The organism is Microbacterium sp. SCN 71-21, from assembly GCF_001725695.1.
Classification (GTDB): Bacteria; Actinomycetota; Actinomycetes; order Actinomycetales; family Microbacteriaceae; genus Microbacterium; species Microbacterium ginsengisoli.
Genome location: NZ_MEGA01000004.1, coordinates 374 through 44,745 on the forward strand (window position 1 = coordinate 374; position 44,372 = coordinate 44,745).

General features: G+C 70.7%; 40 protein-coding genes. 20 read left to right on the forward strand and 20 right to left on the reverse strand.

What is annotated here, in order from left to right; translation table 11 throughout:
- Positions 1–6: 6 nt before the first annotated feature.
- Complete coding sequence (locus ABT08_RS01120; RefSeq protein WP_288113730.1) at positions 7–753, forward strand: putative endonuclease domain-containing protein; 747 nt, start codon at positions 7–9, stop codon at positions 751–753.
- Between the two features lie 61 nt (positions 754–814).
- Here the strand turns inward: ABT08_RS01120 and trpS are convergent, their stop codons facing one another.
- The 8 genes from trpS to sdhC form a co-directional block, all read right to left on the reverse strand.
- Positions 815–1,831: a tryptophan--tRNA ligase gene (trpS, locus tag ABT08_RS01125; RefSeq protein WP_288113731.1), complete on the reverse strand. Its 1,017-nt coding sequence runs from the start codon at positions 1,829–1,831 to the stop codon at positions 815–817.
- Positions 1,832–1,925: 94 nt separating this feature from the next.
- Positions 1,926–2,771: an exodeoxyribonuclease III gene (locus ABT08_RS01130; RefSeq protein ID WP_137878266.1), complete on the reverse strand. Its 846-nt coding sequence runs from the start codon at positions 2,769–2,771 to the stop codon at positions 1,926–1,928.
- Between the two features lie 10 nt (positions 2,772–2,781).
- The gene (locus ABT08_RS01135) at positions 2,782–3,993 is read right to left on the reverse strand and encodes a YihY/virulence factor BrkB family protein (protein ID WP_048808894.1); all 1,212 of its coding nucleotides are present in this window, start codon (positions 3,991–3,993) and stop codon (positions 2,782–2,784) included.
- Positions 3,994–4,002: 9 nt separating this feature from the next.
- Positions 4,003–5,196, reverse strand: a complete 1,194-nt coding sequence (locus ABT08_RS01140; protein WP_288113735.1) for an MFS transporter — start codon at positions 5,194–5,196, stop codon at positions 4,003–4,005.
- Positions 5,197–5,206: 10 nt separating this feature from the next.
- Positions 5,207–5,986, reverse strand: a complete 780-nt coding sequence (locus ABT08_RS01145; RefSeq protein ID WP_288113737.1) for a succinate dehydrogenase iron-sulfur subunit — start codon at positions 5,984–5,986, stop codon at positions 5,207–5,209.
- On the reverse strand, positions 5,986–7,821 hold the full coding sequence (gene sdhA / locus ABT08_RS01150; RefSeq protein ID WP_045248230.1) for a succinate dehydrogenase flavoprotein subunit: 1,836 nt from the start codon (positions 7,819–7,821) through the stop codon (positions 5,986–5,988). The genes ABT08_RS01145 and sdhA overlap by 1 nt, the downstream gene beginning before the upstream one ends.
- 18 nt (positions 7,822–7,839) lie before the next feature.
- Entirely contained in the window at positions 7,840–8,286 is a 447-nt protein-coding gene (sdhD, locus tag ABT08_RS01155; RefSeq protein WP_045248231.1) for a succinate dehydrogenase, hydrophobic membrane anchor protein, read from the reverse strand.
- A complete protein-coding gene (sdhC, locus tag ABT08_RS01160) occupies positions 8,286–8,720 on the reverse strand; it encodes a succinate dehydrogenase, cytochrome b556 subunit (protein WP_235557364.1) in 435 nt (144 codons plus the stop codon). Before sdhC ends, sdhD begins: the two co-directional genes overlap by 1 nt.
- Positions 8,721–8,905: 185 nt before the next feature.
- Between sdhC and ABT08_RS01165 the strand changes: the two genes are divergently transcribed.
- The 8 genes from ABT08_RS01165 to ABT08_RS01200 all read left to right on the forward strand — a co-directional run bounded on the left by ABT08_RS01165 (position 8,906) and on the right by ABT08_RS01200 (position 18,451).
- Positions 8,906–10,021 (forward strand): mannose-1-phosphate guanylyltransferase, encoded by a 1,116-nt coding sequence (locus ABT08_RS01165; protein WP_288113738.1) that lies wholly within the window; start codon positions 8,906–8,908, stop codon positions 10,019–10,021.
- Between the two features lie 179 nt (positions 10,022–10,200).
- Entirely contained in the window at positions 10,201–11,313 is a 1,113-nt protein-coding gene (locus ABT08_RS01170) for a BMP family lipoprotein (protein ID WP_056207933.1), read from the forward strand.
- A gap of 87 nt (positions 11,314–11,400) precedes the next feature.
- Positions 11,401–12,903 carry an ABC transporter ATP-binding protein gene (locus ABT08_RS01175; protein ID WP_056518655.1) on the forward strand — a complete coding sequence of 501 codons (1,503 nt, stop codon included), beginning with the start codon at positions 11,401–11,403 and terminating at the stop codon, positions 12,901–12,903.
- Positions 12,900–14,252 carry an ABC transporter permease gene (locus tag ABT08_RS01180; RefSeq protein ID WP_048808897.1) on the forward strand — a complete coding sequence of 451 codons (1,353 nt, stop codon included), beginning with the start codon at positions 12,900–12,902 and terminating at the stop codon, positions 14,250–14,252. The genes ABT08_RS01175 and ABT08_RS01180 overlap by 4 nt, the downstream gene beginning before the upstream one ends.
- Positions 14,249–15,526 carry an ABC transporter permease gene (locus tag ABT08_RS01185; RefSeq protein WP_045248236.1) on the forward strand — a complete coding sequence of 426 codons (1,278 nt, stop codon included), beginning with the start codon at positions 14,249–14,251 and terminating at the stop codon, positions 15,524–15,526. Before ABT08_RS01180 ends, ABT08_RS01185 begins: the two co-directional genes overlap by 4 nt.
- 68 nt (positions 15,527–15,594) lie before the next feature.
- Complete coding sequence (locus tag ABT08_RS01190) at positions 15,595–15,996, forward strand: cytidine deaminase (protein WP_045248237.1); 402 nt, start codon at positions 15,595–15,597, stop codon at positions 15,994–15,996.
- Positions 15,993–17,282: a thymidine phosphorylase gene (locus tag ABT08_RS01195; protein ID WP_288113739.1), complete on the forward strand. Its 1,290-nt coding sequence runs from the start codon at positions 15,993–15,995 to the stop codon at positions 17,280–17,282. Before ABT08_RS01190 ends, ABT08_RS01195 begins: the two co-directional genes overlap by 4 nt.
- Before the next feature lie 53 nt (positions 17,283–17,335).
- Positions 17,336–18,451, forward strand: a complete 1,116-nt coding sequence (locus ABT08_RS01200; RefSeq protein ID WP_045248239.1) for an adenosine deaminase — start codon at positions 17,336–17,338, stop codon at positions 18,449–18,451.
- 63 nt (positions 18,452–18,514) lie between these two features.
- Here ABT08_RS01200 and ABT08_RS01205 read toward each other — a convergent pair whose 3' ends face one another.
- From ABT08_RS01205 to ABT08_RS01225, 5 genes are all read right to left on the reverse strand, one after another.
- Complete coding sequence (locus ABT08_RS01205; RefSeq protein ID WP_288113740.1) at positions 18,515–19,669, reverse strand: mannitol-1-phosphate 5-dehydrogenase; 1,155 nt, start codon at positions 19,667–19,669, stop codon at positions 18,515–18,517.
- Complete coding sequence (locus tag ABT08_RS01210) at positions 19,669–20,106, reverse strand: PTS mannitol transporter subunit IIA (RefSeq protein ID WP_045248241.1); 438 nt, start codon at positions 20,104–20,106, stop codon at positions 19,669–19,671. The genes ABT08_RS01205 and ABT08_RS01210 overlap by 1 nt, the downstream gene beginning before the upstream one ends.
- A 61-nt stretch (positions 20,107–20,167) precedes the next feature.
- Entirely contained in the window at positions 20,168–21,784 is a 1,617-nt protein-coding gene (locus ABT08_RS01215) for a PTS mannitol transporter subunit IIBC (RefSeq protein ID WP_056207943.1), read from the reverse strand.
- A 14-nt stretch (positions 21,785–21,798) separates the two neighbouring features.
- Positions 21,799–23,475, reverse strand: a complete 1,677-nt coding sequence (gene ptsP / locus ABT08_RS01220; RefSeq protein WP_056207948.1) for a phosphoenolpyruvate--protein phosphotransferase — start codon at positions 23,473–23,475, stop codon at positions 21,799–21,801.
- A 17-nt stretch (positions 23,476–23,492) separates the two neighbouring features.
- Positions 23,493–23,768: an HPr family phosphocarrier protein gene (locus ABT08_RS01225; protein WP_045248244.1), complete on the reverse strand. Its 276-nt coding sequence runs from the start codon at positions 23,766–23,768 to the stop codon at positions 23,493–23,495.
- 355 nt (positions 23,769–24,123) lie between these two features.
- Between ABT08_RS01225 and ABT08_RS01230 the strand changes: the two genes are divergently transcribed.
- Positions 24,124–26,055 carry a BglG family transcription antiterminator gene (locus ABT08_RS01230; protein ID WP_056207951.1) on the forward strand — a complete coding sequence of 644 codons (1,932 nt, stop codon included), beginning with the start codon at positions 24,124–24,126 and terminating at the stop codon, positions 26,053–26,055.
- Positions 26,056–26,070: 15 nt separating this feature from the next.
- Here ABT08_RS01230 and ABT08_RS01235 read toward each other — a convergent pair whose 3' ends face one another.
- From ABT08_RS01235 to ABT08_RS01245, 3 genes are read right to left on the reverse strand one after another with little or no spacing between them, the layout of a single operon-like run.
- A complete protein-coding gene (locus ABT08_RS01235; protein WP_288113741.1) occupies positions 26,071–26,658 on the reverse strand; it encodes a GNAT family N-acetyltransferase in 588 nt (195 codons plus the stop codon).
- Positions 26,659–26,697: 39 nt separating this feature from the next.
- On the reverse strand, positions 26,698–28,380 hold the full coding sequence (locus ABT08_RS01240) for a phospho-sugar mutase (protein ID WP_288113742.1): 1,683 nt from the start codon (positions 28,378–28,380) through the stop codon (positions 26,698–26,700).
- Positions 28,377–29,207: a purine-nucleoside phosphorylase gene (locus tag ABT08_RS01245; protein ID WP_056518657.1), complete on the reverse strand. Its 831-nt coding sequence runs from the start codon at positions 29,205–29,207 to the stop codon at positions 28,377–28,379. The genes ABT08_RS01240 and ABT08_RS01245 overlap by 4 nt, the downstream gene beginning before the upstream one ends.
- Before the next feature lie 82 nt (positions 29,208–29,289).
- Between ABT08_RS01245 and ABT08_RS01250 the strand changes: the two genes are divergently transcribed.
- Positions 29,290–30,741, forward strand: a complete 1,452-nt coding sequence (locus tag ABT08_RS01250) for an NAD(P)H-quinone dehydrogenase (RefSeq protein ID WP_288113743.1) — start codon at positions 29,290–29,292, stop codon at positions 30,739–30,741.
- A 61-nt stretch (positions 30,742–30,802) separates the two neighbouring features.
- On the opposite strand, the gene ABT08_RS01255 is transcribed toward ABT08_RS01250, so the two are convergent.
- Positions 30,803–32,569, reverse strand: coding sequence for an acetyl/propionyl/methylcrotonyl-CoA carboxylase subunit alpha (locus ABT08_RS01255; protein WP_288113744.1), 1,767 nt, complete (start codon positions 32,567–32,569; stop codon positions 30,803–30,805).
- A 78-nt stretch (positions 32,570–32,647) separates the two neighbouring features.
- A complete protein-coding gene (locus tag ABT08_RS01260) occupies positions 32,648–33,295 on the reverse strand; it encodes a Maf family protein (RefSeq protein WP_056208017.1) in 648 nt (215 codons plus the stop codon).
- Between the two features lie 62 nt (positions 33,296–33,357).
- Between ABT08_RS01260 and ABT08_RS01265 the strand changes: the two genes are divergently transcribed.
- The 4 genes from ABT08_RS01265 to ABT08_RS01280 are packed head-to-tail and all read left to right on the forward strand — an operon-like array spanning position 33,358 to position 37,615.
- Positions 33,358–34,659, forward strand: a complete 1,302-nt coding sequence (locus ABT08_RS01265; protein WP_056207960.1) for a class I SAM-dependent RNA methyltransferase — start codon at positions 33,358–33,360, stop codon at positions 34,657–34,659.
- A 9-nt stretch (positions 34,660–34,668) separates the two neighbouring features.
- Positions 34,669–35,337: a response regulator transcription factor gene (locus tag ABT08_RS01270; protein WP_056207965.1), complete on the forward strand. Its 669-nt coding sequence runs from the start codon at positions 34,669–34,671 to the stop codon at positions 35,335–35,337.
- Entirely contained in the window at positions 35,334–36,572 is a 1,239-nt protein-coding gene (locus tag ABT08_RS01275) for a sensor histidine kinase (protein ID WP_056207968.1), read from the forward strand. The genes ABT08_RS01270 and ABT08_RS01275 overlap by 4 nt, the downstream gene beginning before the upstream one ends.
- Positions 36,572–37,615 (forward strand): hypothetical protein, encoded by a 1,044-nt coding sequence (locus ABT08_RS01280; RefSeq protein ID WP_056207971.1) that lies wholly within the window; start codon positions 36,572–36,574, stop codon positions 37,613–37,615. Before ABT08_RS01275 ends, ABT08_RS01280 begins: the two co-directional genes overlap by 1 nt.
- Before the next feature lie 233 nt (positions 37,616–37,848).
- Here ABT08_RS01280 and ABT08_RS01285 read toward each other — a convergent pair whose 3' ends face one another.
- Both ABT08_RS01285 and ABT08_RS01290 read right to left on the reverse strand, forming a co-directional pair.
- Positions 37,849–38,091: an acyl-CoA carboxylase subunit epsilon gene (locus ABT08_RS01285; protein ID WP_048808900.1), complete on the reverse strand. Its 243-nt coding sequence runs from the start codon at positions 38,089–38,091 to the stop codon at positions 37,849–37,851.
- Complete coding sequence (locus tag ABT08_RS01290) at positions 38,088–39,686, reverse strand: acyl-CoA carboxylase subunit beta (protein WP_045248254.1); 1,599 nt, start codon at positions 39,684–39,686, stop codon at positions 38,088–38,090. The genes ABT08_RS01285 and ABT08_RS01290 overlap by 4 nt, the downstream gene beginning before the upstream one ends.
- Before the next feature lie 123 nt (positions 39,687–39,809).
- On the opposite strand from ABT08_RS01290, the gene ABT08_RS01295 reads away from it, so the two are divergent.
- From ABT08_RS01295 to ABT08_RS01315, 5 genes are all read left to right on the forward strand, one after another.
- Positions 39,810–40,604 carry a biotin--[acetyl-CoA-carboxylase] ligase gene (locus ABT08_RS01295; RefSeq protein WP_288113746.1) on the forward strand — a complete coding sequence of 265 codons (795 nt, stop codon included), beginning with the start codon at positions 39,810–39,812 and terminating at the stop codon, positions 40,602–40,604.
- Between the two features lie 75 nt (positions 40,605–40,679).
- Positions 40,680–41,228 carry a PH domain-containing protein gene (locus ABT08_RS01300; protein ID WP_056207977.1) on the forward strand — a complete coding sequence of 183 codons (549 nt, stop codon included), beginning with the start codon at positions 40,680–40,682 and terminating at the stop codon, positions 41,226–41,228.
- Between the two features lie 52 nt (positions 41,229–41,280).
- Positions 41,281–42,417 (forward strand): 5-(carboxyamino)imidazole ribonucleotide synthase, encoded by a 1,137-nt coding sequence (locus tag ABT08_RS01305; protein ID WP_056207980.1) that lies wholly within the window; start codon positions 41,281–41,283, stop codon positions 42,415–42,417.
- Positions 42,418–42,550: 133 nt separating this feature from the next.
- Positions 42,551–43,018: a 5-(carboxyamino)imidazole ribonucleotide mutase gene (gene purE / locus ABT08_RS01310; protein ID WP_288113749.1), complete on the forward strand. Its 468-nt coding sequence runs from the start codon at positions 42,551–42,553 to the stop codon at positions 43,016–43,018.
- Positions 43,015–44,372: LCP family protein (locus ABT08_RS01315; protein ID WP_288113747.1), on the forward strand; the 1,358-nt coding region annotated here is incomplete at its 3' end. The genes purE and ABT08_RS01315, both read left to right, overlap by 4 nt.

Here is a 44,372-nt window from a genome sequence, read left to right on the forward strand (position 1 = left end):
CGGTACGTGGCAGCCGATCTCCCTGACGCGGTGGTGCGCGCCGCCCGGCTCGGCGGGCGCCTCGACTGCGTGAGCCTCCTCCGTGAGGTCGGAGTGTTCGTGGCCCGATCGCACGGGCTTCACCTGCAGGTTGAGCCGCACGCAAGTCGGCTGCCGCATCGCCCGAAGGACGTGCGCGCCCATTGGCGCGGTGCCTCCGCCGATCCGACCCGCCTCGGCACCGATCTCGTCGGCGCGATCGTGCAGGCTGTGCGCTGCCAGTCGCCGCGCGACGCGGTCGCCACGCTCGACAGCGCGTTGCATCTCGGTCTCCTCGACGAGGAGATGATTGGCCAGGTGTTCGCCGCATTGCCCGACAGATGGCAACGACTCCGGGCACTCGTCGACGGTCGGGCGGAGTCTGGCATCGAGACGTTGGTGAGGCTGATGCTCCGGGGTATCGGCGTGCCGTTCGAGGTGCAGGTGCGGATCCCGGGAGTAGGGCGTGTCGACCTCCTCGTCGCAGGCCGGCTCATCATCGAGTGCGACAGTCGAGCGTTTCACGGCGACGTCGCCTCGCAGCGGCGAGATCGGGCCCGCGACCTGGCCGCGGCCGCGCGGGGATACGTCACGCTGCGGCTCCTCGCCGAAGACGTGTTGTTCCGTCCGGAACACACTCTCGCGGCCTTGCGTGGCGCGGTTTCCGGGGTGCGTCGTGGACAGGTGGACCGCAACTCCGGAGTTCGGACGCCTCACCGGGGGGTCCCGGGCTGATTCCCCAGATTCTCCGGAGTTGCCGCACACCGTAGACCGGGAACGCGCCGCGGCGGGTGGCTCACCGGCGGCGCAGCAGGCCGATCTTGTCGTAGACCGCGTCGAGGGTCGCGTCGGCGACGGATGCCGCACGCTCGGCGTCACGCTCGGCGTTGGCCGCGAGCACCCGGTCGAGCTCGGCCTCGTCGGACAGCAGCGCCAGCGCACGCTCGCGCACCGGACCGAACTCCGACACCACGACCTCGGCGAGGCCCTTCTTGAAGTCGCCGTAGCCACGACCCGCGTACTCGTCCTCGATCGAGGGGATCTGGCGTCCGGTGAGGGCCGCGTAGATCACGAGCAGGTTCGAGACGCCGGGCTTGTTCTCCCGGTCGTAGCGCACCGAGCCCTCGGAGTCCGTCACCGCGCGCATGACCTTCTTGGCCGACACCGACGGCTCGTCGAGCAGCCACAGCACGCCCGCGTCGGACTCTGCCGACTTCGACATCTTCGCGGTCGGGTTCTGCAGGTCGTAGATGCGTGCGGTCTCCTGCTGGATCATCGGCACGGGCACGGTGAAGGTCTCGCCGAACCTCGAGTTGAAGCGCTCCGCGAGGTCGCGGGTGAGTTCGACGTGCTGCTTCTGGTCGTCGCCGACGGGCACGACCGACGCCTGGAAGAGCAGGATGTCGGCGGCCATCAGCACCGGGTAGGTGAAGAGTCCGACCGTGGTGCCGTCGGTGCCGTAGCGCTGCGACTTGTCCTTGAACTGCGTCATGCGGCTCGCCTCGCCGAAGCCGGTGAGGGTGCCGAGCACCCACGCGAGCTCGGCGTGCGCGGTGACGTGCGACTGCACGTACAGCGTCGACTTGGCGGGCTCGATGCCGGCCGCGATGTACTGCGCGGCCGTTCGGCGGGTCTTCTCACGCATCTCGGCGGGGTCGAACGGCTGCGTCAGCGCGTGCAGGTCGACCACCGAGAAGTACGCGTCGTACGACTCCTGAAGGTCGCGCCACTGCAGGAGGGCCCCGATGTAGTTGCCGACCTGCAGAGAGTCGGCGGAGGGCTGCATTCCCGAGTACAGACGCGCTTTGGTCACTCCCCGATTCTAGAGCGGTCGGATGCCGCGCCCCGCGGCATGCGGACGGCGGCGGGCCCCGCATCGGCAGGGCCGAGATGACGACAGTGCGCTCTCAGCGACCGATCGCGTAGTCGGCGACGACCGGGGCGTGATCACTCCACCGCTCGGCGTAGGTCGCCGCCCGCGCCACGTGGTAGCCGCTCTCGCGTGCCGCGAGCGCGGCGGTCGCCAGGTGGTAGTCGATGCGCCAGCCGGTGTCATTGTCGAACGCCTGACCGCGGTTCGACCACCACGTGTACGGACCCTCGACCTCTCCCGCATGACGGCGGCCGATGTCGACCCAGCCGAGACCGGTGCCGGTCGAGCCGTCGACACCGACGACCTGTGCGCCCTCGTCGCCGAGGAACCGGTCGACATAGGCCCGCTCCTTCGGCAGGAAGCCGGCCTTCTTCTGGTTTCCTCGCCAGTTCTTGATGTCGAGCGGGCGGTGGCCGACGTTCAGATCGCCCGTGACGAGCACGAGCGCACCGCCGGCGGCGAGGCGCGACATCCGCTCGGTCATCGCGTCGAGGAAGCCGTACTTCGCGTCCTGGCGCGGGGTGCCGTCCTCCCCGGAGTGCACGTAGGCGCTCACGACGGTGACGGTCTCGCCGTCGACCTCGAGGTCGGCCTCGATCCAGCGCCCCCGGGAGTCCACGCCCTCGCCGAGGTCGATGCGCGATGCGGCCGCAGGGATGCGGGACAGTACCGCGACCCCCGATCGCCCCTTGCTGAGCGACTCGTCATGCACGATGTGCCACCCGGGCAGCAGCTCGGTGATGTGCGTCGTTTCGGCGCGCACCTCTTGCAGCGTGAGGATGTCGACGCCGGCACCGTCGAGCCAGCCGGTCATGCCGTTGCGCACCGCCGCCCGGATGCCGTTGACGTTGACACTGGCGATGCGGACGGAGCGGGGCACGGGCTCCACCCTAGCGGCGGCCTCCGACGTCCTCGCCGTCCTCGGCCTCGAGCTGCTCCACCTCGAGTTCGGCCTGTGCGACCCGGCGGCGTGCGGCACGACTGCGCCACCAGGGAGCCTCGGTCTGCTCCTGGCGTGCGCGCCGCAGGTCGACCCGTGCGACGACCAGCCGAGCCTCACGCTCGATCGCGCGTCGCTCGGCGTCGGAGGTCGGCACGATCGCGACGTGGCGGTCGGCGGCGGCGACAGCGATCCACGCCGAGGCCACGAGGATGACCACGCCGACCACCCGGAACAGGAGCAGGAATCCGATGAAGGCCGTGAACGTCGCGAGCAGCGGATTGCGCGGGGCGTAGAGCAGCAGCAGCCCGGCGCCGAGCTGCACGACCGCGAGCGCAGCGCCGCCCATGAGCGACCCCGGCAGAATGCGTCGCCATCGCAGCGCGGCGCCGATCAGGAACCGGTAGAGGGCCGCGAGGGCGGCCGAGTTGATGACGAAGGCGACGAGCAGAGACGCGCCGCGCACGCTCACGCTCGACCAGAACGAATCACCGTCCAGCCCGAGCAGCGACCACACGAGATCGATCGCCCAGGTCGTGAACGAACCGACCACGGCGCCGAGCAGGAGCGCGACGCCGAACACCAGCGCCGCGAGGAAGTCGCGTGCCTTCAGCAGCACGTACGACCTCGAGTCGTAGGGCAGGCCGAAGATGTCGCGCACCGCGCGGCGCGCGTAGGTCACGAAACCGATCGCGGTCCAGATGACGACGATCGCGGCCACGGCGCCGGTCACACCCAGCAGGCCGCGCCCGCCGCTCGCGACATCCTGCACCTGGTCGGTGCTGACCAGACTCGACTCGCCGCCGATGAGACCGGGGATGTACCGGTTGATGAGGTCGATGAGACCCTGCACGGCTTGGGGAGAGCCGCCGAGCCACAGACCCACGGCGGCGAACGCGAGGTAGAGCACCGCGAAGATCGCGAACAGCGACTGATAGCTCATTCCGGCGGCGAGCAGCAGGCCGTTGCGCTGCAGGAAGAGCCGCCACACCCGCACGGGGAACCACCCGAGCGTGCGCCGTGTGACCCGCGTCGCCTGGGCGATCGGCTCGTCGAGACGCTCCCGCACGACCCGCTGCGCGTCCTGCAGGCGGGCGCGCACACGCTCGGCGAGCTCGCGCTCCTCGTCGGCCGGGTCGGTCCGACCCCGGTCGGTGGTCACGGACCCAGACTAGCCAGCGTCAGCCGCGGTGACGGATGCCGCGGGCCGCCGCAGTCGTCGGAGCACCGGCAGCACGGCGGCGAGGGCCACCGCGGGCAGCAGAAATCCGAGCGCCAGCCCGAAGACGTCGCCGAGGAACCCGACCAGCACGGCGCCAGCGATCGCGCCGGCGTAGTTGAAGAGGTTGACCCGCGCGATGATCTCGTCGCTGCGCGCGGGAACGAGCTCGCCGGTCGCGCCGAATGTGATCGGCACGAGGGCGCCGACCGCCACACCGGCCAGGGCGAAGCCCGCGATCGCGGCACCACCGACCGGCACGAGGGCGACGACGAGGCATCCGATGACCGACACGATGACCGCGATGGCTGCCACCGTGGCGCGAGGGAGCGTGCCGAGCAGCCGGTCGGTCACGAGGCGCGTCACCAGGATCACCACCTGGTAGAGCGCGTAGCCGAGCGGGGCGAGCGCAAGTGTCGTGCCGAGGTTGTCCGTGAGGAGGATCGAGCTCCACGTGCTCACCGCCGAGTCGACGGTGAACGCGGCCAGGATGATGAATCCGAGCGCCCAGATCGCGCGGTGCGGGAGCGCGGTGCGCTCCGCGGCGACAGCGGTCTCGGGCGCCGCCTCCCGGGCGAAGAAGCGCAGCCCCGCGAGAGCGACGAGCAGCGCGATCGCCGCCCCGACACCGAGCGCGACGCCTGCCGTCGTCGGGGTCAGCGCGAAGGCCGACACCAGCAGGGCGCCGACGATCGCGGCGGCCGTGTACGCGGCGAAGAACCCGCCGAGCAGGGATCGGCCGTACGCGCGCTGCACCACGACGCCCTGCATCGCCGACGCCGCGTCGACGCATCCGAGACCCACGCCGTAGACGACGAAGGCCGCCACGAACACCGGGAACGGCACGGGCAGCGCCGCCGCCGGAAGCGCTATCGCCTGCAGCACGAACCCCGTCGAGAGCGCCACGCGCGCGCCCAACCGTGTCGCGAGGGCTCCGGCGAGCACCGATCCGCCGGCGGCGGCGACGCACACCCCCAGGATGATCAGATTCACGACCGTGTCGTCGATCTGCTGCCGGTTCTTCAACGTCGGCAACGACGTGACGACCACCGCGTAGCCGAGACCCTGCGTCGCGTAGGCGGCGGTCACCGCCACGCGGGAGGCGCGCGGCATCCGCTCACTGCCGGGGGAAGGAGCGAGCGGCACCGCCATCACCTCACGGCTTGCCGCGCAGAACCGCCTGCTTGACCTCGGCGATCGCCTGCGTCACCTGGATGCCGCGGGGGCACGCCTCGGTGCAGTTGAAGGTCGTGCGGCAGCGCCACACGCCCTCCTTGTCGTTCAGGATGTCGAGACGCACGTCGCCCGCGTCGTCGCGCGAGTCGAAGATGAAGCGGTGCGCGTTGACGATCGCCGCCGGTCCGAAGTACTGGCCGTCGGTCCAGAACACCGGGCACGACGAGGTGCACGCGGCGCACAGGATGCACTTGGTCGTGTCGTCGAAGCGCTCGCGGTCGACGATCGACTGCACGCGCTCCTTGCCCTTCTCGGGGACCGAGTTGGAGATGAGGAACGGCTGCACCTCGCGGTAGGAGGCGAAGAACGGCTCCATGTCGACGATGAGGTCCTTCTCCAGCGGCAGGCCCTTGATCGCCTCGACGTAGATCGGCTTCGAGATGTCGAGGTCCTTGATCAGGGTCTTGCAGGCGAGGCGGTTGCGGCCGTTGATGCGCATCGCGTCCGAACCGCAGATGCCGTGGGCGCACGAGCGGCGGAAGCTCAGCGAGCCGTCGACCTCCCACTTGATCTTGTGCAGCGCGTCGAGGACGCGGTCGGTCGAGTAGACCTCGACGTCGTAGTCCACCCAGCGCGGCTCTTCGTCGACCTCAGGATTGAATCGACGCACGATGAAGGTGACCAGGAACGCCTGGATGCCGGTGTCGTCCGCCTCTTCGAGGTTCGCGACGGCGTCGGGATCGACGAGAGCGGTGGACATCAGTACTTCCTCTCCAGCGGGGGATAACGCAACTCGCCGGCCTCGTTCTTCGTGAAGACGACCGGCTTCCAGCCGAGCGCGATGTGGTCCTCCGGGCTCGACGAGTGCGGGTCTCCCGAGAGGTAGGCCATCGTGTGCTGCATGTAGTTCTCGTCGTCGCGCTTCGGGAAGTCGTCGCGCATGTGACCGCCGCGGCTCTCCTTGCGGTTCTTCGCGGTGACGACGACGACCTCGGCGATGTCGAGGAGGAATCCGAGCTCGACGGCCTCGAGCAGGTCGGTGTTGTACCGCTTGCCCTTGTCGTCGACGTGCACGTTCTTGAAGCGCTCGCGCAGCTCCTCGATGACCTCCAGCACCTCGCCGAGCGACTCGTCGGTGCGGAACACCTGCGCCTTGCGGTCCATCTCGTCCTGCAGCGTCTTGCGCAGCACCGCGATGCGCTCGGTGCCCTCGTTCGTGCGCAGGCCCTCGATGAGCTCGCGCACCTCCTTCGCGGGGTCCTCGGGGAGGGCGACGAAATCGGCGGTCTTGACGTACTCGACGGCATTGCGGCCGGCGCGCTTGCCGAACACGTTGATGTCGAGCAGCGAGTTGGTGCCGAGGCGGTTCGAGCCGTGCACCGACACGCACGCGCACTCGCCGGCGGCGTAGAGGCCCGGCACGACGGTCGTGTTGTCGCTGAGCACCTCGGCGTTGTTGTTCGTCGGGATGCCGCCCATCGCGTAGTGCGCGGTCGGCATCACGGGAACGGGCTCGACCACCGGGTCGACACCCAGGTAGGTGCGGGCGAACTCGGTGATGTCGGGGAGCTTCGTCTCGAGCACCTCGGCGCCGAGGTGGGTGCAGTCCAGCAGCACGTAGTCGCGGTGAGGACCGGCGCCGCGGCCCTCCGCGACCTCCTGCACCATGCAGCGGCTCACGATGTCGCGCGGCGCGAGGTCCTTGATCGTGGGGGCGTAGCGCTCCATGAAGCGCTCACCCGACACGTTGCGCAGGATGGCGCCCTCGCCGCGAGCGCCCTCGGTGAGGAGGATGCCGAGGCCGGCGAGGCCGGTCGGGTGGAACTGGAAGAACTCCATGTCCTCCAGCGGCAGGCCCTTGCGCCAGATGATGCCGACGCCGTCGCCCGTGAGGGTGTGGGCGTTGGAGGTGGTCTTGAAGATCTTGCCGAAGCCGCCGGTCGCGAAGATCACGGCCTTCGACTGGAACACGTGCAGGTCGCCCGTGGCGAGCTCGTAGGCGACCACGCCCGCGACCTTCGTCGAGCCGTCCGCATCCTTCACCGTCACGAGGTCGAGCACGTAGAACTCGTTGAAGAAGTTGATGCCGAGCTTCACGCAGTTCTGGAACAGCGTCTGCAGGATCATGTGACCCGTGCGGTCGGCCGCGTAGCAGGCGCGGCGCACGGGGGTCTTGCCGTGGTCGGCGGTGTGGCCGCCGAACCGGCGCTGATCGATCTTGCCCTCGGGCGTGCGGTTGAACGGCAGGCCCATGTTCTCGAGGTCGATGACGGCGTCGATGGCCTCCTTCGCGAGGATCTCGGCCGCATCCTGGTCGACGAGGTAGTCGCCGCCCTTGACAGTGTCGAAGGTGTGCCACTCCCACGAGTCCTCTTCGACGTTGGCGAGCGCCGCCGCCATGCCGCCCTGCGCCGCACCCGTGTGGGAGCGCGTCGGGTAGAGCTTCGAGATGACCGCCGTGCGGGCGCCCGGACCGGCCTCGATCGCCGCGCGCATGCCGGCGCCACCGGCGCCCACGATGACGATGTCGAACTGGTGGTAGTAGACCCCGTCCTTCAGGACGGGCGCGGTGTCGGAGGCGGTGTCAGTCGTCATGATCGCAATCGGTGAGGCTCAGGAAGCGCTGCAGAAGTCGGGGAGAAGGTTGGCGGCGGCGCCGGCCGGGCACGGGTCGAATGTGAAGACGACGAGCGTGCCGAGGAGGATGAGGAAGGCCGCGACGAGCCAGATCGCCCAGATGAGCGTGCGTCGCACGCCGTTGTGGGTGACGTAGTCGTTGGTCACTGTGCGCATGCCGTTGGCGCCGTGGATGAGGGCCAGCCACAGCATCAGCACGTCCCACCACTGCCAGAACGGCGAGGAGAGCTTCCCGCCGACGAACGCGAAGTCGATCTGGTGGATGCCTTCGCCCGTGAGGAGGTTCACGAACAGGTGGCCGAAGATGAGCACGATCAGCAGCACGCCCGAGACGCGCATGTAGATCCAGCCCCACTTCTCGAGGTTGAGGCCCGTGCGGCGCGGCGCGGTGTGCGGGGCGCGCGGGTCGGCGATGGCGGTCATCAGTGCCCCCCTCCCGTCGCCGAGAAGACGTTCATGAGGTGGATGGGCGCGAAGCCGAGCATCGTGATCAGCCAGATCACCAGCACGACCCACCACAGCTGACGCTGGTACTTGGCGCCCTTCGACCAGGCGTCGACCAGGATGATGCGCAGGCCGTTGAACGCGTGGTAGGTGATCGCGGCGACCAGGATCGTCTCGCCGACGCCCATGACCTGGTTCTTGTAGGTGCCGATCACCGCGTTGTACGCATCGGGGGAGACCCGGATGAGCGCGGTGTCGAGGATGTGCACCAGCAGGAAGAAGAAGATCGAGACGCCGGTGATCCGGTGCAGTACCCACGACCACATGCCCTCGTGTCCGCGGTACAGCGTTCCGCGCGGGACTTTCGATGTGGTTTCCGAGATCTGCGGCGTGACACGCGCTGGTGCAGACACGACGGTCCTCCCTGTTCGAACACGGTCGGGGCAGACGTTGCCCCCGGAGGCAGAGCCCCCTGGCGTCACTCGGGCGCCGGGTCTCATCCTATGCCGAGCATGTGCATCGGTTCGCGTTAGGCAGACCTAACTGTCTTGATATCGAGATAAACGGGAGCGTCATCCGACACCGCTACTCTGTGGCCATGACCGAGCCGATCCCCGACTTCTACGCCGTCATCCCCGCCGGAGGGGTGGGATCACGTCTCTGGCCGCTGTCGCGTGCCGACGCACCCAAGTTCCTCCACGACCTGACCGGGTCGGGGCACACCCTGCTCCGCGACACCTGGAACCGTCTCGAGCCGCTCGCCGGACACGACCGCATCGCCGTCGTCACCGGGCGTGCGCATCGCGCGGCGGTGGAGGCCGAGCTTCCCGGCGTGCTCGACCGCAACGTCATCCTCGAGTCGGAACCACGCGACTCGACCGCCGCCATCGGGCTCGCCGCCGCCATCCTCGTGCGTCGCGAGCCCGACGTCATCATCGGATCGTTCGCGGCCGACCACGTCATCAAGGTGCTCCCGGTGTTCACCTGGGCCGTGGAGCAGGCCGTCGCCGTCGCGCGCGATGGGTACGTGTGCACGATCGGCATCCAGCCGACCGAGCCGTCGGTCGGTTTCGGGTACATCCGCAAGGGTCAGATGCTGACCGTCGCCGGTGCTCCGGAGGCGGCACTGGTCGACGCGTTCGTCGAGAAGCCCGACGCGGAGACCGCGCGCGGCTACTTCGCCGATCGCGGCTACCTCTGGAACGCGGGCATGTTCATCTCCCGGGCTGACGTGCTCCTCGCCGAGATCGAGGCGAACGAGCCCGAGCTGCACGCCGGACTCATCGAGCTCGCGGAGGCGTGGGACGACCGTGATCGTCGAGGCCCCGCCGTCGACCGCGTCTGGCCGCGCCTGAAGAAGATCGCGATCGACTACGTGGTCGCCGAGCCCGCCGCCGCGAAGGGGCGACTCGCCGTCGTGCCCGGCCATTTCGACTGGGACGACGTGGGCGATTTCGCCAGCCTCGCCAAGCTCAACAGCAGCGGCCGCAAGAACGAGCTCGCGATTCTGGGGGAGAACGCCCGCATCCTCGCCGACGCGTCGAGCGGGATCGTCGTCTCGCAGACCTCTCGGGTCATCAGCGTCATCGGCGTGCAGGACATCGTGGTCGTCGACACCGAGGACGCGCTGCTGGTGACCACGAGCGAGCACGCGCAGAAGGTGAAGGGGATCGTCGACGCCCTCAAGCTCAGCGGTCAGGGCGACGTGCTCTGACCGAGCGGTCCCAGCGCGGCCCGATGGTGCGCATGAGCATTTCGCGGCGTTCTGTTAAGTGTTTGTAACCATTCCGTACCAGGTGTTGGCCAGGACAACAATTCGCCCGACGCGATAGGTAACTTCGACTCGTCCCGACTCCCCGCGACATCCGCGGGGTACCGATTATGGAGGAACGAGTGACCATCTCAACCACCAAGAAGATCGCCGGCGCAGCCACCGCCGCCGGGCTTCTCGTGGCTCTCGCCGGCTGCGGATCCGCGCCGACGGCCACCAGCACCACCACCGCTCCCGCTGTCGCGGGCTTCAAGCCGTGCATCGTCTCCGACGCGGGCGGCTGGAACGACAAGTCGTTCAACGAGTACGCCAAGAAGGGTCTCGACGAGGCTGCCGCGACCCTGGGTGTCACCCCGGTCGAGGTGCAGTCGAGCTCCGCGAACGACTACGCGCCCAACCTCGAGAGCCTCGTCGCCGCGAACTGCACGCTGATCATCTCGGTCGGCTTCAACCTGGCCGCCGACACCGTGAAGTCCGCCCTCGCGAACCCGAACCTGCAGTACGCGATCGTCGACGACAGCGCCGACCTCAACAACGACGGCAAGACGGATGCCCCCAACATCAAGCCGCTGCTGTTCAACACGGTCGAGGCGGGCTACCTCGGGGGCTACGCCGCCGCCGCGTGGTCGGCGCAGGACGGCGTGAACAAGGTCGGCACCTTCGGCGGCATGCAGATCCCGCCGGTGACGATCTTCATGGACGGCTTCATCGACGGCGTGCAGAAGTACAACACCGACAAGGGCGCGAACGTCCAGACGTTCGGCTGGGACGTCGCCTCGCAGAAGGGCGTCTTCACCGGCGGCTTCGAGGCGAACGACACCGCGAAGCAGACCGCGAAGAGCATCCTCGACCAGGGTGTCGACGTGATCCTCCCCGTCGGCGGACCGATCTACCAGAGCGCCGCTCAGGCGATCAAGGAGTCGGGCAAGAACACCGTCATGCTCGGTGTCGACTCCGACCTCGCCGTCGCCGACCCCTCGGTCGCCTCGGTGCTGCTCACCTCGATCACCAAGCACGTCGACAACGCCGTGCGCGACACGGTGATCGCGGCGGCCGCGGGCAAGTACGACCCGACCCCGTACGTGGGCACGCTCGCCAACGGTGGTGTCGGTCTCGCCGACTTCCACGACTTCACGAGCAAGCTCCCGGCCGGTCTGACCGACGAGCTCGCGAAGCTCCAGAGCGAGATCATCGCCGGCACCCTCACGGTGACGTCGCCCAGCTCGCCCAAGTGATCTGATCACCCAGCTGCGGCCGGGGACGCGTCAGCGCCCCCGGCCGCAGTCCGTTGTCCACGACACCTCGATCGATAAGGTGCACATATGAAGCTCGAACTCCGTGGCATCACGAAGCGGTTCGGAGCACTCGTCGCCAACAACCACATCGACCTCACGGTCGAGGCGGGCGAGATCCACGCTCTCCTGGGGGAGAACGGCGCCGGCAAGTCCACGCTCATGAACGTGCTGTACGGCCTGTACCAGGCCGACGAGGGCGAGATCCTCCTCGACGACGAGGTGCAGCACTTCCGGGGTCCCGGCGACGCGATGCGCGCCGGTATCGGCATGGTGCACCAGCACTTCATGCTCATCCCCGTCTTCACGGTCGCCGAGAACGTCATGCTCGGCCATGAAGAGACCAAGGGTCTCGGCACACTCGACCTCGCGAAGGCGCGAGCGCGGGTGCGCGAGATCGCCGACCGGTTCGGGTTCGACGTCGATCCCGATGCCCGCGTCGAGGACCTCCCCGTCGGCGTGCAGCAGCGCGTCGAGATCATCAAGGCGCTCTCCCGCAACGCACGCGTGCTCGTGTTCGACGAGCCGACAGCTGTGCTCACCCCGCAGGAGACGGACGAGCTCATGGTGATCATGCGCCAGCTGCGCGACGAGGGCACCTCGATCGTGTTCATCACCCATAAGCTGCGCGAGGTGCGCGAGGTCGCCGACCGCATCACCGTGGTGCGCCTCGGCACCGTCGTCGGCGAGGCGAGCCCCACCGCGTCGAACGCCGAGCTGGCGTCGATGATGGTGGGTCGCGCCGTCGAGCTGCGCGTGCAGAAGGATGCGGCGACCCCCGGTGAGGGCGGGCTCGCCGTGCGCGACCTGCGCGTCATCGACCCCGCGGGCGTCGTCGTCGTCGACGACGTCAGCTTCGACGTGCGCCCCGGTGAGGTGCTGGCGATCGCCGGTGTGCAGGGCAACGGCCAGACCGAACTGTCCGAAGCCATCGTGGGCCTCCAGGCGCGCGTCACCGGGTCGGTGCGGCTGGGCTCGGTGGAGCTCGTCGGCAAGAGTGTGCGCGGCATCCTCGACGAAGGTGTCGGGTTCGTGCCCGAGGACCGTACGCACGACGGTCTGGTCGGCTCGTTCTCGGTCGCCGAGAACCTCATCCTCGATCGCTCTGCGGATGCCGCGTTCAGCGTCGCGGGGACCATTCGCCGCGGAGCGCTCGATCGATTCGCCCGCGACCGGATCGCCGAGTTCGACATCCGCACCCAGGGACCCCAGACGCGCGCCGGCGCGCTGTCGGGCGGCAACCAGCAGAAGGTCGTCATCGCGCGCGAGCTCAACCGCGAGCTCAAGCTCTTCCTCGCCTCGCAGCCCACCCGCGGCGTCGACGTCGGCTCGATCGAATTCATCCACAAGCGCATCATCGACACGCGCGACGCCGGCATCCCGGTGATCGTCGTCTCGACCGAGCTCGACGAGGTCACCGCCCTCGCCGACCGGATCGCGGTCATGTACCGCGGCGCGATCGTCGGCATCGTCCCGGGGGACACGCCCCGCGACGTGCTCGGACTCATGATGGCCGGGGAGGCAGCGGCGTGAACGACAACACCCCCGGGAGCACCACCCCCGACGCCGGCGGCGAGCAGCTGCCCGCGGCATCCGGTCCCCTCACCGGCCACGCGGTGACCGCCGACGGCCCCGCGGCACTGGTCGCGGGCGCCGCCGTGCCGCCGCCGCCCCGCTCGAACCAGCTCATCCGCGAGATCCTGCGGGGGAGCGTCGTCACCACGATCCTGGCGGTCGTCCTCGCGATGCTCATCGGCGGCATCCTCATCGCCGTCACCGACCCGAAGGTGCAGGCCGCGGCCGGCTACTTCTTCGCCCGGCCCGGCGACACGTTCGTCGCGCTGTGGACCTCGATCTACGGCGCGTACGACGCGATGTTCCGCGGGTCGATCTTCAACGCGACCGCGCCGACCTTCGAGGCGGCCATCCGCCCGCTGACCAACACGCTCGGGTTCGCGACACCGCTGATCGCGGCGGCGCTCGGCGTCGCACTCGCGTTCCGGGTCGGCCTGTTCAACATCGGCGCGCGCGGTCAGATGCTGATCGCCGCGGCGACCGCGGCGCTGGTCGCCTTCAACCTGAACCTGCCGATGTGGATCCACATCCCCGTGACGCTCCTCGCGGGCATCGCCGGAGGTGCGATCTGGGGCGGCATCGTCGGGCTCCTCAAGGCGCGCACCGGCGCCCATGAGGTCATCCTCACGATCATGCTCAACTACGTCGCCTACTACCTGGTGTCGTGGCTGGTGCGCACCCCCGGCCTGCTGCAGAAGCCGGGCACCAACCAGCCGATCTCGGCGCCGACGCCAGAGACGGCGCAGTTCCCGGCGCTGTTCGGCGAGCAGTTCCCGCGCCTCGACTGGGGCTTCGTGGTGGTCATCATCGCGACGATCTTCGTGTGGTGGCTCATCGAGCGCTCGAGCCTCGGCTTCCGCATGCGGGCCGTCGGCGAGAACCCTCACGCAGCCCGCGCTGCGGGCATCAACGTCAAGCGCGTCTACGTCTACGCGATGCTGTTCGCGGGCGCGCTGGCGGGACTTGCCGGCATGAACCAGATCATGGGAACGGTCACGAGCGGGTTCGACGGCGGCATCGACGCCGGCATCGGTTTCGATGCGATCACCGTCGCGCTGCTGGGGCGCAGCTCGGCGTGGGGCACTTTCGCCGCCGGCATCCTGTTCGGTGCGCTGAAGTCCGGATCGTTCACCATGCAGGCGAGCGAGGGCATCCCCGTCGACATCGTGCTCGTCGTGCAGTCGCTCATCGTCCTGTTCATCGCGGCGCCGCCGCTCGTGCGCACGATCTTCTTCCTCCCGAAGGACGAGGCCGAGCGTTCCGCGCGGGCGAAAGCCCGCCTGGCGAAGAAGGCGGTGGCTCGATGAGCGTCGCAACCCTCGCGGCATCCGCGGTGCCCCACCTTGTGGTGCGGGTACGCCGTATCAAGCTCCCGGTCACCCTCACGATCGTCACGGTCGGTCTCGCCGCCCTGTTCCTGTTCGCGCCGCGCGACGGGCAGAGCGTCTTCCGGCTGAGCGACGACGCAGCGGTCATCGCCCTCGGCGATGTCGCCGTACCGTCGGCGCCGACGGCGTGGATCACGGTGGCGATCCTCGCGCTCCTCACGGTCTGGACGTGGCTGGATGCCGCGGCCTACCGCCGATCGAACCTGGCCGTGCCGATCGTCTACGCGATCCTGGCCGTGTTCGCCTTCCTCACCTGGTCGGCCGCGGGCGGTCTCGTTCCCGTCACGGGCCTGCTCTTCGGTGCGATGTCGCTCTCGGTGCCGCTCGTGTTCGGCGCCCTCGGCGGCGTGATCGGCGAACGGGTCGGCGTCGTGAACGTCGCGATCGAAGGGCAGTTCCTGCTCGGCGCGTTCGCGGCGGCCGTCATCGGCAGCATCACGCAGAACCCCTTCATCGGGCTCCTGGGCGCCATGGTGGGTGGTGTGCTGGTGTCGTTCGTGCTGGCCGCCTTCAGCATCAAGTACCTCGTCGACCAGGTCATCGTCGGCGTCGTGCTCAACGTGCTGGTCACGGGTCTGACGAGCTTCCTCTACGGCGTCGTGCTCGCGAACAACGAAGCGGCACTGAACAGTCCCGTGACGTTCTCGCGGTGGAAGATCCCGGTGCTCGGCGACATCCCGGTGCTCGGTCCGGTGCTGTTCGATCAGCCGTTCATCGTCTACCTCATGTACGCGGCCGTGATCCTCGTCGCATGGGGTCTGTACCGCACGCGCTGGGGCCTGCGCCTGCGAGCGGTCGGTGAGCACCCGCAGGCGGCCGACACGGTCGGCATCAGGGTCAACACGCTGCGCTTCTGGAACGTCTCGCTGGCGGGTGCGATCGCCGGTATCGGAGGCGCCTACTTCACGCTCGTCTCGGTGCCGCACTTCACGAAGGAGATGACCGCCGGCCTCGGCTTCATCGCCCTCGCCGCGGTGATCTTCGGACGCTGGGACCCGGTGCGCGCCGCGCTCGCGGGGCTGCTGTTCGGCTTCGCCACCAACCTGCAGAATCTGCTCACCGTGCTGAAGACCCCGATTCCCAGCGAGTTCATGCTCATGCTGCCCTACGTCGTCACGATCCTCGCGGTCGCCGGTTTCGCCGGTCAGATCCGGGGGCCTGCGGCTGCCGGCAAGCCGTACATCAAGGGCTGATGAGCGGATGCCGCGACCCGCGGCATCCGGTTCATCACCCCTCGCACCCGACACCACGGAGGTCAGCCATGCCCGACATCGACTGGGACGCCCTGCGCGTCGCCGCGAACGACGCGATGCGCCGCGCGTATGCGCCGTACTCGAACTTCCCCGTGGGGGCGGCGGCCCTCACCGACGACGGTCGCATCGTGTCGGGATGCAACGTGGAGAACGCGTCATACGGCGTGGGCCTGTGTGCAGAGTGCGGTCTGGTCTCGAACCTGAACATGACCGGCGGCGGACGACTGGTGGCGTTCACCTGCGTCGACGGTCACGGCGCGACGCTCATGCCGTGCGGGCGCTGCCGCCAGCTGCTGTTCGAGTTCTCGGCGCCCGGGATGCTGCTCGAGACCGTGTCGGGTGTCCGCACGATCGAGCAGGTGCTTCCGGATGCCTTCGGTCCCCGCGAGCTCGAGGAGTACGCCCAGTGAGCGTGGAGCCGTTCGACGCGGTCGATGTGATCCGCACGAAGCGTGACGGCGGCGCCGTGCCCGAGGACGCGCTGCGCTGGATGGTCGACGCATACACGCGCGGCTACGTGTCCGACGCCCAGATGGCGTCGTTCGCGATGGCGGTGCTGCTGCGCGGCATGGAGCGCGACGAGATCCGTGTGATGACCGACGCGATGATCGCGTCGGGGGAGCGGATGAGCTTCGACGGCCTCGGCAAGACCACCGTCGACAAGCACTCCACGGGCGGGGTGGGCGACAAGATCACCCTGCCGCTGGCTCCTCTCGTCGCCTCGTTCGGCGTCGCCGTGCCCCAGCTCTCGGGCCGTGGGCTCGGGCACACGGGCGGCACGCTCGACAAGCTCGAGTCGATCCCCGGATGGCGCGCGGCGCTGTCGAACGAGGAGCTCACCGCGCAGCTCGCCGGCGTCGGCGCTGTCATCTGCGCCGCCGGCTCCGGGCTCGCCCCCGCCGACAAGAAGCTCTACGCGCTACGCGACGTGACCGGCACCGTCGAGGCCATCCCGCTGATCGCCTCGAGCATCATGTCGAAGAAGATCGCCGAGGGCACGGCCGCCCTCGTACTCGACGTGAAGTTCGGCTCGGGCGCGTTCATGCAGGACATCGATCGTGCGCGCGAGCTCGCCCGCACGATGGTCGCCCTCGGCACCGACTCCGGGGTGGCGACCACGGCGCTCCTCACCGACATGAACACGCCCCTCGGCCTCGCCATCGGCAACGCCAACGAGGTGCGCGAGTCGGTCGAGGTGCTCGCCGGCGGCGGTCCCGCCGACGTCGTCGAGCTCACGATCGCCCTCGCCCGCGAGATGCTCGCGCTCGCCGGGCTGCCCGACGCCGACGTCGAGGGCGCGCTCGCCGGCGGCGCCGCGATGGACGCCTGGCGGCGCATGATCGTCGCGCAGGGCGGCGACCCCGACGCATCCCTGCCGGTCGCCCGCGAGGCGCACACCGTCACCGCCGCGCGCGACGGGGTGGTGTCTCGGCTGGATGCCCTGCCGTTCGGAATCGCCGCGTGGCGCCTGGGAGCCGGACGCGCCCGCGCCGAGGATCCGGTGATCCACGCGGCCGGCATCGACCTGCACGCCAAGCCGGGCGACGCCGTGCGCGCCGGCGACCCGCTCTTCACCCTGTCGGCCGACGACGACGCCCGTTTCGAGCGCGCGCTCGCCGCTCTCGACGGCGCCTACGAGATCTCGGATGCTGCGCCGGCCCGCGCGGCGATCGTGAGGGAGCGGATCTCCGCCTGACCCGTCAGAATGATCGGTGGGGGAGCCGCGACATCCGATCAGAAGGAGACCCGATGCCTATCGACCAGCACGACGACGCCCGCCTCGAGGGCGTGTCGATCCGGTCCCTTCCGAAGGTGTCGCTGCACGACCACCTCGACGGCGGGGTGCGCCCCGACACGGTGATCGAGCTCGCCGAGGAGGCGGGCATCGCCCTGCCCACCGGGGACGCCGACGAGCTCGCGGAGTGGTTCTCGGCGGTGCGGCCCGATCGCTCGCTCGTCGAGTACCTGCAGCGTTTCGAGCTGACGACCGGGGTCATGCAGACCCGCGACCAGCTGACCCGCGTCGCCCGTGAGTTCGTCGAGGACCTCGTCGACGACGGCGTCGTGTACGCGGAGGTGCGCTGGGCGCCCGAGCAGCACCTGCGCGGTGGGCTGACGCTCGAAGAGGCCGTCGAGGCCGTGCAGGAGGGCATCGAGCAGGGCGAGGACGACGCGGCGGAGGCAGGCCACGACATCCGCGTCGGACAGCTCATCACCGCGATGCGCCAGAACGACCGGTCGCTGGAGATCGCGAAGCTCGCGGTCGCGTTCCGCGAGGCGGGTGCGGTCGGCTTCGACATCGCCGGGCCCGAGGACGGCTTCCTGCCGTCTCGGCACCGCGAGGCGTTCGAGTACCTGGCGGGCGAGTTCTTCCCCGTCACGGTGCACGCCGGCGAGGCCGCCGGCCTGGAGTCGATCCGCTCCGCCCTCGTCGACGGTCGCGCGCTGCGGCTCGGACACGGCGTGCGCATCGCCGAGGACCTCGACGTCGTCTCGCGCAAGGGCGAGCAGGTGCTTGTCGAATTCGGCGACCTGGCGCGCTGGGTGCGCGACCGGGAGATCCCGCTCGAGCTCTCGCCGACCTCGAACGTGCACACCGGCGCGTTCGCGGCGTGGGGCAGCGAGCTCGAGGACCACCCCTTCGACCTGCTCTACCAGCTCGGCTTCGCGGTGACGGTGAACGTCGACAACCGCACGATGAGCCGTACGTCCCTCACCCGCGAGCTGGCCCTGCTCGCCGAGACGTTCGAGTACGACCTCGACGACCTCGAGAGCTTCCAGCTCAACGCCGCGGGCGGCGCGTTCCTGCCGGTGGAGGAGCGCGAGGAGCTCATCGACCTCATCTCCGAGGGCTTCGACCGCTGAGCCCCGACATGGTCGAGGGCGGCACCACGATCGGGTTCGCGGCGCCGCCCTCGGTCGGTTCGGTCAGGCCAGGTCTGCCTGCCGGGTCGTGACGGCGGCTACGAGGCCGTTGTAGAGCGGATGCCCCGCCTCGATGCCCGTGACGCGGGTGACGAGCGCCGTGGTCTCGGTCGTGCGCAGCAGCTCCTGCAGCTCGACGGCTTCCGGGTCGTCGGCGGTCTCGAAGGCGAGCGCGGCGCCGACGGTGCCGAGGAGCGCCGCGACCGACAGGCCCCGTTCGGCGGCGTCGGCCGCCGGGCCGACGAACCGCTCGTGGCGGGAGAGCTTGCGCAGCGGCTGACGACCCACACGCCATACGGTGTCGGGAAGCTCGGGGTTCTGGAACCGGCGCAGGATCGTCGCGCGGTAATCGGCGAGCTCCTCGGCCGTGAAGCCGTGACGGGCGATGAGCACCGCCGACGTCTCCTCGAGCGTCGAGCGCACCGCCGCGAGGATCTCGGGATCGGCGAGGGCGTCGGAGATGCGCTCGATGCCGGCGCGGGCGCCGAAGTAGGCGGTCGAGGCGTGCCCCGTGTTCACCGTGAAGAGCTTGCGCTCGATGTACGGCGTGAGGTCGTCGACGAAGTGCGCACCGGGGATCGACGGCAGTGCTCCCGCGAACGGACCCTGCTCGATCGCCCACTCGAAGAACGGCTCCACCGTGACATCCACCCCGTGCTGGCCCTCGGGCTGCCCGGGCACGATGCGGTCTACCGCGGTGTTCGCGAACACGGCTTTAGCCGCGACCGCAGGCCAGTCGGCGCCGGCGAGGGCGGCGATCTCGTCGCGCAGGGTGTCGGTCGCGCGGATCGCGTTCTCGCACGCCATGACGGCGAGGGGAGGCAGCTCGGCAGAGCGCGCCACGAGCCCGGCGTAGATCACCGGGGCGATGAAGCGCAGGATGTTGGGACCGACCGCTGTGGTGGCGACATCCGCGGTCGCGAGCTCGTCGACGACCGCCTGCGGGTCCAGCTGGCTGTTGACTGCGCGGAAGCCGGTCACGACGGTGTCACCGCCGCCGTCTCCGACGGCGTGCACGGTGTAGCTCGTCTCGGCGTTGATCGCGTCGACGAGGGGGGCTGCGACATCCGAGAACACGACCTCGTAGCCGCCCTCGTGCAGCAGCAGGCCCACGAAGCCGCGACCGATGTTGCCGGCGCCGAAATGGACGGCCTTCATCAGGCGTTCACCGTGGCAAGGCGGGCGAAGAGCTCCTCGGGCGTCGCGGCGGCCTTGAGGGCTGCGACCTCGTCCTCGTCGGAGAACAGGATCGCGATCTGGGAGAGGATCTCGAGGTGCTCATCGCCGCGACCGGCGATGCCGATCACGAACGTCACCGGCTCCCCGTCCCAGTCGACGCCGCCGTCGTAGCGCACGACCGACAGGGCCGAGGCGAGGATCTCGCTCTTGGCCTCGTTGGTGCCGTGCGGGATCGCCAGCTCATTGCCCATGTAGGTCGACACTGTCGCCTCGCGGGCGAGCATCGCGTCGTAGTAGGCGCCGGTGACGGCGCCCGCGGCCTCGAGGATGTCGGCGGCCTCCCGCTGCGCCTCGAGGCGCGTGGCGGCACCCGCGTGGATGCGCACCTGTCCGAGGGTCAGGATCTCTCCGGTCATGTTTCTTCCTTCCACAAAGAGTGCGGGGCGGGCGGATCGCTCCGCCCGCCCCGCGACGAACTCAACCCTGTGCACCATCCTGGTGCTGCGAGGCCACGAGGTCGACGACCTCGTCGTATCGCGGCGAGTTCATGAAGTTGTCGACCGACACGTGGAGCGAGTTCGGCGACGCCGACCGGGCGCGGTCGGTGAGCTGGTTCTGCGTGACGACCAGGTCGGCCGACCCGTCGAGGTTGGCGATGGCCTGGTTGGTCACCGTGACGCCCTCGATACCGGCCTTCTTGATCTTGTTGCGCAACACGCTCGCACCCATGGCGGACGACCCCATTCCGGCGTCGCAGGCGAACACGATCGTGGAGATCGGCTTGGTGGCGACGGCGGTGGTGCCGGCCTCCGACGAGGTGCGCAGGCCCGCGAGGGTGCTCGAGGACTTGCCCTTGTTGGCCTCGGTCGCAGAGATCGCGGCGCTGAGGTCGCCCGACTCGCCGAGCTCGAGGTCACGCTTGCGCGTGCGCAGGAGGAACAGCGAGGAGAGCAGGAACGAGACCGTTGCGGCGAGGATCACCGACAGGATGACGCCCACGTAGCCCCAACCGGGACCGAAGTTGCTGTCGCCGGAGGTCTGCAACAGCACCGCGAAGATCGATCCGGGCGATGCGGGAGCGCGAAGGCCGGAACCGAACACCGCGTTGGTCGCCACACCGGTCATGCCGCCGGCGATGGCCGCGACGATGATGATCGGCTTCATGAGCACGTACGGGAAGTAGATCTCGTGGATGCCGCCGAGGAACTGGATGACGATCGCGCCGGGGGCGGAAGCGCGGGCGGCGCCCACACCGAAGAACGCGAAGGCGACCAGGATTCCGAGGCCGGGGCCGGGGTTCGCCTCGACGAGGAACAGGATCGAACGGCCGGTCTCGAGGGCCTGCTGGGTGCCGATCGGGGTGAACACACCGTGGTTGACGGCGTTGTTCAGGAACAGCACCTTGGCGGGCTCGACCAGGATCGACAGCAGCGGGAGCAGGCCCGCGGAGACCAGGAAGTCCACGACGGCGCCCAGGGCGTTCGAGACGGCGGTCATGATCGGGCCGAACCCGAAGAAGCCGACGATCGCGAGCAGCATGCCGAGGATGCCGGCCGAGAAGTTGTTGACGAGCATCTCGAAGCCCGCCTTGATCTTGCCTTCCCAGATGCGGTCCATCCACTTGGTCAGCAGCGCCGCCAGCGGGCCCATGACCATGGCGCCGAGGAACATCGGGATCGTCGTGCCGACGATGACACCGACGGTCGCGATGGCGGCGACCACACCACCGCGCTCGCCGTAGACCATGCGGCCACCGGTGTTCGCGATGAGGAGCGGGAGGAGGTAGGTGATCATCGGGCCCACGAGGCCGACGAACACGGGGATGACGTTGCCGTCCTTCGTCTGCGAGAGCGCGGTCATGGCGTGAGCCCAGTTGATCTGGCTCGCGTCACCGAAGCCGCCGAGGATGTCGGCGACCGGGTGCCAGAAGCCGAGCCAGCCGGTGGCGATGAACAGTGCCGTGATGAAGCCCCACGCGATGAAGGCCGCGATGTTCGGCATGATCATGCCGGACAGGAAGGTACCGAATCGCTGCACGGCGATCTGGGCCTTCTTACCTCCCGACAGCGCGGGCGACGTTGCCGTCGTTGTCATGTTTCTTTCCTTTTCTAGGAAGCGGCGGCCCGGGCGGCCGCACGCGCCGTTGCCGCGTCATTCGCGGCAAGTGCTGCCTCGGCGACGCGTCGGGCGTCGTCGAGCGAGTGGGAGAGCAGGCTCTGACGCACGTCGGCGAGCGCCGTGGGAGCCATGGACAGGGACGTCGCGCCGAGGCCGACGAGCACGACCGCCAGCAGCGGGTCGGCGGCGGCCTCGCCGCAGATGCCGACCGGCTTGCCGAGGGCTGCGCCCGCGGCGCCGACCGACTGGATGAGGCGGAGCACCGCAGGGTGCCAGGGGTCCTGGAACGACGCGACCGAGCCGAGGAGCCGGTCCGCGGCAAGGGTGTACTGCGTGAGGTCGTTGGTGCCGATCGAGGCGAAGTCGGCCTGCGCGAGCACCCTGTCGGCGAGGAGGGCCGCCGACGGCACCTCGACCATGACTCCCGCGGTCTTCACGTCGTACTCGCGGGCGAGGGCGACGAAGTATTCGGTCTCCTCGACGGTCGCGACCATCGGCGCCATGACCCACAGATCCGCGGCCTCGCCGTCGGCGGCCGCCGCGGCATTGGCCTCCGCGAGGGCGGTCAGCTGCTCGCGCAGGATGTCCTCGCTGGCCCGGAGGGCGCGCAAGCCCCGCAGGCCCAGCGCCGGGTTCTCCTCGTGGGCGTCGTTGAGGAACGGCAGCGGCTTGTCGGCACCGGCGTCGAGCACACGCACGACGACCTTCTTGCCGGCGAACGCGCGGAAGAGCTTTTCGTACGAGGTGCGCTGCTGGGCGACCGTGGGGGCGGTGTTCGAGCTCAGGAAGAGGAACTCGGTGCGGAACAGCCCCACGCCTTCCGCCCCGAGGGCCACGGCCTCAGCGGCGCCGTCCGGGCTGCCGAGGTTGGCGAGCAGCGGCACAGCGGTGCCGTCGGCGAGCGCACCCGGGGTGAGCGGTGCGGATGCCGCGGCCGACCGCGCGTCCGCGCGGCGCTGAGCCGCCGCACGCTCGTCCTCCGAGGGCGACACGGTGATCACGCCCGCAGCGGCGTCGACGATCACGGTGTCGCCGTCGGCGAGGTCGAGGGCGCCGGCGGTGCCGACGACGGCGACGATTCCCTTCTCGCGGGCGAGGATCGCGGTGTGGGAGGTCGGGCCGCCCTCGCTCGTGACGAGCGCGAGCACCTGGTCGAGGTCGAGGAGCGCGGTGTCGGCGGGGGCGAGGTCGGTGGCCACGAGCACGTAGGGGTGGCCGGGCTCGGGCACCCCGGGGGCGGCGACGCCCCGGAGTCGCGCGATGACGCGCTGGGCGACGTCGTCGAGATCGGCGGCGCGCTCGCCGAGGTAGCCGCCGACCGCGGTGAGCTGGTCGCGGAAGGAGGCGAACGCGTCGTAGACGGCGAACTCCGCGGTCTTACCGGCGGTGATGCGTGTGGCGACCTCGGCCTCGAGCGTGGGGTCCTCGGCCATCATGGCCTGCGCCTCGAGCACGTCGCGGGCCGAGCCGCCCGCCTGGGCGCCGCGCGCCTCGAGCTCGCGGGCGACGACGCCGATGGCCTCCTGCACGCGCGCGGTCTCGGCATCGGAGCCGAGCGTCGAGGGGGCGTCGGCGGGAGCGGGGAGCGGCGCCGCCATACGGGCGACGGGACCCTGGGCGACGCCCAGGCCGATGCCGACTCCGCGGAGGGTGGTCGTGGTGCTCATGTCTGCGCTCCGTCCGGTCAGGCCGCGTCGTGGTCGGTCGTGAGGAGGTCGGCGAGGTCGTCGAGCACGTTCTCCGCGCCCTCGCCGTCGGCGGTGAGCGTGACGTAGTCGCCCTGCTCGATGCCGAGCGCGATCACCCCGAGGATGCTCGCGGCGTTGACCGGCGCACCGGCGTCCTTCGCGATCGTGACGGGGAGCCCCGCGTCCTTCGCCGCCTGGGCGAAGAGCTTCGCGGGGCGGGCGTGCAGACCGTGGGCGGATCCGATGCGCACGGTGCGGGTGGCGACTGTCATAGTGCTTCTCTCGTTGCGGCCGTCCGCGCACAGCGCGAGGCCGGGTGCGACGGACGGATGGTGCGGTCTCGGAGCGGGGAGCGGCATCCGTTCCGGCACGAGCGACGTGACGGTTCGAGTGCGTCTCCACGGTTCGGTGCGTGCCCTCGCGTCGTGCGCTGCGTGACGCAGCTGCTGTGCTTCGCCTGTGCCGGTCGTACCGGCGGCGCACGTCGCCAGGATCCTCATCGATCCGCCTCCTGGGTCTATCTTGAGAATTCCCCGAGAGCGCGGGCAACCAGACCTGTTTCCGCCCCCCGCGGAAACGTCGCGGTCGCGTGATGGAATAGGGGAATCGGCGTATCGGAGGGATCACGTGACGCGTGCCAAGCAGGACCGGCTTCTCGGCCTGCTCCTTCGCGACGGCGGATGGGTGACGGCGGCGACCCTCGCCGATCAGCTGGGTGTGACGGCCCGGTCGGTGCGCTCCTATGTCACGAGCGTGAACGGTCGTGTCTCCGGCGGCCAGGCTGTCGAGTCGGGGCCGCAGGGCTACCGCGCCGGCGTCGAGGCGGGCGCCGCCCTGCAGACCTCTCCCGGTGACGGCGGGTCGCCCCGCGATCGCCTCCACACCCTCGTGACGAGGCTGCTCGACGCCCCCGATGGCCTCGACGTCTACGCCGTCGCCGACGAGATGTTCGTGAGCGCCGCGACGGTCGAGTCCGATCTCGCGCGGGTGCGCAGCCTGCTGGGCGGCACAGAGCTCATCCTCGACCGCCAGGGCGCACAGGTGCGCCTGCGCGGCACTGAGATGGCGCAGCGGCGGCTGCTCAGCCGGCTCGTCCATGACGAGATGGATGCCGGTGCCTACGACACCGCGGCGCTCCGGCGTGCGCTCGGCGAGCAGTCCGCGGTGCTCCCGTCGCTCGCGCCGTTCAAGGCGGCGCTCGTGGCACAGCTGGTCGATTTCGGCTATTACGTCAACGAGTACGGGATGAGCGACGTGCTCACCCACGTCGCGATCGCGGCCGACCGTGTCGCACGCCAGCGCGGCCTCGACGCGGCGGGGCTCCCCGAGCCGGTCGCGGCGCAGCTGCGGGTCGCGAACGCGATCGAGACGCTCGCCCGAGAGCACCTCGGCGTCGACCTCGGGCCGGCCGACAGTCGCCACCTCGCCTCCGTCGTGCTCACGCGGGTCGTCGCGCCGGGCATCGCCGACGAGACGCGGGCGCCCCTCGACCCCGAGGTGGAGGGAGCCGTGCGGGAGGCGGTCGGGGCCGCGGCATCCGAGTTCCTGGTGGAGATCCACGACGAGGACTTCGTGCTGCGGCTCGCCCTCCATGTGCAGAACCTGCGGCTGCGGGCGCGGGACAAGGCGTGGTCGCGCAACCCGCTGACCCGATCGTTGAAGTCGACCTATCCGATGATCTTCGAGGTCGCGGTCTTCATCGCCAGTGAGCTGTCGCAGCGACTGAACATCCCGCTGCACGACGACGAGATCGCCTACATCGCGATGCACGTGGGCGGCCAGCTCGAGCGCAGCCGCCGATCGGACGAACGGCTCACCGCGACGATCATCTGCCCGGGGTACTACGAGCTGCATGAGCTGCTGCGCTCGAGCGTCGCCCGCTCGCTCGGCCAGTCGATCGAGGTCGTGCGGGTCGAGACGCGCGTCGACCCCGACTGGGCCGACATCGACACCGACCTCGTGCTCACGACGATCGACGCGCCTCCGGGAGCGCCGGTGCAGCCCGAGCGCGTCGTGCGCATCCAGCCCTTCCTCACGCCTGCCGACGTCGACCGCATCCAGGTCGTCGCGGTGCGAGCGCGACGCACGCGTCGCCTCGCGAAGCTGCGCACCGAGCTCGAGCGCTACTTCCGCCCCGACGCGTTCGTGCACGGCATCGATCCGACGCTCGGCGAGGAGGGCACCATCCGCCTCCTCGGCGGGCTGCTGCGAGACGCCGGCGTCATCGACGACGCCTACCTCGAGCGCGCGGTCGCGCGCGAGGGGATGTCGTCGACCGCCTTCACCGACGCGCTCGCGGTGCCGCACGCGATCGGGATGACCGCGGCCCACACGGCGATCGCCGTCGGCATCGCCGACCCGTCGATCCCGTGGGGCGACGCCCGCGTGCAGGTGGTGGCGCTCGTCGCCTTCTCGGAGAACGACCGTGCGGCGTTCCAGACGGTCTTCGAGCAGTTCGTCGAGGTGTTCAACGAGCGCGAATCGGCGCAACGCATCGTGCGCCGCGCGACGAGTCTGCCGTCGTTCCTCGACGAGCTCGTCGCTGTCATCGACGGCTGATCCGCCGATCCCGCGTCAGGCCCGGATGAGCCTCTCGTCGAGCCCGCGCCGCACCGCGGGCCACTCGTGCGCGAGGATCGAGTAGACCACGGTGTCCCGCAGCGAGCCGTCGGGCATGATGCGGTGGCTGCGCAGCACGCCGTCGAGCTTCGCGCCGAGCCGCTCGATGGCGGCCCGTGACTGCCGATTGTGCCAGTGGGTGCGCAGCTCGACCGCGACGGCATCGCAGGTCTCGAAGGCGTGGGCGAGCAGCAGGCGCTTCGCGGCCGTGTTCACGGCGCTGCGCTGGGCGGAGAGCCCGAGCCAGGTGTGTCCGATCTCGACTCGACGGTTCTCCTGGTCGATGTTGCAGAACGTCGTTTCGCCGACGACCTCGCCGTCGCTCTCGCGCACCACGACCCACGGGTTCATGCCGCCGGCGGCATGCAGGCCCTCGCGCATCACGATGTCGGCATCGACGGCGGCGTCGCTCGTCGGCACGCTCGTGTACCAGGCGTGGTCGAGACCGGATGCCGCGGCGCGGAGCCCCGCCGCATGTGCGGCCGTCAGCGGCTCCAGGCGGACCCAGTCGTTGGCGAGGACGAGCGGTGCGGCGAACTCCATGCCCCGAGCCTAGGGGCGCCGGGCGGCGGGCCGTGTGGGTCAGCTCCGATCGGACAGCAGTCGGCGGGCCCCGTCCCGCAGTCGTTCGAGCCGCGCGTCGGCGTCGGAGGCGCTGTCGCCGCGCACGTCGAGGTAGAGCTTGAGCTTCGGCTCGGTGCCCGACGGGCGCACGATCAGTCGGGTCTCTCCCTCGAGCCAGTAGCGCAGCACGTCGCCGGGCGGGAGGTCTCCGTGACCCGTCGCGAGGTCGTCGACACGCTCGACGGCGAACCCGCCGACCTCGGTCGGGGGAGCCTCTCGCAGCGACCCCATGAGGCGGGGGATCACGGCGAGGTCGTCGACCCGCACCGAGACCTGACCGCTCGCGACGTGGCCGACCTCCTCGGCGAGCTCGGCGAGCAGGTCGGAGAGGGTGGCGCCGCGTTCGCGGGCCTCTGCAACCAGGCCGAGGATCGCCACGGCGGCCGAGATGCCGTCCTTGTCTCGCACCGTCTCGGGGTTCACGAGATAGCCGAGGGCCTCCTCGAACCCGTAGACGATGCCAGGCGCGCGGGAGATCCACTTGAACCCGGTGAGGGTCGCGTGGAAGCCGAGGCCATGGCGCTCCGCGATCGTCGCGAGCGCCGGCGACGACACCAGTGAGCACGCCAGTGACGCACCCGCGACCGGGTGGGCGGCGGCGAGCCGTGCGGCGCGCAGCCCCAGCAGCAGACCCGTCTCGTTGCCGGTCAGGCGGCGCCAGCCGCCGGGGGCGGCGGCATCCGGGATCGCGACCGCGAGCCTGTCGGCGTCGGGGTCGTTCGCGATGACGAGCTCCGCGCCGGCGGTGCGCGCCGTCGCGAAGGCGAGGTCCATCGCTCCCGGCTCCTCGGGGTTGGGGAACGCCACCGTCGGGAAGGCGCCGTCGGGGTGGAGCTGCTCGTCGACCGTGACCGGCAGCGGGTAGCCGGCCGTGCGCAGGATCGCGGCTGTCGTCTCCCAGCCGACTCCGTGCAGTGCCGTGTAGACCCACCGCAGGCCGGCGGCGCCGGCGGGGGCGGGCGCGACGGCCGCCGTGGCGGCGACGTAGGCGGCCACGACCGCCTCGTCGGCGATCTCGTAGTCCTGGGAGCGGGGCAGCGCGTCGACGCGCTCGTCATCGGCGACCCGGGTGATCTGCGCCGCGATCTCGGCGTCGCTCGGCGGCACGATCTGCGCGCCGTCGTCGGCGCCGCCGAGGTAGACCTTGTAGCCGTTGTCGTTCGGCGGATTGTGGCTGGCCGTCACCATCACGCCGGCGTCGGCGCCGAGGTGGCGCACGGCGAAGGCGAGCACGGGGGTCGGCAGCAGGCGGGGGAGGAGGATCGCGTGCAGACCCTGACCGGCGATGAGCTCGGCCGAGTCGCGGGCGAACACATCGGAGTTGCGCCGACCGTCGTAGCCGATCACGACGGTCGGGGTGTGGCCGGGCCGGGCCGAGGCCGCGAGGTACCGCGCGAGGCCGGTCGCGGCCTGCGCGACGAGCACCCGGTTCATGCGCTGCGGGCCCGCGCCGAGCTCTCCGCGCAGCCCTGCGGTGCCGAAGGCGAGGCGTCCCGAGAACCGCTCGCGCAGGGCGAGCACAGAGGCGTGATCGGATGCCGCGGCCCCCGCGATGAGCGCATCGAGCTCGGCGGCGGTGAGGGGGTCCGGATCCTGCGCGACCCAGGCGCGGGCGCGGACGAGAAGGTCGTCGTCGCTCACATCGCCTCGATCACACGGGCCAGGAGCGCGGAGATGACCGGCTCGGCGAGCTGGCCCGCCTCGATGACCTCGGCGTGGCTGAGCGGGGTGGTCTGGATGCCCGCGGCGAGGTTGGTGATGAGAGACATCCCGAGGATCTCCATGCCCGCCTGGCGGGCCGCGATCGCCTCGAGGGCTGTCGACATGCCGACGATGTGGCCGCCGATCGCCTTGGCCATCTGCACCTCGGCGGGCGTCTCGTACTGCGGCCCGCGGAACTGGCAGTAGACGCCCTCGTCGAGGGTCGGGTCGATCGTGCGGGCGAGATCGCGCAGGCGTCGCGAGTAGAGGTCGGTGAGATCGATGAACGTCGCGCCCTCGAGCGGCGAGGCCGCCGTGAGGTTGATGTGGTCGCTGACGAGCACCGGCTGCCCGGGAGTCCAGGCCTCTCGGATCCCGCCGGCGCCGTTGGTGAGCACCATGATGCGGGCTCCGGTGGCGGCAGCGGTGCGCACGCTGTGCACGACGCGGCGGGTGCCGTGCCCCTCGTAGAAGTGCGTGCGCGCGCCGATGACGAGCACGCGCTTTCCGGTCGGGGTCAGGATGCTGCGCAGCGTGCCGACGTGACCCTCGAGCGCGGGCTTGCTGAAGCCTGTCACCTCGGTGGCGGGGATCGTCGCGACCGTCTCACCGAGGAGGTCGGCGGCCTTGCCCCATCCGCTCCCGAGCGTCACCGCGATGTCGTGCGTTGCGACGCCGCTGAGGCGGGCGATGTCGGCGGCGGCGGTGGCGGCGACCTCGAACGGGTCGGCGGCGGGGTCGTCGAGGGGGTGGGCGGTGTGCGTCATCCCCTCACTCTAGGAACACCGCTCGGACGGGGCCAGTCGGTCCCGGTTCGCTGCGCGCGACGGGACGCACCAGAATGGAGGCATGTCGACGAGCTTCGATAACGCCCAGCGGGTCGCGATCATCGGAGGCGGACCCGGCGGCTACGAGGCGGCCCTGGCCGCCGCCCAACTCGGCGCCGAAGTCACCCTCGTCGAGCGCGCCGGCGTCGGCGGGTCCGCCGTCATCACCGACGTGGTGCCGTCGAAGAGCCTGATCGCCACCGCCGATGCGGCCGTCGCCATCGCAGGAGCGAGCGACCTCGGCGTGCAGCTGTTCGCACGCGGTGCGAAGGGCACGCCTCTCACCCCCGAGATCGCCATCAACCTGGCCGCTGTCAACAAGCGGCTGCTCGCGCTCGCCCGTCAGCAGTCCGACGACATGCGCTCGTCGCTGGTCGAGGCGGGCGTGCGCATCATCTCCGGCCACGGGCGCCTCGACGGCCCGGGCGCGGTCGTCGTGTCCACCGGACCGCAGGGCACCGCCTTCGACCGGGTCGAGGCCGACACCCTCGTCGTCTCGGTCGGCGCCTCGCCCCGCCAGCTCCCGCAGGCCAAACCCGACGGAGAGCGCATCCTCACCTGGACCCAGCTCTACGACATGACGACGCTCCCCGAGCACCTCATCGTGGTCGGGTCGGGCGTCACGGGAGCGGAGTTCGCCTCGGCCTACATGAACCTCGGGGCGAAGGTCACCCTCGTCTCGAGCCGCGACCAGGTGCTCCCGGGTGAGGACCCCGACGCGGCCGCCGTGCTCGAGAAGGTCTTCCGCCGCGGGGGGATGACCCTCCTCGCCAAGGCGCGCGCCGACCGTGTGGAACGCACCGACGACGGCGTGCGCGTGCTCCTCGCCGACGGCCGCGAGATCGTCGGCAGCCATTGCCTCATGGCGGTCGGCTCGATCCCCAACACCCACGACATCGGGCTCGCCGAGGCGGGCGTCGAGCTGACCGATTCCGGTCACATCCGGGTGAACCGGGTCTCGCGCACATCGATGCCGAACATCTACGCGGCCGGGGACTGCACGACGCTCATGCCGCTCGCGTCGGTCGCGTCGATGCAGGGGCGCACCGCGGTCTTCCACGCGCTCGGCGACGTCGTCATTCCGCTCGAGTCCCGCCGCATCACCGCGAACATCTTCACCGCGCCCGAGATCGCGACGATCGGCTGGCAAGAGAAGGACATCGCGGCCGGTCTCATCAACGGCGTCGTGCACAAGCTTCCGCTCGCGGCCAACGCCCGCGCGAAGATGATGGGCATCAAGGACGGCTTCGTGAAGGTGATCGCCCGCGAGGGCAGCGGCACGGTCATCGGCGGTGTGATCGTCGGTCCCCGCGCCTCCGACCTCATCTACCCGCTCGCGATCGCCGTCGAGCGCCGCCTCACCGTCGACCAGATGTCGCGCGTGTTCGCGGTGTTCCCCTCGCTGACCGGCTCCATCCAAGACGCCGTGCGCGCGATGCACGGCGTCGAGCGCTCCAGCGGCGACGAGAACTGACGAACGACGAGGCCGCGGCATCCTGATCGGCTGATCGGATGCCGCGGCCTCGCCGTGTGCGTCAGGAGATCGTGAGCAGCTGGTGGCCGGCCGACACGGTCGTGCCGGGATCGGCGTTGATCGCGCCGATGACACCGTCCTTGTGGGCCTGGATGGGCTGCTCCATCTTCATGGCCTCAAGAACCACGACGAGGTCGCCCTTGACGACCTGCTGACCCTCTTCGACGGCGATCTTCACGACCGTCGCCTGCATCGGCGACTTGACCGCGTCGCCCGAGGCGCCCGCGGTGGCGGACGTCTGGTGCGAGCGGCGCGACGAGGGCACGGCGGCGGGGCGGCCGACCTGGGCCGGGGAGCCGGCGATGCGATCGGGCAGACTCACCTCGAGTCGCTTGCCGCCGACCTCGACGACGACGGTGTGTCGCGTCTCGGCGGGCGCGGGGTCGGCGAGCTCGCCGTCCCACGGCGCGATGTCGTTGTCGAACTCGGTCTCGATCCAGCGCGTGAACACGCCGAACTCGCCGTTCTCGGCGGTGAAGGCGGGGTCGCGCACGACCTTGCGATGGAAGGGGAGCACCGTCGGGAGCCCCGCGACCTCGAACTCGTCGAGGGCGCGGCGGGCGCGCTCGAGCGCCTCCTGACGGTCGCGACCGGTGACGATGATCTTCGCGAGCAGCGAGTCGAACGCACCCGAGACGGTGTCGCCGGCGGTGACGCCGGAGTCGAGCCGGGTGCCCGGCCCGCCGAACGTCTTGAACACCTTGATGGGGCCGGGCTGGGGGAGGAAGGCGCGGCCCGGGTCCTCGCCGTTGATGCGGAACTCGAAGGAGTGGCCGACCGGCTCCGGGTCGTCGTAGCCGAGCAACTCGCCCTCGGCGATGCGGAACTGCTCGCGCACGAGGTCGATGCCGGTTACCTCTTCGGAGACCGGGTGCTCGACCTGCAGGCGGGTGTTCACCTCGAGGAAGGAGATGGTGCCGTCGGCGCCGATGAGGAACTCGCAGGTGCCGGCGCCGATGTAGCCGACCTCCTTCAGGATCGCCTTCGACGCGCTGTAGAGCGTCTCGCGCTGAGCCTCGGTGAGGAACGGCGCCGGGGCCTCCTCGACGAGCTTCTGGTGGCGGCGCTGCAGCGAGCAGTCGCGGGTGGAGACGACGACCACCGTGCCGGCGCCGTCGGCGAGGCACTGGGTCTCGACGTGGCGCGGCTTGTCGAGGTACTTCTCGACGAAGCACTCGCCGCGGCCGAACGCGGCGACGGCCTCTCGGGTGGCGGACTCGAACAGCTCGGCGACCTCGTCGAGCTCGCGGGCGACCTTCAGGCCGCGGCCGCCGCCGCCGTAGGCGGCCTTGATCGCGATCGGGAGACCCACCTGCTCGGCGAACGCGATGACCTCCGACGCGTCGGCGACGGGTCCGGGGGTACCGGGGGCGAGGGGGGCGCCGACCTTCTCGGCGACGTGTCGCGCCGTCACCTTGTCGCCGAGGGCCTCGATGGCGTCGGGGGAAGGGCCGATCCACACGAGGCCGGCGTCGATGACGGCGCGGGCGAACTCGGCGTTCTCGGCGAGGAAGCCGTAGCCGGGGTGCACGGCGTCGGCGCCGGAGCGCCGGGCGATCGAGAGGATCTTCTCGATGGAGAGGTAGGTCTCGGCGCTCGTGGCGCCGTCGAGGGCGTATGCCTCGTCGGCGAGCCGCACGTGGAGGGCGTCGCGGTCCTGGTCGGCGTAGACCGCCACCGAGGACCTGCCGCTGTCGCGCGCCGCGCGGATGATGCGGACGGCGATCTCACCGCGATTGGCAACGAGGACCTTGGCGATTCGAGGCATGAGTGCCAGCCTACCGACGGATTCCCGGCGGAATTTGACCGTCCCTCACAAGAACTCGGCGTAAGCGTGTGCGGATGTCTACGAAGCCACCCACAGCGACGTCCAGTGGACTCCCAGCCGACGCACCAGCGAGCGCAGGGTGGGGAGCGACATCCCGACCACCGTCGAGGGGTCGCCGTCGATGTGGGAGATGAAGGCGGCGGCCCGCGCGTCGAGGGTGAACGCACCCGCGACGAGCAGTGGTTCGCCCGTCGCGACGTAGGCCGCGATCTCGTCGTCGTCGACGTCGGCGGCGAAGGTGACGGATGCCGCGGCCACCGCGTGCTCCTCGCGGTGACCGCCGTCGGGGGTGAGCCGGAACACGCTGTGACCGGAGTGCAGCACCCCGGTGCGGCCGCGCATCTGCTCCCATCGGGCCGTCGCCGCCTCGGCGGTGTAGGGCTTCCCGAGGATCTCGTCACCGAGCGCGAACATCGAGTCGCCGCCGATGACGATGCCGTCGAACGCGGGGTCGTCGGCGCGCACGGCGGCCGCGACATCCGCCGCCTTCCGTCGGGCCAGCAGCAGCACGTGCTCGTCGGGGGAGAGCGTGCGCCCCTCGGATGCCTCGACCGCCGCGACGACCGCCTCCTCGTCGACCTGCGGGGCGCGGGTCTCGGGGTCGATGCCGGTCTGGTGCAGCAGCATGAGGCGGGCGGGAGAGGTGGAGGCGAGCACGACGCGCATGCGCACCACGGTAGCCCGCGGCATCCGCCGCGCGGAGCGCCCCGGTGTGGGAGGCTCGGGGGATGACTTCTGCGGGCGACCTGATCGATCTCGACATCACCGGCGTCGCGCACGGCGGCGTGTTCGTCGGCCGGGTCGGGGGCGACGGGCGCGTCGTGTTCGTGCCCGACACCCTCCCCGGCGAGCGGGTGCGGGTGCGGGTGACCGAGGCGGGCGACAAGTCGTTCTGGCGCGCGGAGCCGGTGGAGATCCTGGATGCCTCGCCCGACCGAGTGCCCCACGTGTGGGCCGAGGCGGGGCTCGACGTGCCGGCCGACCGTCGCCCAGGCGGCGCCGACTTCGGTCACATCGCGCTGCCGCGGCAGCTCGAGCTCAAGAAGCAGGTCGTCACCGACGCGCTGAGCCGCGTCGGACGCCTCGACCTTCCGGTCACGATCGAGGCTCCCGCGCCCGTCGACGGCCTCGCGCCGGAGCCCGCGGACCGCGGCGGCTGGCGCACCCGCGTGAGCCTGCACGTCGACGAATCGGGGACGGTCGGGCCGATGGCCTCGCGCAGCCACCGCGTCGTGCGCACCGAGACGCTGCCCCTGGCCACGGCGGCGATCGAGCGCGCCGCGGCGCGCCTCATCGGGGAGCGCCCAGGGCGCATCGACCTGGTCCAGCCCGCCGACGGACGTGTGCGTGTGATCAACCGGCCGGCCCTCGCCCGCGGCCAGCGCCGGCCCGTGAACCCGAAGGACCCGGCGTTCGAGCCGGTCGTCGAACGGGTCGGGGAGCGTGCGTTCCGGGTGGATGCGGGTGGCTTCTGGCAGGTGCACCGCCTCGCCGCCGCGACCCTCACCGCTGCGGTCGCCGCTGAGCTCGGCGTCGTCGGTGTCGACTCCGAGGGGCGCCACCTCGACTTGTACGGCGGGGTGGGACTGTTCGCCGCGACGATCGCCGAACTCGGCGGCGAGGCGACTCAGGTGGTCTCGGTGGAGGCCGATGAGCGCGCGACCGAGCACGCCGGCGAGAACCTGTCGGAGTGGGTGGGTGCTCGCGCCGAGACGGGTCGCGTCGACCGATGGCTCGCCGCGCTCGCCGCGGGAGCCTCCGCGCGCGACCGTGACCGGCTCTCCCGCGGAGTCGTGGTGCTCGACCCGCCGCGCGCGGGCGCCGGCCGTGACGTCGTGCGGGCTCTCGTCGCGCTCGCGCCCGCTGCGGTGACCTACGTCGCCTGCGACCCTGCCGCCCTCGCCCGCGACCTGGCGTTCTTCCGCGAGGCCGGCTACGAGACCTCCAGCGTGCGGGCGATCGACCTGTTCCCGCACTCGCATCACATCGAGGCCGTGGCGACCCTGACTCCGGTCGCGCCCCGCGGATAGCATGAGCGCATGATCCGCGTCGCCACCATCGACGACCACGAGTCGGTGCGACTCGGCGTCGAGGCGGCGTGCTCGCGGGACGCGACGATCGACGTCGTGTTCTCGGGCAGCGGTGTGCGCGACTACCGGCGGTGGCTGCGCGACTCCGGTGCCGACCCGGTGCAGGTCGCGCTCCTGGACATCACCCTCGGCGACGGCACGACGGTGAGCGAGAACATCCAGTCGCTGCAGTCCGACGGCTCCGAGGTGGTCATCTACAGCGTCGCCGACCGGCTCGTCGCCGTGCGCGAGGCGCTTGCGGCGGGCGCAGCGGGTGTCATCAGCAAGTCGGCGCCGATGGATGACATCGTCGACGCCGTCCGCACGGTCGCCGCCGGGGAGCCGCTGAACAACATCGAGTGGGCGAGCGCGGTCGCCGGCGACAGCGCGTTCGGAGATGCCCAGCTCTCGGCGCGCGAGCGCGAGGCGCTCGCGCTCTACGCCGCCGGACTCCCGCTGAAACTCGTCGCGCAGCGCCTCGGCATCACGTACAACACGGCCAAGGAGAACATCTCCCGCATCCGGGCGAAGTACATCGAGGTCGGCAGGCCCGCCCCGACGAAGATCGACCTCCGTCAGCGAGCGGTCGAGGACGGCGTCATCGACCCCGACGCGGGCGTGTCCGGGGCGCGGTCATGAGCGGCATCCGCTTCGACTCGGGCCCCGTGGTGCTGCCGGCGCCCCACGCGATCGCGCGCGACGGATCCCTCACCCGCGAGCGGGTCGAGATGGTGCTCGGCCGAGCCGTGGCGCTCGCGAGCGTGGTGCTCGGCGCCCAGACGATCGTCGAGGCGATCGCCGCGCAGGCGGTCGATCCGTTCTGGAACACGATCGAGATCCTGCTGATCTTCGTCCCCCTCGCGGTGGCGATCGTCTCGTTCGCGACGGGGCGGCAGAAGGAGCTCGCCGGCACGATCTTCGTGATCGCCTACACGATCGCCCTCGTCCTGTGGCCCGTCGGCGCCTACGGCCACGGATCGCCCGCCACCTCGCACGCCTGGCCCTATGTGCTGGGCAACGTCGCGACCCTCGCCGCCGTCGTCGCGCTCCCGAGGCGGTGGCAGGTCATCGCGACGGTCGGCATCCCTGTCGTCTACGGTGCGATGCGCATGGTCGAGCTCGGCTTCGCGCCGGCGGCCTGGCTGCCGACGGCGCTCGACGTCGCGTTCCTGGTCATCTTCGGCGCGGTGCTGCTCGCGCTCGCCTGGACGTTCCGTTCCACGGCGAGCCGTATCGACGAGCATCGCGAACGCGCGATCGAGGCGTCCGCGCGGGCGGCGGCGATGGCTGCGACCGAGAGTGAGCGTGTCGCCGTCGCCGCTCTGATGCACGACAGCGTCATCGCGGCGCTCATCGCCGCGCAGCGCGCGGGGACCGATCGGGAGCGCGAGCTCGCCGTGCAGATGGCACGTGACGCGCTCAACCGCCTCGCGAACGTCGACGTCACGGCGGGCGAGGGCAGTGACCATCCCCGGTCGGCGTCATCGCTCGCGGACGAGCTGCAGCGCGCGCTCGTCGAGGCGGGGTCGGATGCCGCGGTCCGCCGTCGCATCGCCCCCGACACCCCGGATGTCCCCGGCCGTGCGATGCGGGCGATGGTGCTCGCGGGCACCCAGGCCATCGTCAATGCGATCGCCCACGCCGATGGCGCGGGGCTCGAGGTGACCGTGACGGGAGAGCGTGCGCCCGGCCGGGTGACGGTGACCGTGCGCGACACCGGGCCCGGCTTCTCGATCGACGAGATCCCGGATGACCGCCTGGGCGTGCGCGGGTCGATCATCGCGCGCGTGGCCGCGTTCGGCGGCGAGACCCGCATCTCCTCGGATGCTTCGGGCACGGTCGTCGACCTCATCTGGAAGGCGACGGTCTCCTGATGTCCACGGCCTCCGTCATCCGACTCCTCGCGGTCGCGTTCAGCGTCGCGCTCACGCTCCGCGGCATGTGGATCGGCGCGCCCGTCGACGACGGATGGCTGCTGCTGGGCTGCATGCTCGGGTACCTGGCGGTGGCGTGGCTGTGCATCCTGTGGGGCTGGACCGCGGTGATCACGCGGTCGAGCCAGCCGGAGACGGTGTCGAGTTCGGGCGATCACCTGCCCATCCCGCTGGCGTTGCTCGCCCTCGCGGCGACGGTGGCACTGCCCCCGCTCGTCGCCTACGGCGCGGGCCCCCACACGACGCCGGGGACGCACACCACCTGGTACCTCGGTGCCATCGGCGCGCTCATGGCGACGCTCACCGTGCGCCGGCGCCCCTGGATGGCGTGGACGGGAATCGTCGTGCTCGCGGGGTGGTCGATCTCGTTGCTGGGCCCGGCGACCGCGCTCGGTCTCGGTCTCGTCGGGTCGACGGTCTGGGTGGGCGCCGCGCAGTTCCTGGTGCTCGCACTCGACCGTGCCGCGCTCGACACGGAACGGCTCGGCGAGGTGCAACGTGTCGCTTCGGCCCAATCGGCCGCGCAGGGCGCGCAGGCCCATGAACGCCGCGTGCAGGTGAACCGTGTGCTTCTGAGCGCCGGCGACGCGCTCGCCCGGGTCATCGATCGCCGGGGCGTCCTCTCCGACGACGAACGGATCGAGGCGCGCGTGGTGGAGGGGCGCCTGCGCGACGAGTTGCGCGGTGCGCGCCTGCTCGATCCCGAAGTCAGGGCGGCGCTCGAGAGCGTGCGCCGACGCGGGGCATCCGTGTCGTTGTCCGACGACGGGGCGATCGACGACATCGGCGAGGAGGAGCTGGGCGAGATCCGGGCCGAGCTGGCCGACACCCTGCGTTCGGCCCGGTCGGACCGTGTGTACGTGCGCACGAGCAGCGATCCTCGTGTCGCCGTCACGGTCGTCGGGCGCGCCGCCCGCACCATCGGCCTCGACGAGGACGACAGTGTCGACCTGTGGCGCGAGATCGAGCGCTCGCCGCGCTGAGCGCTCGGAGTGCTCGCGCAGACCTGCCGCGCACCAAAAGAGAGGGCGAGGGGCGGCGGATGCGCCTGCCCCTCGCCAGCAGACGATTACCCGATATCGTCTGCGAGTGGCTCCCTGACCCCGCAACAGTGTCAGGTCGAGCTCTCGCTGGGAAACCCAGCGATATCAGTATTCGCACCTTCAGCGCGCCTGTATGTAGGTACTTCGGGTGACATCGTTCCGACAGCGTCGGATCAACCGCGGAAGCCGCCCCAGCCGCCCCTGCGGTCGATCGATGTGCGCAGCGCACGGCGGGTGAGCTGCCATCCGCTCGGTCGCCGCGCCGGGGCGGCGACCGCTCCCGCCTGTTCGGCCGCATACGCCTCGGTCACCACCGCGACGATCGCCGCCAGCTCCTCGTCCGTCGGGTTGCCGCGACGCACGTCGATGCGCACGGGCACGGGGGACGCGGCATCCGTCTCGTCGAACAGGCTCACAGGGGGATGTTCCCATGCTTCTTCGGCGGGAGCGACGCACGCTTGCCGCGCAGTGCCCGCAGGGCCTTCGCGATCGACACGCGGGTCTGCGCCGGCTCGATGATGCCGTCGAGCTCGCCGCGCTCGGCGGCGAGGAACGGGGAGGTGACGTTGTAGGTGTACTCGTTGGCGAGGCGGGCGCGCACGGCGGCGACGTCCTCGCCGGCCTCCTCGGCGCGCTTGAGCTCGCCGCGGTAGAGGATGTTCACCGCGCCCTGGCCGCCCATGACCGCGATCTCGGCGGTCGGCCAGGCCAGGTTGATGTCGGCGCCGAGCTGCTTGGAGCCCATGACGATGTACGCGCCGCCGTAGGCCTTGCGCAGGATCACCGTCACCAGCGGCACTGTCGCCTCGGCATACGCGTAGAGGAGTTTCGCGCCGCGGCGGATGACGCCGGTCCACTCCTGGTCGGTGCCGGGGAGGTAGCCGGGCACGTCGACGAGCGTCACGATCGGGATCGAGAACGCGTCGCAGAAGCGCACGAAACGCGCCGCCTTCTCGCCTGCGTCGATGTTCAGGGTGCCCGCCATCTGCGACGGCTGGTTGGCGATGATGCCCACCGACCGGCCCTCGACGCGGCCGAACCCGATGAGGATGTTCGGCGCGAACAGCGGCTGCACCTCGAGGAAGTCGCCGTCGTCGACGATGTGCTCGATGACGCCGTGCATGTCGTAGGGCTGGTTGGGGGAGTCGGGGATGACCGTGTTGAGGGTGCGGTCGGAGTCGGTCGTCTCGAAGTCGAACGCCGACTCGTAGTCGGGCACCTCCGACATGTTGTTGTCGGGGAGGAAGGCGAGCAGCGAGCGCGCGTAGTCGATCGCGTCCTCCTCGTCGTCGGCGAGGTAGTGCGCGACGCCCGACCGGGTGTTGTGCGTGTGGGCGCCGCCGAGCTCGTCCATCCCGACGTCCTCGCCGGTGACCGTCTTGATCACGTCGGGGCCGGTGACGAACATCTGGCTGGTCTTGTCGACCATGATCACGAAGTCGGTGAGCGCCGGGCCGTAGACGGCACCGCCCGCAGCCGGGCCCATGATGATCGAGATCTGCGGGATCACGCCCGACGAGGCGGTGTTCAGGCGGAAGATCTCGCCGTACTTGCCGAGCGCGACCACACCCTCCTGGATGCGCGCGCCGCCCGAGTCGAGCACGCCGATGATCGGGATGCCGCTGCGCAGCGCCAGCTCCATGACCTTGATGATCTTCTCGCCCGCGACCTCGCCGAGGGAGCCCCCGAAGGTCGAGAAGTCCTGCGAGTAGACGGCGACGGTGCGACCGTGGATCGTGCCGACGCCGGTGACGACGGAATCGCCGTAGGGACGCGACTTCTCCATGCCGAACGCGGTGGTGCGGTGGCGCACGTACTCATCGACCTCGGTGAACGACCCGTGGTCGAGCAGCATCTCGATGCGCTCGCGGGCGGTGAGCTTGCCCTTGGCGTGCTGCTTGGTCTGCGCGACGGTCTCGGCGTCGACGACCGCCTCGCGGTAACGGCGGCGCAGGTCCTCGATCTTGGCAGCGGTGGTCGTGAGGTCGGGGGTGTCGGTCACGGATTCCACCCTATCCACCGGCCCCGTCCGAAGCTTGGAGGGTTCGGACAACAGGCGGAGGCATCCGCTGTTCCTCGTCTGAGACATGGCGGCGGATGCCGACGGCCCGGAGCCCGCGCGTAGGGTGGCGGCATGCCCATTCCCGCCGCAGGATTCCCCCTCGCCGCCGCGGTCAGCCCGAGGCTCCAGGTCGCCGAGCACACCGACTCCACGAACGCCGACCTCGTGGCCGCCGTCCGCGACGCGCCCCGCGACTGGCCGCACCTGTCGGCGCTGCTGACCACCGACCAGCGTCGGGGGCGGGGTCGCCTCGACCGCACCTGGGTCGCGCCACCCGGCGCCGCGCTCGCCCTGTCCGTCGTCGTCGACGTCGCCGGGCTCCCGATTGCGGCCCGCGGCTGGATCCCGCTCGCCGCCGGCGCCGCGATGACCCGCGCTGTCGCCGCGCAGCTGCGCGGAACCGGCAACTCCGCCGGGCTGAAGTGGCCCAACGACGTGCTCGTGGACGGACTGAAGATCTGCGGCATCCTCGCCGAAGCCGTCGCCGGCTCGCCCTCGACCGTCGTCGTCGGCTCCGGAGTGAACACGCGGATGGCCGCGGTCGACCTGCCCGTGACCACCGCGACCTCGTTCGCCGCCCTCGGGGTCGCCGTCGACGAGGATCGCCTGATCGCCGACTACCTGACGGCTCTCGACGAGCAGCTGGCCGCGCTCGCGGCAGCCGGAGGCGACGCGTCGGCGGCGGGTCTGCGGGGTGAGATCGAGGCGCTGTGCCTGACGCTCGGGCGCGCCGTCACCGTGTCCCTCCCCGACGGTTCCGCGCTCGTGGGCGAGGCCGTGCGCATCGACACCGACGGACGCCTGGTCGTGCGCGGGGCTGCGGGTGAGACGGCCGTCGCAGCGGGAGACGTCACCCACGTGCGGTGAGGTGGGGCGTCGCTCGCCGTTCCGGTCCCGCGTGGCGCAGCTCGCGCCGTCGGTACCGGCCGCCACAATGAGAGGGTGAGCAACACCTCGGCCTACGGCTACGGCCGGCCGCAGACCCCCGCCCCGGGTGTCGACGCGCCCGAACGGCGCATCGCCCGGATGCGACCGGTGGGTGCCGGACTGTTCTGGTCGGCGCTTCTGCTCATCGCTGTGTGCGGCGCGACCGGCTACTTCCTGTTCGACCCGCCTTTCGGGCTGCCGATCTGGGTGGTCCCCGCCGTGGCCGCGATCGTCATCGTGCTGCTCGTCGTACTGCCGTATCTCGCGTGGTCCGCGCACACCTACACGATCACGACGCGCCGGGTCATCGAGCGCAGCGGTCTGCTCTCACGCACCCACCGCGAGGTCGGTCACACGCGCGGCTATGCGATCACCGTCCGGCGCGGCCTGTGGCAGCGTCTGTGGCGCGCGGGCACGATCGAGCTCGCCTCCGGCACCGAGAAACCTCTCGTGCTGCGCGGCATCCGCGACGTGAACCTCGTGCACGAGGTGCTCGTCGACCAGGTCGAGGTCGGACAGATCCTGGCCCACCGCGACAGTCACACCACCGGCGAGACCCTCTGACGCGCACCCGTCGCGACGCCTGCGGCAGAATGGATCGGTCGAAGGGAGACGCATGACCGTGCGCGTCGGAGTCGTCGGGGGCGGGCAGCTCGCCCGCATGATGATCGCCCCGGCGGTCGAGCTGGGCGTGGAGATCCGCGTGCTCGCGGAGGAGCCGGGCATGTCGGCGGCGCTCGCCGCGACGGCCGTGGGCGACTACCGAGACATCGAGACGGTGCGGGCGTTCGCGAAAGACGTCGACGTGCTCACCTTCGACCACGAGCACGTTCCGCAGGACGTGCTGCGCGCCCTCATCGCCGACGGCGTCGCCGTGCACCCCGGGCCGGACGCCCTGCAGTACGCGCAGGACAAGCTCGCGATGCGCCGCAAGGTCGCCGAGCTCGGCCTCCCTCAGCCCGACTGGGCGGAGGTCGCCGACGCCGAGGCGCTGGGTGCATTCCTCGCCTCCCACGGCGGCCGCGCCGTGGTCAAGACTCCGCGCGGCGGCTACGACGGCAAGGGCGTGCGGGTCGTCGGTGCGGCCACCGACGCCGACGACTGGTTCGCGGCGCTCGCCGAGGATGGCCGCGGCGGTGCGCTGCTCGTCGAGGAGCTCGTCGACTTCGACCGCGAGCTCGCCGCGCAGGTCGCCCGCCGCCCCTCGGGGGAGCTCGTCGCGTATCCGGTCGTGGAGACGGTGCAGCGCGGCGGCGTGTGTGCCGAGGTCGTCGCCCCGGCGGCGGGCCTCGCCCCCGAGGTCGCCGCCGAGGCGACCCGCATCGCGACCGGCGTCGCGCACGGCGTCGGCGTCACCGGGATGCTGGCGGTCGAGCTGTTCGCGACGGCCTCCGGACGCGTGCTGGTCAACGAGTTCGCGATGCGCCCGCACAACAGCGGCCACTGGACGCAGGACGGCGCGGTGACCAGCCAGTTCGAGCAGCACCTGCGTGCCGTGCTCGATCTGCCCCTGGGCGACACCGCCGCGCGCGCGCCCTGGACCGTGATGATCAACGTGCTCGGCGGCCCCGTCGCCGGATCGCTCGACGAGCGCTTCGCTGCGGCGATGGCCGCGCACCCCGACGCGAAGGTGCACACCTACGGCAAGGCGCCCCGACCCGGGCGGAAGGTCGGCCACGTCAACGTGTCGGGGAGCGATCTCGACGCGGTCCGCGCGGACGCCGTGGCCGCGGCATCCTTCTTCCTCGACTGAGGCGTGCGCCGGGCGGCCGGCGCCCGGATGCCGTGACCGCGCGCCGTTGCGGTGATGTCCAGCACGAGCGCCCTAGCCTGGACGGGTGACGCGCGCGCTGCATTCCTCCGACGCGCCCCTGGTCGGGGTCGTGATGGGTTCCGACTCCGACTGGCGGGTGATGGCCGACGCCTCCCAGGTGCTGGGCGACTTCGGCGTGCCGCACGAGGTCGAGATCGTCTCCGCCCACCGCACCCCCGACAAGCTGATCGCCTACGGGCGTGAGGCGCGCGGCCGCGGCCTGAAGGCGATCATCGCGGGCGCCGGCGGTGCCGCGCACCTCCCCGGGATGCTCGCCTCCGTCACCGCCCTCCCCGTCATCGGGGTGCCGGTGCCGCTCGCGACCCTCGACGGGCTCGACTCGCTGCTGTCGATCGTTCAGATGCCCGGCGGCATCCCGGTCGCGACCGTCTCGATCGGCGGCGCGAAGAACGCCGGGCTGCTCGCCGTGCGCATCCTCGGTGCCTCCGATCCGCGCCTCGCCGACAGGGTCGAGGCGTACGCGCGCGAGCTGGAGGATCAGGTGGCGCAGAAGAACCACCGCCTGAAGGACAGCCTGTGACCGTCGCCCCCCGCACCCCCCGGCGGCCGGGCGACGAACGGGGTCTCGTCAACCCCTATCCGATCCGCTACCCCGACAGCACGTCGCCGGCGGTCATGACGCGGCGTGCCTGGTGGCTCGTCGTCGTGAACCTCCTGATCCCGGGCTCGGCACAGGCCGCGGCGGGCAACCGCCGCCTCGCGAAACTCGGCCTCGGTGCGACCCTCGTCATGTGGGTGCTCGCGGTTCTGGCCGTGCTCGTCGCCGTTGTGTGGCGACCGTTCTTCCTCACCGTCGTCACGAACAGTCTCGTGCTGCTGATCATCCAGATCGCCCTCGTCGCGTACGCCGTGCTCTGGATCGTGCTCGCTCTCGACACGCTGCGGCTCGTACGGCTCATCAAGACGCGCCCGTGGGCACGCCTCGCGGTGCCGGCCGCTGTCGTCGCGGTGACGCTCGTGGTCAGCGGCGGCGCGGGGTACGCGGCGGTGCTGGTCGGCTCGGCACGGAATGCGCTCGGGTCGGTGTTCAGCGCGGGCGGCCCCGCCGTCGCGCCGACCGACGGGTACTACAACATCCTCCTGCTGGGCGTCGACAGCGGAGCGGGACGCGATTCGATGCGCCCCGACAGCATCTCCGTGGCATCCGTCAACGCCGACACCGGACAGGTCACCATCACCGGTATCCCGCGCGACATGAAGGACGTGCCGTTCGCGCCGGGGCCGATGCAGACTCTCTTCCCCGACGGCTACAAGGGCAAGAACTGCGGCACCGCCCACTGCGCGATCAACGAGATCTTCACCGAGGTGAACGTGCTCCGCAAGGGCACCGACATCTATCCCGACGCGACCACGTATCAATACAGCCCCGGTATCGAAGCGGTGAAGGATGCCGCGGAGGGCGTCACCGGACTCACGATCCCGTACTACGTCTTCATCGACATGGACGGCTTCGCGGCCCTCATCGACGCGCTCGGCGGCATCGACATCACCGTCACCGAACGACTCCCGAAGGGCTGGGGGCCGACGTACACGAACGAGCCCGCGAGCAAGTGGGCGATCGGGTGGATCGAGCCGGGTGCGCAGCACATGGACGGCGACACGGCGCAGTGGTACGCCCGCTCGCGCTACACGACGAGCGACTGGGACCGGATGCTCCGCCAGCGTCAGCTGCAGGAGGCGATCCTCGCGCAGTTCACCCCGGCGAACGTGCTCTCGCGCTTCCAGGATGTCGCCAACGCCGGCACCCACATCATCGAAACGGACATCCCCGACTCGATGATCGGCTATTTCCTCGATCTCGCGATCAAGGCGAAGGGTCAGCCCGTGCAGTCGCTCGAGCTCACGCCCGCCGGTGCGAACATCGACCCCGACAA

What these genes read in the sequence shown, in the direction of transcription:
- ABT08_RS01250 (WP_288113743.1), top strand. Translation starts at nt 29,290, where the DNA reads ATGTCGACGAGCTTCGATAACGCCCAGCGGGTCGCGATCATCGGAGGC.
- ABT08_RS01270 (WP_056207965.1), top strand. Translation starts at nt 34,669, where the DNA reads ATGATCCGCGTCGCCACCATCGACGACCACGAGTCGGTGCGACTCGGC.
- ptsP (WP_056207948.1), bottom strand. Translation starts at nt 23,475, where the DNA reads ATGAGCACCACGACCACCCTCCGCGGAGTCGGCATCGGCCTGGGCGTC.
- ABT08_RS01190 (WP_045248237.1), top strand. Translation starts at nt 15,595, where the DNA reads ATGCCCGACATCGACTGGGACGCCCTGCGCGTCGCCGCGAACGACGCG.
- ABT08_RS01225 (WP_045248244.1), bottom strand. Translation starts at nt 23,768, where the DNA reads ATGACAGTCGCCACCCGCACCGTGCGCATCGGATCCGCCCACGGTCTG.
- ABT08_RS01210 (WP_045248241.1), bottom strand. Translation starts at nt 20,106, where the DNA reads ATGACCGGAGAGATCCTGACCCTCGGACAGGTGCGCATCCACGCGGGT.
- ABT08_RS01295 (WP_288113746.1), top strand. Translation starts at nt 39,810, where the DNA reads ATGCCCATTCCCGCCGCAGGATTCCCCCTCGCCGCCGCGGTCAGCCCG.
- ABT08_RS01245 (WP_056518657.1), bottom strand. Translation starts at nt 29,207, where the DNA reads ATGACGCACACCGCCCACCCCCTCGACGACCCCGCCGCCGACCCGTTC.
- ABT08_RS01280 (WP_056207971.1), top strand. Translation starts at nt 36,572, where the DNA reads ATGTCCACGGCCTCCGTCATCCGACTCCTCGCGGTCGCGTTCAGCGTC.
- ABT08_RS01175 (WP_056518655.1), top strand. Translation starts at nt 11,401, where the DNA reads ATGAAGCTCGAACTCCGTGGCATCACGAAGCGGTTCGGAGCACTCGTC.
- ABT08_RS01260 (WP_056208017.1), bottom strand. Translation starts at nt 33,295, where the DNA reads ATGCGCGTCGTGCTCGCCTCCACCTCTCCCGCCCGCCTCATGCTGCTG.
- ABT08_RS01275 (WP_056207968.1), top strand. Translation starts at nt 35,334, where the DNA reads ATGAGCGGCATCCGCTTCGACTCGGGCCCCGTGGTGCTGCCGGCGCCC.
- sdhD (WP_045248231.1), bottom strand. Translation starts at nt 8,286, where the DNA reads ATGACCGCCATCGCCGACCCGCGCGCCCCGCACACCGCGCCGCGCCGC.
- ABT08_RS01255 (WP_288113744.1), bottom strand. Translation starts at nt 32,569, where the DNA reads ATGCCTCGAATCGCCAAGGTCCTCGTTGCCAATCGCGGTGAGATCGCC.
- ABT08_RS01235 (WP_288113741.1), bottom strand. Translation starts at nt 26,658, where the DNA reads ATGGAGTTCGCCGCACCGCTCGTCCTCGCCAACGACTGGGTCCGCCTG.
- ABT08_RS01305 (WP_056207980.1), top strand. Translation starts at nt 41,281, where the DNA reads ATGACCGTGCGCGTCGGAGTCGTCGGGGGCGGGCAGCTCGCCCGCATG.
- ABT08_RS01200 (WP_045248239.1), top strand. Translation starts at nt 17,336, where the DNA reads ATGCCTATCGACCAGCACGACGACGCCCGCCTCGAGGGCGTGTCGATC.
- ABT08_RS01215 (WP_056207943.1), bottom strand. Translation starts at nt 21,784, where the DNA reads ATGACAACGACGGCAACGTCGCCCGCGCTGTCGGGAGGTAAGAAGGCC.
- sdhA (WP_045248230.1), bottom strand. Translation starts at nt 7,821, where the DNA reads ATGACGACTGACACCGCCTCCGACACCGCGCCCGTCCTGAAGGACGGG.
- ABT08_RS01165 (WP_288113738.1), top strand. Translation starts at nt 8,906, where the DNA reads ATGACCGAGCCGATCCCCGACTTCTACGCCGTCATCCCCGCCGGAGGG.
- purE (WP_288113749.1), top strand. Translation starts at nt 42,551, where the DNA reads ATGGGTTCCGACTCCGACTGGCGGGTGATGGCCGACGCCTCCCAGGTG.
- ABT08_RS01145 (WP_288113737.1), bottom strand. Translation starts at nt 5,986, where the DNA reads ATGTCCACCGCTCTCGTCGATCCCGACGCCGTCGCGAACCTCGAAGAG.
- ABT08_RS01265 (WP_056207960.1), top strand. Translation starts at nt 33,358, where the DNA reads ATGACTTCTGCGGGCGACCTGATCGATCTCGACATCACCGGCGTCGCG.
- ABT08_RS01185 (WP_045248236.1), top strand. Translation starts at nt 14,249, where the DNA reads ATGAGCGTCGCAACCCTCGCGGCATCCGCGGTGCCCCACCTTGTGGTG.
- ABT08_RS01205 (WP_288113740.1), bottom strand. Translation starts at nt 19,669, where the DNA reads ATGAAGGCCGTCCATTTCGGCGCCGGCAACATCGGTCGCGGCTTCGTG.